Origin of the sequence: Clostridium sp. ZS2-4, from assembly GCF_026719745.1 — a bacterium.
Taxonomy (GTDB): Bacteria; Bacillota; Clostridia; order Clostridiales; family Clostridiaceae; genus Clostridium_H.
The window spans coordinates 1-57671 of the sequence record NZ_JAPPRQ010000043.1 but is presented as its reverse complement, the minus strand read 5'-3'; the positions used below and the strand labels follow the sequence as shown (position 1 = coordinate 57671).

The 57671-nt window shown below is 29.5% G+C and carries 58 protein-coding genes and 3 tRNA genes (1 of these 61 running past the window's edge); 15 read left to right on the top strand and 46 right to left on the bottom strand.

All coding sequences use genetic code 11. The annotated features are described in order from the left end of the window. The 4 genes from OIO11_RS07125 to OIO11_RS07110 form a co-directional block, all read left to right on the top strand. On the top strand, window positions 1–339 hold the 3' end of the coding sequence (locus OIO11_RS07125; RefSeq protein ID WP_268070744.1) for an ABC transporter substrate-binding protein. Its footprint begins 684 nt before the window's first position; 339 of the gene's 1023 nt are visible here — the last part of the coding sequence; the start codon falls outside the window, past its left edge; the stop codon is at window positions 337–339. A gap of 134 nt (window positions 340–473) precedes the next feature. Continuing rightward, entirely contained in the window at window positions 474–1238 is a 765-nt protein-coding gene (locus OIO11_RS07120) for an ABC transporter ATP-binding protein (RefSeq protein WP_268070743.1), read from the top strand. After that, window positions 1231–2040, top strand: coding sequence for an ABC transporter permease (locus tag OIO11_RS07115; RefSeq protein WP_268070742.1), 810 nt, complete (start codon window positions 1231–1233; stop codon window positions 2038–2040). Before OIO11_RS07120 ends, OIO11_RS07115 begins: the two co-directional genes overlap by 8 nt. Before the next feature lie 133 nt (window positions 2041–2173). Then, window positions 2174–2527, top strand: coding sequence for a tetratricopeptide repeat protein (locus OIO11_RS07110; RefSeq protein ID WP_268070741.1), 354 nt, complete (start codon window positions 2174–2176; stop codon window positions 2525–2527). Between the two features lie 60 nt (window positions 2528–2587). On the opposite strand, the gene OIO11_RS07105 is transcribed toward OIO11_RS07110, so the two are convergent. The 8 genes from OIO11_RS07105 to OIO11_RS07070 all read right to left on the bottom strand — a co-directional run bounded on the left by OIO11_RS07105 (window position 2588) and on the right by OIO11_RS07070 (window position 12246). After that, on the bottom strand, window positions 2588–3937 hold the full coding sequence (locus OIO11_RS07105; RefSeq protein ID WP_268070740.1) for a sensor histidine kinase: 1350 nt from the start codon (window positions 3935–3937) through the stop codon (window positions 2588–2590). Between the two features lie 439 nt (window positions 3938–4376). Next, the gene (locus OIO11_RS07100; RefSeq protein ID WP_268070739.1) at window positions 4377–5531 is read right to left on the bottom strand and encodes a transglutaminase-like domain-containing protein; all 1155 of its coding nucleotides are present in this window, start codon (window positions 5529–5531) and stop codon (window positions 4377–4379) included. A gap of 61 nt (window positions 5532–5592) precedes the next feature. Next, complete coding sequence (gene recX / locus OIO11_RS07095) at window positions 5593–6435, bottom strand: recombination regulator RecX (RefSeq protein WP_268070738.1); 843 nt, start codon at window positions 6433–6435, stop codon at window positions 5593–5595. Next, the gene (locus OIO11_RS07090; protein ID WP_268070737.1) at window positions 6435–7688 is read right to left on the bottom strand and encodes a M16 family metallopeptidase; all 1254 of its coding nucleotides are present in this window, start codon (window positions 7686–7688) and stop codon (window positions 6435–6437) included. Before OIO11_RS07090 ends, recX begins: the two co-directional genes overlap by 1 nt. A 131-nt stretch (window positions 7689–7819) precedes the next feature. Continuing rightward, the gene (locus tag OIO11_RS07085; protein WP_268070736.1) at window positions 7820–9403 is read right to left on the bottom strand and encodes a glycoside hydrolase family 57 protein; all 1584 of its coding nucleotides are present in this window, start codon (window positions 9401–9403) and stop codon (window positions 7820–7822) included. A gap of 99 nt (window positions 9404–9502) precedes the next feature. After that, window positions 9503–10027 (bottom strand): DUF4912 domain-containing protein, encoded by a 525-nt coding sequence (locus OIO11_RS07080; RefSeq protein WP_268070735.1) that lies wholly within the window; start codon window positions 10025–10027, stop codon window positions 9503–9505. 510 nt (window positions 10028–10537) lie between these two features. Beyond that, window positions 10538–11059, bottom strand: coding sequence for a cob(I)yrinic acid a,c-diamide adenosyltransferase (gene cobO, locus OIO11_RS07075; RefSeq protein WP_268070734.1), 522 nt, complete (start codon window positions 11057–11059; stop codon window positions 10538–10540). A gap of 74 nt (window positions 11060–11133) precedes the next feature. Next, the gene (locus OIO11_RS07070) at window positions 11134–12246 is read right to left on the bottom strand and encodes an AI-2E family transporter (protein ID WP_268070733.1); all 1113 of its coding nucleotides are present in this window, start codon (window positions 12244–12246) and stop codon (window positions 11134–11136) included. A gap of 640 nt (window positions 12247–12886) precedes the next feature. Between OIO11_RS07070 and OIO11_RS07065 the strand changes: the two genes are divergently transcribed. The 6 genes from OIO11_RS07065 to OIO11_RS07040 all read left to right on the top strand — a co-directional run bounded on the left by OIO11_RS07065 (window position 12887) and on the right by OIO11_RS07040 (window position 20042). Next, complete coding sequence (locus OIO11_RS07065; RefSeq protein ID WP_268070732.1) at window positions 12887–13576, top strand: response regulator transcription factor; 690 nt, start codon at window positions 12887–12889, stop codon at window positions 13574–13576. After that, window positions 13573–14985: a HAMP domain-containing sensor histidine kinase gene (locus tag OIO11_RS07060; protein WP_268070731.1), complete on the top strand. Its 1413-nt coding sequence runs from the start codon at window positions 13573–13575 to the stop codon at window positions 14983–14985. Before OIO11_RS07065 ends, OIO11_RS07060 begins: the two co-directional genes overlap by 4 nt. A 106-nt stretch (window positions 14986–15091) precedes the next feature. Continuing rightward, window positions 15092–15610, top strand: a complete 519-nt coding sequence (pssA, locus tag OIO11_RS07055) for a CDP-diacylglycerol--serine O-phosphatidyltransferase (protein ID WP_268070730.1) — start codon at window positions 15092–15094, stop codon at window positions 15608–15610. A 293-nt stretch (window positions 15611–15903) separates the two neighbouring features. After that, window positions 15904–16392 (top strand): NADH-quinone oxidoreductase subunit NuoE, encoded by a 489-nt coding sequence (gene nuoE / locus OIO11_RS07050; protein WP_268070729.1) that lies wholly within the window; start codon window positions 15904–15906, stop codon window positions 16390–16392. A gap of 3 nt (window positions 16393–16395) precedes the next feature. Next, on the top strand, window positions 16396–18291 hold the full coding sequence (locus OIO11_RS07045; protein ID WP_326497928.1) for an NADH-quinone oxidoreductase subunit NuoF: 1896 nt from the start codon (window positions 16396–16398) through the stop codon (window positions 18289–18291). A gap of 17 nt (window positions 18292–18308) precedes the next feature. Further along, window positions 18309–20042: an NADH-dependent [FeFe] hydrogenase, group A6 gene (locus OIO11_RS07040; RefSeq protein ID WP_268070728.1), complete on the top strand. Its 1734-nt coding sequence runs from the start codon at window positions 18309–18311 to the stop codon at window positions 20040–20042. 21 nt (window positions 20043–20063) lie between these two features. On the opposite strand, the gene mgsA is transcribed toward OIO11_RS07040, so the two are convergent. The 21 genes from mgsA to polA form a co-directional block, all read right to left on the bottom strand. Then, window positions 20064–20435: a methylglyoxal synthase gene (gene mgsA, locus OIO11_RS07035; protein WP_268070727.1), complete on the bottom strand. Its 372-nt coding sequence runs from the start codon at window positions 20433–20435 to the stop codon at window positions 20064–20066. A gap of 12 nt (window positions 20436–20447) precedes the next feature. After that, window positions 20448–21566, bottom strand: a complete 1119-nt coding sequence (gene rodA, locus OIO11_RS07030; protein ID WP_268070726.1) for a rod shape-determining protein RodA — start codon at window positions 21564–21566, stop codon at window positions 20448–20450. Window positions 21567–21716: 150 nt separating this feature from the next. Further along, window positions 21717–21983 carry a cell division topological specificity factor MinE gene (gene minE, locus OIO11_RS07025; RefSeq protein ID WP_268070725.1) on the bottom strand — a complete coding sequence of 89 codons (267 nt, stop codon included), beginning with the start codon at window positions 21981–21983 and terminating at the stop codon, window positions 21717–21719. Window positions 21984–21999: 16 nt separating this feature from the next. Beyond that, window positions 22000–22797: a septum site-determining protein MinD gene (gene minD / locus OIO11_RS07020; protein ID WP_268070724.1), complete on the bottom strand. Its 798-nt coding sequence runs from the start codon at window positions 22795–22797 to the stop codon at window positions 22000–22002. 14 nt (window positions 22798–22811) lie between these two features. Further along, entirely contained in the window at window positions 22812–23444 is a 633-nt protein-coding gene (gene minC / locus OIO11_RS07015) for a septum site-determining protein MinC (RefSeq protein ID WP_268070723.1), read from the bottom strand. Between the two features lie 117 nt (window positions 23445–23561). Then, a complete protein-coding gene (locus OIO11_RS07010; protein WP_442781252.1) occupies window positions 23562–26552 on the bottom strand; it encodes a penicillin-binding transpeptidase domain-containing protein in 2991 nt (996 codons plus the stop codon). A 104-nt stretch (window positions 26553–26656) separates the two neighbouring features. Next, a complete protein-coding gene (gene mreD, locus OIO11_RS07005) occupies window positions 26657–27148 on the bottom strand; it encodes a rod shape-determining protein MreD (protein ID WP_268070721.1) in 492 nt (163 codons plus the stop codon). 11 nt (window positions 27149–27159) lie between these two features. Continuing rightward, a complete protein-coding gene (gene mreC, locus OIO11_RS07000) occupies window positions 27160–28005 on the bottom strand; it encodes a rod shape-determining protein MreC (RefSeq protein WP_268070720.1) in 846 nt (281 codons plus the stop codon). A gap of 6 nt (window positions 28006–28011) precedes the next feature. Continuing rightward, window positions 28012–29097 carry a rod shape-determining protein gene (locus tag OIO11_RS06995; protein WP_326497927.1) on the bottom strand — a complete coding sequence of 362 codons (1086 nt, stop codon included), beginning with the start codon at window positions 29095–29097 and terminating at the stop codon, window positions 28012–28014. Window positions 29098–29123: 26 nt separating this feature from the next. Next, window positions 29124–29810: a RadC family protein gene (radC, locus tag OIO11_RS06990; protein WP_268070719.1), complete on the bottom strand. Its 687-nt coding sequence runs from the start codon at window positions 29808–29810 to the stop codon at window positions 29124–29126. A gap of 14 nt (window positions 29811–29824) precedes the next feature. Further along, window positions 29825–30400: a Maf-like protein gene (locus OIO11_RS06985; protein WP_268070718.1), complete on the bottom strand. Its 576-nt coding sequence runs from the start codon at window positions 30398–30400 to the stop codon at window positions 29825–29827. 10 nt (window positions 30401–30410) lie between these two features. Further along, entirely contained in the window at window positions 30411–30671 is a 261-nt protein-coding gene (locus OIO11_RS06980; protein ID WP_442781249.1) for a DUF4321 domain-containing protein, read from the bottom strand. A gap of 139 nt (window positions 30672–30810) precedes the next feature. Beyond that, the gene (locus OIO11_RS06975) at window positions 30811–31539 is read right to left on the bottom strand and encodes an SPOR domain-containing protein (RefSeq protein ID WP_268070716.1); all 729 of its coding nucleotides are present in this window, start codon (window positions 31537–31539) and stop codon (window positions 30811–30813) included. A gap of 197 nt (window positions 31540–31736) precedes the next feature. Then, window positions 31737–32318, bottom strand: a complete 582-nt coding sequence (locus tag OIO11_RS06970) for a C40 family peptidase (RefSeq protein ID WP_268070715.1) — start codon at window positions 32316–32318, stop codon at window positions 31737–31739. A gap of 188 nt (window positions 32319–32506) precedes the next feature. Beyond that, entirely contained in the window at window positions 32507–33019 is a 513-nt protein-coding gene (locus OIO11_RS06965) for a GNAT family N-acetyltransferase (protein WP_268070714.1), read from the bottom strand. A 101-nt stretch (window positions 33020–33120) separates the two neighbouring features. Continuing rightward, the gene (locus tag OIO11_RS06960; protein WP_268070713.1) at window positions 33121–33504 is read right to left on the bottom strand and encodes a hypothetical protein; all 384 of its coding nucleotides are present in this window, start codon (window positions 33502–33504) and stop codon (window positions 33121–33123) included. Window positions 33505–33582: 78 nt separating this feature from the next. Beyond that, window positions 33583–34017, bottom strand: coding sequence for an ACT domain-containing protein (locus tag OIO11_RS06955; protein ID WP_268070712.1), 435 nt, complete (start codon window positions 34015–34017; stop codon window positions 33583–33585). A gap of 406 nt (window positions 34018–34423) precedes the next feature. Further along, a tRNA-Leu gene (locus OIO11_RS06950) sits at window positions 34424–34508 on the bottom strand. 157 nt (window positions 34509–34665) lie between these two features. Then, complete coding sequence (locus OIO11_RS06945; RefSeq protein ID WP_268070711.1) at window positions 34666–35229, bottom strand: lytic transglycosylase domain-containing protein; 564 nt, start codon at window positions 35227–35229, stop codon at window positions 34666–34668. After that, window positions 35229–35834: a dephospho-CoA kinase gene (gene coaE / locus OIO11_RS06940; RefSeq protein WP_268070710.1), complete on the bottom strand. Its 606-nt coding sequence runs from the start codon at window positions 35832–35834 to the stop codon at window positions 35229–35231. The genes OIO11_RS06945 and coaE overlap by 1 nt, the downstream gene beginning before the upstream one ends. A gap of 19 nt (window positions 35835–35853) precedes the next feature. Then, window positions 35854–38502 carry a DNA polymerase I gene (gene polA, locus OIO11_RS06935; protein WP_268070709.1) on the bottom strand — a complete coding sequence of 883 codons (2649 nt, stop codon included), beginning with the start codon at window positions 38500–38502 and terminating at the stop codon, window positions 35854–35856. Window positions 38503–38710: 208 nt separating this feature from the next. On the opposite strand from polA, the gene OIO11_RS06930 reads away from it, so the two are divergent. Further along, window positions 38711–39508 carry a TIGR00266 family protein gene (locus tag OIO11_RS06930; protein ID WP_268070708.1) on the top strand — a complete coding sequence of 266 codons (798 nt, stop codon included), beginning with the start codon at window positions 38711–38713 and terminating at the stop codon, window positions 39506–39508. A gap of 49 nt (window positions 39509–39557) precedes the next feature. Here OIO11_RS06930 and OIO11_RS06925 read toward each other — a convergent pair whose 3' ends face one another. Then, complete coding sequence (locus OIO11_RS06925) at window positions 39558–40676, bottom strand: YibE/F family protein (RefSeq protein ID WP_268070707.1); 1119 nt, start codon at window positions 40674–40676, stop codon at window positions 39558–39560. A gap of 195 nt (window positions 40677–40871) precedes the next feature. Between OIO11_RS06925 and OIO11_RS06920 the strand changes: the two genes are divergently transcribed. Further along, window positions 40872–40958 (top strand) — tRNA-Leu (locus tag OIO11_RS06920). A gap of 1315 nt (window positions 40959–42273) precedes the next feature. Here the strand turns inward: OIO11_RS06920 and OIO11_RS06915 are convergent. The 7 genes from OIO11_RS06915 to OIO11_RS06885 form a co-directional block, all read right to left on the bottom strand. Then, entirely contained in the window at window positions 42274–42741 is a 468-nt protein-coding gene (locus tag OIO11_RS06915) for a hypothetical protein (protein ID WP_268070706.1), read from the bottom strand. A gap of 246 nt (window positions 42742–42987) precedes the next feature. Continuing rightward, entirely contained in the window at window positions 42988–43692 is a 705-nt protein-coding gene (locus tag OIO11_RS06910; RefSeq protein ID WP_268070705.1) for a hypothetical protein, read from the bottom strand. Window positions 43693–43968: 276 nt separating this feature from the next. Next, window positions 43969–44044, bottom strand: a tRNA-Met gene (locus OIO11_RS06905). A gap of 175 nt (window positions 44045–44219) precedes the next feature. Next, window positions 44220–44696, bottom strand: a complete 477-nt coding sequence (locus OIO11_RS06900; RefSeq protein ID WP_268070765.1) for a type I restriction-modification enzyme R subunit C-terminal domain-containing protein — start codon at window positions 44694–44696, stop codon at window positions 44220–44222. A gap of 348 nt (window positions 44697–45044) precedes the next feature. Beyond that, window positions 45045–45599, bottom strand: a complete 555-nt coding sequence (locus tag OIO11_RS06895) for a GNAT family N-acetyltransferase (protein ID WP_268070704.1) — start codon at window positions 45597–45599, stop codon at window positions 45045–45047. A 132-nt stretch (window positions 45600–45731) separates the two neighbouring features. Continuing rightward, the gene (locus OIO11_RS06890) at window positions 45732–46451 is read right to left on the bottom strand and encodes an N-acetylmuramoyl-L-alanine amidase (protein WP_268070703.1); all 720 of its coding nucleotides are present in this window, start codon (window positions 46449–46451) and stop codon (window positions 45732–45734) included. A 149-nt stretch (window positions 46452–46600) separates the two neighbouring features. Further along, window positions 46601–46768 (bottom strand): hypothetical protein, encoded by a 168-nt coding sequence (locus OIO11_RS06885; protein ID WP_268070702.1) that lies wholly within the window; start codon window positions 46766–46768, stop codon window positions 46601–46603. 43 nt (window positions 46769–46811) lie between these two features. Here OIO11_RS06885 and OIO11_RS06880 point away from each other — a divergent pair, with 43 nt between their 5' ends. Beyond that, entirely contained in the window at window positions 46812–47546 is a 735-nt protein-coding gene (locus OIO11_RS06880) for a VCBS repeat-containing protein (protein WP_268070701.1), read from the top strand. Window positions 47547–48015: 469 nt separating this feature from the next. Here OIO11_RS06880 and OIO11_RS06875 read toward each other — a convergent pair whose 3' ends face one another. Continuing rightward, window positions 48016–49176, bottom strand: a complete 1161-nt coding sequence (locus tag OIO11_RS06875; protein ID WP_268070700.1) for a radical SAM protein — start codon at window positions 49174–49176, stop codon at window positions 48016–48018. 209 nt (window positions 49177–49385) lie between these two features. Here OIO11_RS06875 and hcp point away from each other — a divergent pair, with 209 nt between their 5' ends. Beyond that, entirely contained in the window at window positions 49386–51038 is a 1653-nt protein-coding gene (gene hcp, locus OIO11_RS06870; RefSeq protein ID WP_268070699.1) for a hydroxylamine reductase, read from the top strand. A gap of 219 nt (window positions 51039–51257) precedes the next feature. Here hcp and OIO11_RS06865 read toward each other — a convergent pair whose 3' ends face one another. The 7 genes from OIO11_RS06865 to OIO11_RS06835 all read right to left on the bottom strand — a co-directional run bounded on the left by OIO11_RS06865 (window position 51258) and on the right by OIO11_RS06835 (window position 55902). After that, window positions 51258–51848, bottom strand: coding sequence for a hypothetical protein (locus tag OIO11_RS06865; protein WP_268070698.1), 591 nt, complete (start codon window positions 51846–51848; stop codon window positions 51258–51260). A gap of 161 nt (window positions 51849–52009) precedes the next feature. Next, the gene (locus OIO11_RS06860; RefSeq protein ID WP_326497926.1) at window positions 52010–53389 is read right to left on the bottom strand and encodes an MBL fold metallo-hydrolase; all 1380 of its coding nucleotides are present in this window, start codon (window positions 53387–53389) and stop codon (window positions 52010–52012) included. A 293-nt stretch (window positions 53390–53682) separates the two neighbouring features. After that, window positions 53683–53985 (bottom strand): hypothetical protein, encoded by a 303-nt coding sequence (locus tag OIO11_RS06855; RefSeq protein WP_268070697.1) that lies wholly within the window; start codon window positions 53983–53985, stop codon window positions 53683–53685. An 18-nt stretch (window positions 53986–54003) separates the two neighbouring features. After that, a complete protein-coding gene (locus OIO11_RS06850) occupies window positions 54004–54258 on the bottom strand; it encodes a hypothetical protein (protein ID WP_268070696.1) in 255 nt (84 codons plus the stop codon). Between the two features lie 118 nt (window positions 54259–54376). Continuing rightward, the gene (locus tag OIO11_RS06845) at window positions 54377–55456 is read right to left on the bottom strand and encodes a M24 family metallopeptidase (RefSeq protein ID WP_268070695.1); all 1080 of its coding nucleotides are present in this window, start codon (window positions 55454–55456) and stop codon (window positions 54377–54379) included. Window positions 55457–55554: 98 nt separating this feature from the next. Continuing rightward, on the bottom strand, window positions 55555–55692 hold the full coding sequence (locus tag OIO11_RS06840; RefSeq protein WP_268070694.1) for a hypothetical protein: 138 nt from the start codon (window positions 55690–55692) through the stop codon (window positions 55555–55557). A gap of 42 nt (window positions 55693–55734) precedes the next feature. Further along, window positions 55735–55902 (bottom strand): hypothetical protein, encoded by a 168-nt coding sequence (locus tag OIO11_RS06835; RefSeq protein WP_442781248.1) that lies wholly within the window; start codon window positions 55900–55902, stop codon window positions 55735–55737. Between the two features lie 236 nt (window positions 55903–56138). On the opposite strand from OIO11_RS06835, the gene OIO11_RS06830 reads away from it, so the two are divergent. Continuing rightward, entirely contained in the window at window positions 56139–56447 is a 309-nt protein-coding gene (locus tag OIO11_RS06830) for an ArsR/SmtB family transcription factor (protein ID WP_268070693.1), read from the top strand. Window positions 56448–56520: 73 nt separating this feature from the next. Here OIO11_RS06830 and OIO11_RS06825 read toward each other — a convergent pair whose 3' ends face one another. Further along, on the bottom strand, window positions 56521–57162 hold the full coding sequence (locus tag OIO11_RS06825; RefSeq protein WP_268070692.1) for a YidC/Oxa1 family membrane protein insertase: 642 nt from the start codon (window positions 57160–57162) through the stop codon (window positions 56521–56523). Between the last annotated feature and the right edge of the window lie 509 nt (window positions 57163–57671).

The following is a 57671-nucleotide window of genomic DNA, read 5'->3' as shown; positions in this document are numbered from 1 at the left end:
ACTAAATCATATATGGACGCAAATCCTGATGTTATTGAAAAATTTACAAGAGCAATATACAAAGGTCAGGTTTGGGTTGCCAATCACAGTAATGAAGAAGTTGCAAAATCCATACAATCTTTCTTCCCTGGAAGCGACATAGAAATTTTAACAAACGTTATTAAAAACTACAGAAATATAAAAGCCTTTGCTGAGACCCCAGTAATGAAGGAAGAAAATTTGAATAGACTTATGGACATAATTCAATCTTATAAAGCAGATTTAATTAAAGAAAGACCTCCATTTACTACAATTGTTACTAATGACTACGCCGAAAAAACTGTTTCTGAAAAAAAATAAAAGCATAGAAAGAGAGTTAATGTCATCAGACATTAGCTCTCTTTCTATAAAATTATGCTTTGTTTTTCCATTGAATGTTTAACATTATTTTTTTTCATTCATATAATGAACTATAATTCTTTGGAGATGATATAATGAACAAACTGTCAATATCTCACGTATATATGAATTATCATACTCTCAAAAACGAGACTGAAGCTTTAAAGGATATTAATTTTTCTGTATCTAAAGGAGAATTTGTTAGTATTGTAGGACCATCTGGATGTGGTAAATCCACAGTTTTAAACATTATAGCAGGACTGTTAACTCCTTCTCAAGGCGACATATTGATAGATGGTAAGAATATAAGTTCTTCACATTTGAAAATAGGCTATATGTTTCAAAAAGATCAGCTTTTTGAATGGCTTACCGTATGGAACAATGTACTTTTGGGATTAAAAATTCAACATAAAGTAAATGAATATAATAGAAATATGGTGAAAAAGCTTTTGATTGATTATAATCTATGGAATTTTAAAGATTTTTATCCTAATCAATTATCTGGTGGTATGCGTCAAAGAGTAGCTCTTATAAGAACATTAGCTTTAAATCCTGAAATTCTATTATTGGACGAACCTTTTTCTGCACTGGACTATCAAAGCAGATTAACTGCCAGTGATGAAATCTATAAAATTATCAAACAAGAAAATAAAACAGCTATAATGGTAACTCATGATATTTCCGAGGCAATATCTATGTCAAATAGAGTATTGATACTTTCAAAACGTCCTGCAGTAATAAAAAAAGAAGTACCTATTAAATTTTCAAATGAATATAATTCTCCTTTAAAGTCTAGAGAAGCTCCTGAATTCAGACTTTATTTTAATACAATTTGGGAGGAGTTAGATATAAATGATTAAATACAGCATTGAACATGAAAAATTTTTAAAAACAGTACAAAAAGACAATCGTAAAGTTTTAATCACTAGATTATTTATTCTTGTAGCTCTATTCACATTTTGGGAAATAGCTGGCAATACAGGCTTAATTGATCCTTTTCTAACCAGTACTCCATCAAGAATGTGGAAAAGCCTTATGAAAATCTATAGCGAAGGAACATTGTTCAGACATATTTTAATTACCTGCGGTGAAACTATACTGGGTTTTTTACTTGGAACATTTTTAGGTACCTTTATAGCAGTACTCCTATGGTGGTCTGATTTTGCCTCAAAAGTATTGGACCCTTACCTTGTTGTATTAAATGCTTTGCCTAAAGTTGCATTAGCTCCCATAATTATTTTTTGGGTAGGTAATGGTATAAATGCAATAATTTTAATTGCACTTCTAATTTCTATTGTTGTAACAATAATAAATATTTTAAATGGATTTAAAGAAGTTGATAAAGATAAAATAAAACTTCTAGAGACTTTCGGTGCTAATAAAAGCCAAATTTTAACTCACCTTATCATTCCTGCCTCCATACCTACAATAATTTCTTCTTTAAAAATAAATGTAGGTCTTTCATGGGTAGGAGTCATAATGGGAGAATTCTTAGTTGCAAAAGAAGGATTGGGATTCCTTATTATATTTGGAGGTCAAATATCTCAACTTGATATGGTAATGATGAGCATAATAATACTTTCCGTATTAGCATTTCTTATGTACGCTGGAGTTTCTTACTTTGAAAAATGTTTAATTAAAAATATATCTGACAAAAATTAGATTCAAAAAAATTACTGTAAAAAATAAAGTATAAATTTATTTTTTACAGTAATTTTTTTCTATGTATGTTGAATAATTTATATATAACTAGACAATAATTTAACTAATCTTTTCAATTTTAGGAGGTTTATGTATGAGCTATTTTGACTTAGCTAATAATTTATATAATAATGAAGAATATGAAAAAGCTATTGCTGCATATAAAAAAGCTATTGAACTTGAAGAAAACAAACCAGCTTCATTATATAACACAGCAGTATGTTTCATTAAACTAAATAACTATGAAAAAGCTATTATGTTATTGAAATCTGCTATAAAAGAAAAAGAAGATAGCCGTTATTTTTTCAATTTAGGTTATTGCTATGCCATGCTCAAAAATGCCAAAAAAGCTTTAATGTATTTCAATACAGCATGGGCTTTAAATAACGAAGATTATGATTGCGAAAAAGCTATAAATTTAATAATCAGCAGCCTTAAACGAAACTAGCAAATTTGAAAATTCCCCTAAGTATACATTAAATTTATTTGTATAGTTAAAGAATTTATATTAGCCCGTTTCCTCACAAGAGTCCTCTTTCAGTTTAAATTCCAATAAAAATTCAGTTTCTTCTGGAGAACTTGAAATACTTACTTTGCCTCCATTTTTCTTCATTAGACTATTTACAATAAACAAACCAAATCCATGATCCTTTTTATCATCTTTTTTTGTAGTAAAACCTTTATTAAAGATTTTATCTATTTTATTTTTAGGAATCATAGGACCATTGTTTGCAATAGATAAATAATATTTTCCTTCTTCAACATATCCGTAAACAGAAATAATTTTTTTTTCATCATGTTTTTCTGAATTAAAACATTGAAAAGCATTATCTAAAATATTACTTATTATACCCACCAACTCATAATCATCTATCATAATCACATCTAAGGATATTTCAAAATCCACATCTAAGTAAATATCATTTTCAAAAGCCAAATTACTTTTCATTGCAATTAAACCATCTATATAATCATTTCCAGTATCAAAAAACTTATATGCTGTTTCTAAATTATTTGTAGTTCTTCTTAAATAGTTTTTTATGCATTCCAATGTATCCGGTCTATTTAAAATGCACATAGCATAAATTGTATTTATATGATTGGCAAAATCATGCTTCTCTCTCCTAATAATATCTATAATACTTTCAAGATTATTTGCATATTCTTTTTTTAATTCAAATTTGTTTTTTATCTTATTTAATTCCATTCTCTTTCTATAATCAATCATTCCAATAAATATAAAAAATAGTAATAGTAAAGATACCAGTACTTGATATATTACAACATTTATTTTGTTACTTATGATATTATTAACGCTAATTAAACAAATTAGCATAATAAATATGCCAAATATCCAATAGGAAGTTATATTGTCCTCTTCCTCTTTTAAAGGAAACTTTATAAAATTTATTTTAGTTTTATGCATAAAAGCTAAAATTGAAACTCTAATTAAATTCAGCACCAAAGCAAAGAGTATATCTATTTTTATATTGTCCAATAAAAGAATACTGTTTTTACCAGCCAAAATCGAAAAAATTGTAATACATCCAACTTCTATAATTATTATGTATATATATGAAATCAGTGCAGCTACAGCTGAATATTTCAATGCTGTTGATGTAAGAATTGCCATCACCATTATTGAAAATATAATTATTGCAAGTGTATGACCTCCATTGCTGATACTGATAATAGCCCATGCAGAAAAAATAGCATGTATTAATATGTATAACCCTATTTTTAACTTATGTTCCTTTAAATAATACTCCTTTTGAAGAACTTTTAGATACATCAACAGTATAGGTACTGCTTCCAAAGCCGAATTAATAAATTTGGCAATAAACTTATATGTTGTCATATTTCCTCCCTCACATTAGTTATTATTCCTAAATTTTTTAAGAGGACATATATATATTACAATTATCAATATTCATTGTTCAAGAATCATTTATGAAAAAACTTCAAAATAAGTTTTAATACAATGAATAGTATTTATTGCAACTTATATATTATAAAGCTTCACTTTATGTATTTATTTGACAAAGGAAGACACTAGTACTATATATCTTACACACCAATGCCAAATATCCATCTGAAAAATTTAACTTTATAGGTGATTTTAATATCACATCCCCTATTATTCGCAGATAAGATTCAGTTAGATATAATTTTACATATTTTTCTGTAATATACCTTAATACAATGATACCTTATACAAAAAATATGTCAATAAAACATTTGTTTTTTATGGTTTTTATACTAAAATATAAATGTATTAAATAATTACATTTTTTAACTTACCCAGCTATTTTTGCATTTCTATGATCTAATTTGAAAATTGAGCTATCAAAATAGTTACCACCTTTATAAAAAGTAGCATCAACATTTATCCATCGTTTCTCTTCACTTATATATACTTGATTCCACGCATGACTTACCCAACTTGACCCATTGAAGCCTTCTCCTGTAATTATTCTTACTTCTATGTTATTAGCTTTGCACATTGCTGCAAAAAGACAAGAATAATCAAAACATATTCCTTTTCTTGAATAAAATGTATTTACTGCTCCAGATTTTACACTAAAATCATTTTTTAAAATTTTTTCAACTTTATCATAATCATATTCTATATTTTTGCCTACCCAATTATATATATCTTTTGCTTTTTCAGCAGAGCTTTTTTCATCCTTTGTTAGTGCCCTTGCAAATCCGTCTATTTCTTTATTTGACTTAATGCCATCTGATAAAGTAATTCCATTATAATAAACTATAGTTTGTCCAGACTTATTTAAAGATTCTGCTTCATCGTTTTTTACAACTATTTTAAAAGAATTATTTATTATATTGGGAAGTTTTTGAGCAAACTTTGAATTTGTTATTGGATTTATAACATTTTCGCAAATAGAGCTGTAAACTATAGATTTATCAAGTTTTTCATTATAAGAATTGCTTACTCCAATTATTGCTGACACATTCAACACCAAAGTTACCAGCAGTATATACCAAATGGCTTTAGGTAATTGAAAGAGTAATCCTATTATTCTCTTAACAAATCCACTTTTTTCTTTTATTAAATCTTCAACCCCATCCAGCAGTGGATAAAAAGTTATACTATTTATTGCCTCAATAATAATTCCTATAATTTTATAAACTAAAAATATTATTATTGGCATTACAATTACATATATAAATACTGGATTACTTTCTAGTATTAAAATAATCTTTTCCGGAATATAATTGTAGATTTCAACATATATTCCTTCCTGATGAATTACAAAAATTTTCTTTGTTAAATATGTTCCTAAAATTGCTCCAGCTATAAATGAAATATAACTGTTCCCCTCTTCAAGGTCACTTTTTAAATTCTTAGATGAAAATTTTAACAAAAATCCTTTTATCAAAGGATATAAAAATATTAATATTAACGCTACATCTACTGGATTTTTAGTCATATACCCACCCCCAACACAAGTTGACAGTTAAACTGTTAAATAAAAAAAATAAATATTTAACTTATTCTTTATATATTATATCTTTCAATACATTTTTTATATCTTCCCATTTATATCCTCTTCGCATAAGATATTGTCCTAACTTCCTGTAAATTTTTGATTTATCTTTTTCTGATTTGCTTATTATTCCATATCTCTTTTCTGCAAGCTCTTTAAGTGTTTCAATCATATGGTTATTTTCACTAAGTTTGTCTGCATTATTTATATCATGAGTATCTATTTTAATCAATCTATTTAAAACAGTGTTAATTATATTATATTCATATCCTCTTGATGCCAAATAATCTCCGAGCTTTTTATATATCTTATACATATTACTTTCCGATTTGATAATAGTATTATATCTTTTCTCTGCAAGCTTTACTGCTGAAATCACTTCCATATCATAAGTAATTTCACTGAGTCCATTTTCTACTATTTCTTCTGATATACCTTTTTTTAGCAATGCATATCTTATTTTACTCTTTCCCCATAACAAACTCTTATCTCTTATAAACATATCAGCATATTTATTGTCATCTACAAAACTATATTCCTTTAGAAATTTCATCACTCTTGATGAGGTTTTCTCGTCATACCCCAAGGTAACTAATTTTTCAAACATTTCTCTTTCAGTTTTATAGGTCTTTTCTATTATTCTCAAAGCAGAATTTTTTGCTTTTAAATAATTATCTTCTCTAATTATTTCCTTAAATAGTTCCATATTGATTTTCTTATTTCTTTTAAGATTATGATAATAAACAAGTTCTGCACTGCATGAAAAAGCAAATTCATCATCCAAAAATACATTGACCCTGTTTTTGTTTTTTTTCTGTGTCTCTATTTTTGTTATTGTTTTCTCCACTATATCTCACTCTTTTCAGATAATAAAATGTGTATAGTAGGTTCTTTTAAAACCTTTCTTGAAATATTATATATATCCTGACTTTTAATTTTTTCCATATTCTTCATATTGTCAATAAATTCATAAATATCTTCCTTATCAATAATTTGATGCAATATATAATTGCAAAGCTGTGCTGAATCTTCTAGTGTACTGGCCACAGCTGTTTTTAATACTTTTTTCATAAGTGAAACATTTCTATCATCTAAAACTATTTCTTCGTTTTGTACATCTTCAATTGACTTATTGATTAGATCCAACGCTTCGTCAACATCATCTTGATTAACTGCCGTATATATGCTCAAAGTCTTAACATACTTGCTCATATCCAACTCAGAATAAACATCATAAGCAAGACCTTTTTCTTCTCTTAGTCGTCTAAACAATACAGAATTAGCACTTTCTCCAAATTTATAATTCAGTATTCTTAAAGCCAATTCCTCATCTTTTGTTAAACCATGGAAAGTATATAAATACACAATTGTGCACTGTTCAGCATCTCTTTTGTATGAAATTTTTTTACCTGGTATATTGTCTTCAACTATTACTTCTCCTCTGTTAAATTCTTGCCTTTTCCAGTCATTAAAATACTTTTTAACTAACTCTATTGCCTCCTCATGAGAATATGGCGAAACTAAAGTTATATATGAATTATTAGGTACATAATAGGTTTTATAAAACTTCATCAATTCATGTCTCTTGAATTTTTCAACTGTATTTTTTGTACCTATTGTATCTATTCTTATAGAACTCTTTTTAAAAGCATATTCTGTAACCTTTTTATAGCTGTAGTCTTCTATATCATCTTTGCTTGTCCTAATTTCTGCCAGTATTACCCCCCTTTCCTTTTCAATTTCATCTTTAGGAAAAGTTGAATTTTTAACCATATCTCCTAATAGTTCCACTGATTGCTCTATCTCTTCTTTCAAAGCTGTTATACTGTAAACTGTACAATTATAATCAGTATAAGCATTATATTCTCCTGCTCTTTGCTCAAGCTCTTCGTTAAGTTCTTCATTTGTTCTCTTTCCTGTTCCTTTAAACATCATATGCTCTACAAAATGGGATATTCCCTTCTGTTCAATACTCTCATATATAGAACCAATTTTAATTCCTATGTGAATAGAAGCTAATTGAGTATCCTTTTTTATTGTTACTACAGTTAATCCATTATCCAATGTATATTTTTTCAAGTCAAAAATTTCTTTATCCATATGTTCTCCTTTTCCAAATCATTATAAAAACTATTATAATTTATAATATGAAAAATAAAAAGCACATAATATTCATTTTTACTTTAATATTAAACAAATCCCCGTGAACCCTAAGTCCACAGGGATTTGTTTTAAATTTTACTATATATTTCATAATTAACATTTGGAAATATATTATCTACTTCTTCAACATTAGAAAGCCATTTAATATCTATAGATTTTTTTGTTATATCTTCATATAGTTTGTTAAATCTTTCTATATGGGTATTTACTCTTCTTACAGCGTATTCTACTGTAGTATTATTTTTAATAATAAAAGGCCAATCTGAAGACTCTGCCAGCATAAGCTCTCTTGCTGCCTGATTCAACGCTCTTTTTTGAATATCTGTAGGCTCTTTATATGTATTGGCAAGCCTTGTCATAGACTGTTCACACCTATGCAAATCTCTATATATCCAATGATTTGATGGATTTAACCATACAGAATAATCACTATTTTCTCCCCAACTTGATGGTGAAGGACTGCCGCACTGAACCATAGAATTTTGTTTTAAATATTCTGATGGTGTTGTCAGCTTGAAATTGGTCCACTCTTCAGAAGCCATACGTATGAATTGTTCTATAAAATCAGGTCCTTCAAACCACCAATGTCCATATAACTCTGTATCATAAGGGCAAGTTATTATTGGAGGCACATCCATTTGCTGGCTAGATAACGTTATCTGTCTGTTTCTTCCATCAGCAAAATGTCCTGCATGGTCTCTTACTTTTTTCATTGCCATTTCTCTGTCATAATACTCTTTATTTTCAGTTTTACCTGTTATTTTGTAATATTTAATTCCTGTATCAATCCTTATCCCAGCTCTGTTAATATATGGAGCAATATATTCCATAGGTGCTTCATACCCTATGTCTCTGTAAAATTCTCTATAATTAAAATCTCCTGGATACCCTAAATAGTTGCTCCACACTTGTTGAGACGACTCCATATCTCTACCAAAGACGCATACTCCATTTGGTGTAGATATAGGGGTGTAAGTTCCATATTTAGGTCTAGGCGAAGAATTAAGAACAGCTTTATTTTCCGAAATAAAGTAAGTTAATCCATACTCTTTTAAAACTGTATCAAGAGAATAAGTATACGCACATTCTGGAAGCCATATGCCTTTAGGTGCATGTCCAATACAGTCTATGTATGATTGAACAGCTGTTGCAATTTGAGCTTTTATAGTTTCAGGATTTATTGCAAGTAGTGGAAGTAATGCATGAGTTGCTGAGCAAGTTATTATTTCAAGGCATCCTAGCTTATCAAATTTTTTAAAAGCATTCATTAATCTATTATCATATTCTTTATATTTTCTTAATATCATTTTGAATCTTTCATTATAAAAATGTGCTAATTTATTTAACTCTTTGTCATCTTTAGTTCTTATAATTTCTTTTTCTGAAAGTTCTATGCATGAATTCATATATTCTAAATATCTTTCATTTAAATATTCATCTTCAAGCATTCCCATAAGAGGTGGTGTAATATTCATAGTTATCTTAAACGGAATTTCATCTTTAATCAAGTTGTCGAAAGCATTTATAAGTGGTATATAACATTCACTCATCGCCTCAAAAAGCCATCTTTCTTCCAGAGCATCTTCAATTTCTGGATGCCTTACATAAGGCATATGACTGTGTAATATTAATGCAACATATCCTTTTTCCATATCTATACCTCCATTAGTTTTAGTTATGATGAAGCTGCTATATATTCCTTGGATACTTTATCAAAATATTCTTCAAAATATTCATTAAAATAATTTTTTTCACCTAACACTATTTGTATATACTTTTGCTGATTTTTTTTTTTCAACCATGAATGGGTAAGGCTTGGGCTGATTTCTGTTAATTTTGCAAGAGTTACTTTCATTATATGTAGGCAGTGTAGTATCAGGATTCTCTTCATACTGTTTAGAAACATCTACATAATATACATCTCTATTATCTGATTGTCTATCTTTAGGAGTTGTTACTGTATTAGAAAATGCAATTGAAACAAATGTATCATCAGGTAGTATTCTACCTAGTTTAACGAATATATCAATATCATCCTTATTAAGATTTATATACCAATTATTTGCGAATGCATCCAGGTAAATTGTCTCTATTTCTTTAACTATTCCTTGTTCTACTTGAAAAATCTTCAAAACTGGTTTTGAGTTTGTCCACACATTTTCTCCATATATATCTTCAAATTTTTTCACTGTTAAAGGGGAAATATCATAATAGCAAAATACTTTATATGCACTTTGTACCATTAAAACTATAGAAGAATTTTTATTTTCATTCACATTTATCACCTCTTAATCCATTATTTACTTTTTAATTATACCTTATAATGGAATTTATGTCACTTATTTAATGTATTTTTTTGCTATTTTAGCTATTTTTATTACCCTAATATTCTATACTGTAACTTTTCTTCCCTGCATAAAATAATATGAGTAATAATTTTTCTGGAGATTTTTTATGCTAAAAAAAACTATTAATTCTAATTTTTTTAAGCTTCTTTTTATATTAATATTTATACTTATAATAGAATTTATATTAATTTACAGAGGATATAAACAGAACAACTCTAAAATTTATGATTTGAATACAAAAAACTGTATTGCTGAAAGATGCCAGCACAATTCTTGTAATGAAATATACTATCACTTTATAATTTGAAATATTATTAATTCTACACACAAAAACGTGCTAATCTTTACTGATTAGCACGTTTTAAAATTTTATGGGCTATATTTTTTAGAAAGTTATATTATTTCATTTATATATAGTTGTTTTAATAGCTTAAGTTATTATTTTTCTATTCCTGTCCTTGCCTGAACACCTTTTTTATAATAATGTTTTATTTCCTTCATTTCTGTAACTAAATCTGCTTTATCTATAAGCTCCTTTAGTGCATATCTTCCTGTAATTATAATTTCCACATTTTCTTTTCTTTTATCTAAAACCTTTATAACATCTTCTACTGAAAACAATTTATAATAAAGAGCTATGTTTAATTCATCCATAACTACCAAGTCAAATTTACCATCTGCTAAAATATTTTCCATTTCTAAAAGTCCATTTTTAGCTGTTTCTATATCTTCTTCAGCAGGATTATTATAAACGAAACAGTTTCTCCCATACTGCCTCATCTTAAAATTTGGTAAATATTTTATCGCATCAAGCTCACTATATTTCATTCCTTTTACAAACTGCCCAAAGAAAACTTTTTTTCCAGCACAAACAGCTCTTAACGAAAGTCCTAATGCACAGGTAGTTTTTCCTTTACCATTTCCTGTGTAAATATGAATATATCCCTTATCATTCTTCATAAGACCCTCTCCTTTTAAACTCTTCTTTAATAAATTAATCCTATAATTTTCATCCCAATATTTTTAATATAATCTTAAGCAGCACTATTTTCCTTATCACTCTCAGAATACTTTACAAGTATTTTTTCTACATAAATCTTTATTACAGCCATTGTAGGAACAGCTAAAAGCATTCCTATAACTCCAAATAAGCTTCCACCTATGGTTATTGCAAAAATCGCCAAAAATGGACTAAGTCCAACTCTGTTTCCTACCAATTTAGGATCCAAGTACCATGAATCAAACTGCTGAAGGAAAAATAAAAATATTAAAATCTTAACAGCTTTAAAAGGATTAAAGAAAAGATTTATTATAAATGCTACTATCATTCCTATAGTAGGTCCAAAATAGGGAACCATATTTGTAATTCCAACTATTATTGTTATCAATAATGTGTATGGTGATCCTAATACTGTGAGCGCTACAAAGCAAATACTGGCTATAATCATAGAATCAAATGCTTTATTTCCTATACAAATCCCTAACATACTATGGATATTTTTTAAAAGATCTATAACTATATCTCCATTATTTCTTTTTAAAATTATATATATAAATTTTTGTATTGTTTTTATTATCTTCTCTTTGTCAAAAAGTACATATATTGATATTATAAGTCCAAATATAACGTTAATTAGAGAAACTGTAATTGATATGGTCTTATCAAAAATAATATCTAAAATCATTTTTAAAGCATTAGTCATCTTAGGAATAATTGGAGTAATATTGCTATTTTTTAAAGCTTTCATCCTTATGTTACTTAAAAGATGTGAATTTGAAATATAATTATCTATCCACTGCTGTGTTTGATGAGTAAATTGAGGTAGATTATCCACTAAATCAGCTAAACTATATGCCGCTTTAGGTAATAATATAATGAAAACGATAAGGATCAAACTAAGTATTACAATATAAGTTATTGCAATACTCATAGATCTTTTCAAGTGAAATCTTTTTTCTAAAAAAGATAGAATTGGATTCAATATATAAGCTATTACAAAAGCAAAAATAAAAGGTGCCAACATAGAAACAAAGCTATTTATAACTCCAAATATAGCTTCATAATTATCTATAAGTTTTATCAATATATATGAAATTATAACTAAAACCAAAATATTTCTATAAGGGATTTTCTCATCTTTAAACAATTATTTATCCTCCTAATAATAAAATGAAACTTCTTTGACAAATTCATAGCATTTGTCAAATAGTTCTTCTCCATATTATCAACTCCTGATTATATATAATCTTATCACATTTAATTATATTTTTTTGTTTCAGAATTAACTTTTATCGTATCCTGTGTTGCCCTTCCATCCTCACTAACTTTTTTTTAGTTTTCTTATCATTTAATTATCCTCTCTTCATTTTTCATTATATATAACTATAATATATATGGTCAGGATAATTCAACACCTTAAGAAAGATTTTTAAAAACACTACTTGTATTTAAAATATTTCTGTATCATTCTTATATTTCCCAGTCGCCAATCACCAATCCCCAGAGTAAAGAAAAAAGATAAAAGCAATTAAGAACAATTAGATAAAAATAAATTAAAATAGACTTAAAGATAGATTATATCTACTTTAAGTCTATTTTGCTTTATTTTAATTTTAGTTTTGCATTAGCAAAACATCCTTCTCTGGTGACTGGGGATTGGCGACTGGTTACTAGAATAAAATTGCTTCACAATTTTATTCTACTGTTTACTAAATCCTCTTTTTCCTATATTATAAAAGTAAATGTTAAACATTTTATTACTGTCAATTTTAAGGTAGGTGAATTTAATGAATATACTGCTAGCTGAAGATGAACAAGATATTCGAGAGCTCTTAGAACTTCATTTAAGTAAAGAAGACTATACAGTATTTCAAGCTGAAGATGGTCTTGAAGCCTTGAAAATATTTAACAATGAACACATAGATTTGGCTTTGCTTGATGTTATGATGCCTGGGATAGATGGTTTTAAAGTTCTGAAAAAAATCAGAGAGGTTAGTGAAATACCCGTTATATTCCTAACTGCAAGAGTGGATGATACAGATAAAATTTTAGGTCTTGGCCTAGGTGCCGATGATTATATAGTAAAGCCGTTTAGCCCTATAGAAGTAATAGCCAGAATAGCAGCTCAACTAAGAAGATACTATAAATATACAAATGGTCATGTAAATAATTTGCTAATCATTGGTGATTTAACCCTGAATAAAGACAGTTTTACATTGTTTAAATGTAAAGAAATCGTTGAATTAAATCCTAAAGAATACAAAATTTTAGAACTTCTTATGGAAAATGCCTGTAAAGTATATACTAAGAAACAACTATATGAGGCCGTATGGGAAGAACCTTATTATGGTGATGATAATACCATAATGGTACATATAAGTCATATTAGAGATAAAATTGAGGACAACCCTAAATCTCCTAAGTACTTAAAAACAGTAAGAGGTATAGGGTATAAATTTGAAAAGGTACACCCATGAAAATTCAAAAGAAAAAAAGAAAAAGAAAAATTGCAAACTTACTTTTAAAGAACTATGTATTATTATATTTCTTAATGACTTTTATACTTTTAGTATCTTTAGTAATAACAATTTATGTTACCAGTATTTCTATCAAAAACGTTGATGAAACCAAACTAATAGCTTCTCAAATAATAAGAAATGACTATAAAACTATAAATGTTTCAGAAATACTGAGAGTTAATGGATTTATAGAGATAATCGATAAGGATTTAAATGTAATATATACAAAAGGAATTTCTGTTGAAAATAAAAAGAAATATACAAAAGAACAGTATTATAAAATGCTAATAAACAGCGGAGATAATTTTCAATACGAAAATGACTATATATACAGCTTTGCTTATAATAAAAACAAAGATTTCTTATTAGTAGTTGTTATACCAAATAAAAATTTACAAGCCTTATATAATAAAGACTCAAAAATCAAACCTGACTTTGTTATAAAATCTGTTGTATTTTTTTATTTAATAATTCTTGTATTGGGCATTCTTCTTTATTCCAGGTTAACTTCCAAAAACTTTGTTGCTCCTCTTAAAATATTACTAAATGGAGTTAAAAGAATTACAGAAGGAGATTATTCCACCAGAATTGATTTAAAATCACAAAATGAATTTGGTGATTTAAAGGACGCCTTTAATTTGATGGCTTCAAAAATAGAAGAAGAAAAAAATCTTAAAGAAAAGTCTGAAAAAAATCGTAGAAGACTTATCATGGATATATCTCATGACCTTAAAAATCCTCTTGCAAGTGTCATAGGATACTCAGATTTACTTATAAAAAATCCAGAAATATCAAATAAAGAAAGAACTAAATACTTAACTGTTATAGAAAATAACAGCATAAGAGCCAACAATCTAATTAAAGATTTATTTGAGTTTTCTAAGTTTGAAAGTACTGATTTTAATCTTAATCTTATAAAAAAAGATATTTGCGAATTTTTAAGAGAGCTTATTGCCCTCTATATTCCTCAAATGGAAGAGAAACATATCAATTATAATTTTGATATACCAGAAAAAAATATTTTTATATATTTTGATTCCCAAAGTATGGACAGGGCCATAAGTAATCTTTTAATAAACGCTATAAAATATAATTCCCCTTATATAAATCTGGATATAGTAGTTAAAGAAACTTTACACTCATTAGAAATTGTCGTTAAAGATAATGGAATAGGAATATCAAAAAACCTTTCAAAAGATATTTTTGAGCCTTTTGTAAGAGTAGACTCTGCAAGAAATTATAAAAGTGGTGGGACTGGACTCGGACTTGCCATAACCAAAACCCTGATACAAAAACAAGGTGGAACTATTGAGTTAGAAACAGATACTGATAAGGGATGTATATTTACAATCACCTTAAAAAAATAAGATGGAAATATTAGATTTAAGATTGATTTAAGATTTTGATAAGACTAATATAAGATAAAGCTGATATTCTATAATTAAAGGTATTAATATTTAGGAGTGATAAATAATGGTTAAGATTAAAAATGCTATACCTAACGCTTTTACTCTAAGTAATTTAGCTTTTGGAATTCTATCTGTAATAATGAGTTTTCAAGGAAATTATACTTTGGCATGCTACTGTATAATATTAGCTGGATTAATGGATAGATATGATGGTCGTGTGGCTCGGTATTTAAATGTTTCTAGTGAATTAGGAAAGGAATTAGATTCTTTAGCTGATCTTATATCCTTTGGGGTAGCACCATCTATTCTGGTCTTTAACATTAACAGCTTTCAGTACCTTGGATTAACTGGATATATTCTTGTTTTAATTTTTCCTATTGCGGGAGCATACAGACTTGCTAGATATAACATTACCTCTTTTGACGGAGTATTTTCAGGTATTCCAATTACAGCTGCCGGTATGCTGTTAGCTTTATATTGTTTAATAACTTTAAATAAGGGAATGTATGCAGGAATAACAATATTTTTAGTTATAATTTTATCTTATCTAATGGTAAGTAAATTTCAAATAAAAAAAGTATAAATATATGTCCCCAAAATAAAGTTAATGAAGAATTATTAAAAATATATTCATAAATAAAATTAAATATGCAAAAGCACTATCAACATTATTGAATTTGAATAATGCTGATAGTGCTTTTTTCTAATCATATAATTTTTATCCACTTATGTTATTTAATCTTGTAATATATTCCATTCAGTCATACCCCCTATTTAATGCACCTCTGTAGTGTTAGAATGTAATCAAAATTTTCATGTACTTTTAACTAATCCAGAGACTTTACAATTCTTATGAAATGTGAGGAGGTATAATTTGTGTGCTCAAATAATATAAAAGATGAAAAATTTAAAATGCTGGATGAATTTATTGATAAAGTTCCAAATAATCAAAGTTCTTTAATTGAAGTACTGCATAAGGCACAAGAAATCTTCGGCTATCTTTCGGAGGAAGTACAAAGCTATGTTGCTTACAGACTCAACGTACCCGTAGCCAAAGTATATGGTGTAGTAACATTTTACTCATACTTTACAACTGAACCTAGAGGAAAATATGTAATAAATATCTGTATGGGAACTGCATGTTTTGTAAAAGGAGCCAATCTTATTCTGGAAGAATTTGAAAGGAGATTGAAGATTAAAGCTGGTGAAACTACTGAAGATGGGAATTTTACAATTGAGGTTTTAAGATGTGTTGGCGCTTGCGGACTTGCCCCAGTAGTCACAGTTAATAATAAAGTTTACGGTCACTTTAAAAAAGAAGATGTAAAAAAATTATTAGAATCTTATTCAGATAAGGAGGTTTAAATCTTGAATAAAATTAAATCCTTCGAAGAACTTTTAAAAAAACATGATACATTTAAAGAACTTTTGAAAATGAGAATTGTATCTCATGAAGATGAAGTGCTGGTTGAAAATAAAAAATGCAAAAGAGAAATTCTAGTATGTTGTGGAACTGGCTGCAAATCATCAGATAGTCAAGATATTGTTAATAATCTCAACACTGAAATTAATAATGCAGGATTATCAGATCTTGTAAAGGTTCACATAACTGGATGTTTTGGCTTTTGTGAAAAAGGACCTATAGTAAAGGTAGACCCTGATAATGTTTTTTATGTGCATGTTAAACCTGAAGATGTGAAAAAAATAGTTGAACAGCATCTAATGAATGGCAATATTGTAGAAGAACTGTTATATGAAGAACCAACATTAAAACAAAAAGTTAAAAGACAGGATGAAATGTCCTTCTATCAGAAACAATACAGAATAGCCTTGAGAAACTGCGGGTTAATAAATCCAGAAGATATCAACGAAGCTATTGCTGCTGAGGCATATAAGGCATTAGGTACAGTTCTTACTTCCATGTCTGCAGATGAAGTTATACAATTAATAACAGATTCCGGTCTAAGAGGAAGAGGCGGCGGTGGGTTTCCTACCGGGAAAAAATGGGCTCTTGCCAAGCAATATGAAGCTGACCAAAAATATATTATATGTAATGCAGATGAGGGTGATCCAGGAGCTTTTATGGATCGTTCAATTTTAGAAGGAGACCCTCACAGCGTTCTAGAAGCAATGGCAATAACCGGATATGTCATAGGCGCATCAAAAGGCTTTATTTACATAAGGGCAGAATATCCTCTTGCTATAGACAGACTAAAAATAGCTATCGAGCAAGCACGTGAATACGGACTTCTAGGTGATAATATTTTGGGAACAGATTTTTGTTTTGATGTTGAACTGAAATATGGAGCTGGCGCCTTTGTATGCGGAGAGGAAACTGCATTAATTAATTCCATAGAAGGCTACAGAGGAGAGCCTACAAATAAACCTCCATTCCCTGCTGAAAAAGGGCTTTGGAATAAACCAACCAGTGTAAACAATGTAGAAACCTTCGCAAATATTCCAGCAATAATAAACAAAGGTGTACAGTGGTTTACTTCAATTGGAACAGAAACTTCAAAAGGTACTAAAGTCTTTGCCCTTGCAGGTAAAATAAATAATGTTGGATTAGTAGAAGTTCCTATGGGAACTACTTTAAGAGAAATAATATACGATATTGGGGGTGGAATCAAAGATGGTCGTAAATTCAAAGCAGTTCAAACAGGAGGACCTTCTGGCGGATGTATTCCTGCTTCCCTTCTGGATACTCCTATAGATTATGAATCACTTAATGCTATAGGTTCCATGATGGGTTCTGGCGGTATGATTGTTATGGATGAAGATAATTGTATGGTTGATATTGCAAAATTTTATCTTGAATTCACTCTCGACGAATCTTGTGGAAAATGTACTCCTTGCAGAATAGGAAATACTCGTTTATATGAGTTGCTTGATAAAATAACTCAAGGGAAAGCAACAGAGGTAGATTTAACAAATTTAAAAGAACTTAGTCAAATTATAAAAGATACATCGTTATGTGGTCTTGGTCAAACATCACCTAATCCTATTTTAAGCAACATGAGATACTTTATGGATGAATTCGAAGCCCATATAAAAGATGATCACTGTCCTGCTGGAGTATGCAAAGGTCTATTGAGATTTGAGATAACTGATAAATGTGTAGGATGTACTAAGTGTGCTAAAGAATGTCCTGTAGACTGTATTCTTGGAGAGGTTAGAAAAAAACATGTCATTGATCAAGAAAGATGTATAAAATGCGGAACTTGTTATAATGTATGCCCTGTTGATGCAATTATAAAAAAATAACAAAAGAGGTGAATACTTTGAGTTTAGTAACTTTAACTATAAATGATAGGGAAGTTCAAGTAGAAGAAGGAACAACAATATTAAAAGCCGCTGAAAAGCTTGATATTCATATACCAGTTTTGTGTCATTTTAAGCTTCATGATGATAGAACAATAAATGACCCAGGCTCCTGTAGAGTTTGTGTTGTTGAAGTAGAAGGAAGAAGAAACTTGGCACCAGCCTGTTCAACTCCAGTAACAAATGCTATGAACATTAAAACAAATTCCATAAGAGCTATAAAAGCAAGAAGAGCTGTTGTTGAACTCCTTCTATCTGACCATCCAAAAGAATGCTTATTATGCGAAAAAAATATGCACTGTGAACTTCAATCCTTAGCAGCAGAACTTGGAATTCGTGAAATTAGATACGAAGGTAAAACAACTAATTTTCCAACGGACAATTCAAGTTATTCCATAATTAGAAATATGGATAAATGCGTTCTCTGCCGACGCTGTGAAACAATGTGTAACGATGTTCAAATGTGCAATGTACTGAGTGGAATTAATAGAGGTTTTAATACAGTAGTTGCACCTGCTTTTAATATGTCTCTTGCTGAAAGTAATTGTACCTTCTGCGGTCAATGTGTAGCCGTTTGTCCTACTGCTGCTTTGACAGAAGTTAATTTTATTCCAAATACTTGGGATGCAATAAATGCCAAGGATAAAATTGTTGTTGTTGAAACAGCTCCTGCCATAAGAGCTGCCCTAGGTGAAGAATTTGGCTTAGAACCTGGAACATTAGTTACAGGCAAAATGGTAGCTGCACTTCGTGCTTTAGGTTTTGATTATGTATTTGATACAGATTTCGGCGCTGATTTAACAATAATGGAAGAAGCTGCTGAATTCATTCACAGATTAGAACATGGTGGAAGACTACCTATGCTTACAAGCTGCTGTCCCGCTTGGATAAATTTACTTGAACATCGCTTTGCTGATTTATTAGATATTCCTTCCACTTGTAAATCACCCCATCAAATGTTTGGAACAATAACCAAAACATACTTTGCTGAAAAAATGAATATAGATCCTAAGAACATCGTCGTTGTTTCCATCATGCCTTGTCTTGCTAAAAAATATGAGGCTGCAAGACCAGAAATGGAAGTAAACGGAGTTCGTGATGTTGATATAGTATTAAGTACAAGAGAATTAGCAAAAATGATTAAAGAAGCTGGAATTGATTTTCTTTCTTTAGAAGATGATAATTTTGATAATCCTATTGGTGAATCTACTGGAGCTGCTGTTATTTTCGGAGCATCTGGCGGCGTAATGGAGGCTGCTGTTCGTACAGCTTATGAATGGATAACTGGTGAATCTGGTCCACCTTTAGAATTTAATTCTGTAAGAGGTTATGAAGGTGTTAAGGAAGCTTCAATTAAAATAAAAGATATGGACATAAATGTTGCTGTAACAAATGGACTTGGGAATGCTGTTAAAATGCTTGATAATATTAGAGAAGGAAAAGTTAACTATCATCTAATTGAAATAATGGCATGTCCTGGTGGATGTATTGGTGGGGGAGGTCAGCCATATATCTATGGTAATACATCAATACTTCATAAGAGAATTGATGCCATTTATAAAGAAGATGTAAATAAACAATACAGAAAATCTCATGAAAATCCATCTATACAAAAATTGTATAGTGAACTTTTAGGAGAACCTTATGGTGAAAAAGCTCACCAGCTTCTTCATACTCACTTTCAAAAAAGATAAGAAAAGTGCTTAGCACTTTTCTTATCTTTTTGTCATAAGTGCTTTTACAAAAACTTCAGCTGCTCCCACATTTGTAGCAAGTGGAATACCATGAACATCACAGATTCTTAAAAGAGCAGATACATCCGGCTCATGAGGTTGTGCTGTTAGAGGATCTCTTAAAAAAATAACCATATCCATTTCTCCAGTACATACTCTTGCTCCTATTTGTTGATCTCCACCTAAAGGTCCAGATAAAAATCTATGAACGTTTAATTCTACCTTTTCACCTATTAGCTTACCTGTTGTACCTGTTGCAAATAATTCATGCTCTTTAAAAATATTTCTATATCTTTTTACCAAATCGATTAATTCTTCTTTCCTGTTATCATGTGCTATCAAAGCTATCTTCATAATCTTTCCCCCCTAAAAATTAATTTTCTTCCTTCGCATACCTATATTTAAAACCATTCCTATGGATATGCAACTAGAAAGTATAGAACTTCCACCATAACTCATTAATGGCAGAGTTATACCTGTAATTGGCATAAGTCCAACTGTCATACCTATATTTTGAAATATAGAGAATAAAAATGTTGAAGTAACACCTACTGTTACTACAGTACCAAATATATCTTTTGAATTTTTAGCTGTTTTAATAAACTTATATATAAGCAATCCATAAAGGAATAATAAAAATACTGCTCCAGCAAGCCCCCATTCATTACCAACAACAGCGAAAATAAAATCAGTATGAGCCTCTGGAACGTTATTTCCAGCTATTTGAAGTCCATGGGTAAAACCTTGCCCTACTATTTTCCCAGATCCTATAGCCATTAAGGATTGATTAAGTTGAAAACTCATTCCTTGCTCATAAGCTGACGGATTAATAAATGATTTTAATCTTAATTTCCAATAGGTCTTCATTAAAGGAGAATTCCATATAATTGCAATGAGACATAAAATTCCTCCTAGTCCTCCAAAGATAACCTTTAAATCAAGTCCAGCAATAAAGAAAACTCCAAGGACTATAAAAAATGTTACCATTGTCATTCCCATATCTGGTTGTATAACTATTAAAATCATAGGTAAAATTGCATAAAATGTTAACTTAAAAAAATTTTCAGGCTCGTTAATTTTACCCTCCATATCATCTAATTGCTTTGCCAGCATTATTAACATTCCAATCTTAGCAAATTCAGATGGTTGTATTGATATTCCACCTACACTTATCCATGAATTGGCACCTTTATGAACACTTCCTAATATAGTATCATTTAATACCAATAATACAATTCCTGCCCAATATATTATGGAAGCATAGTTGCCTATTAAAGCATAATCAATTAATAAAATAATGTATACTACAAAACTTCCTACACAAAGCCAAATCAACTGTCTCTTGGCAAAAAACATCCCTAAGTTTCTAAAAGTTGCACTGTATATATTAACACAGCTAAATAGTACTATAAGAATTGTTATAATTACAATACCATAATCTAGTTCTCTCAGCAATTTCTTACTTATCTTTAATTTTTCAAGCACGTTTATCCCTCCAATACAAATAAAATTATATCATATAAATGAAAAAAAACTATGTATAAGTTTTTAATTTATACATAGCTTTTAAACCTTTTTACATATGTAGGAAATCCTTAAATTGCTTATGAAAGTAAATCATACTACTATATTATCTTATCTTTCCTTCATTTTTTTAATAGGAATGCTTGCAATTAATGCTGGAGAACTTTCTTCAACTTCTTCTGTTCTAGTTAGTCTTACATCTATCTCGCCATCATCTATTACTACATATTTAGATATAACCTCTAAAATATCACTTTTCATCATTTCTAAAAGTTCAGGTGAAATATTAGATCTATCATGAATCAATATTAATTTCAATCTATCCTTAGCCACCTCTTTAGATGAAGGCTTACCTGAAAAAAATTTTAATAAATCCATGTAATACCTCCTCCTCCTATTTAAATTTAAATATTCTTTTTATTGATGCAAAAAATCCACTTTCCATATTAGCTATTGGTACAAAAGGTATTTCCTCTCCTAATATCCTTTTAGCTATATGATTAAATGCTTGACCTGCTGCTGCTTTGCTATTTAAAACTACTGGTTCTCCTTTATTTGTGGCTATAGTTATTTCTTCATCTACTGGAACAATCCCTATTAACTTTATAGCTAAACTGTCCAATATATCACTTACATCCAGCATATCTCCTCTTTTTACCATTTCATAGTCCAATCTATTGACTATCAGCTGATGATCCTCTAAACCTTTAGCATCTAATTTTCCAATAACTCTATCAGCATCTCTTACTGAAGTAACCTCTGGATTCACAACAATAAGTGCTCTATCCGCCCCTACAATAGCATTTTCAAACCCCTGCTCAATACCTGCTGGACAATCAATAATTACATAATCAAATTCTTGCTTTAATTCTCTAACCAGATTTAACATTTGCTCTGTATTAACATCATTCTTATCCCTAGTTTGAGCTGTGGGTAATAAATATAAATTTGAAAATCTCTTATCTTTAATAAGTGCTTGTTTTAATCTACATCTTTCTTCTACCACGTCAAGCAATGTAAAGACAATTCTATTTTCAAGCCCCATAAGCACATCTAAATTTCTAAGTCCTGTATCTCCGTCTACTAAAACTACTTTCTTCCCAAGAGAAGCCAGTGCAGTTCCAATATTAGCAGTAGTTGTTGTCTTTCCTACTCCTCCTTTACCTGACGTTATTACTATAGCTTCACTCATATGTTTTTCCTCCATTATACAAATTTATTAGGTAAATAAGGCTCTACAATTATTGTATCGTCTTTTATTCTCGCAACTTCAGGGTAAAATGTTTTTTCATCATCTTCTGGAGCCCTAGTCATCACATTAGCTATTTGAAGTATTTTAGGTTGAAGACTGAATGCAGCTATTATAGCTTTTGTGTTTCCTGTATTACCAGCATGAACATTTCCTTTTAAATTTCCTAATACTATTATATTTCCAGCAGCATAAATCTCAGATCCTGGATTTACATCTCCAATTATTACAACATTTCCTCCATATCTGATAATTTGACCACTTCTTAAGGTCTTACGATAAAACTTGGTACGCCCTTCATAGATACCAGAAAAAACCTTAAATTTTGCCTCTTCTTTATCTTCAAAAATACAATCTTTTATTAAAAATTCCTCAAACAATATATCTTTTAGTTTTATTAAATTTCTTTCACTAAGATCTTTCAGTTGAGTTGTTATTTTTATGGTGGCTCCTCTATAAAATCTCTTTCCCACTGATAATTTATTAAAAAACTCTTCAAGCATTTCTTGAAAATCTCTAAATTTATTCATGTCTATAACTGCATTTAATCCGTCTTTATTACCTTTTATTATTATACCGTCCTTAACCATACCAAACCTCCATAAATGTCCCTATTTTAATATTTCAACATTTTTTTTATAAATCCTTCAATTTATGAAAATAAATTTAAAAACCAGATAAATATTTATCTGGTTTTCTCTAGTTTTTTATCTTTCAACATTTATTTCAACTGCTGATTCTGTTTTTTCTTGTTGTCCATTACTTTGAATACTGAAATTATATCTAGGAACATACTCTGGATATTCTTTTTTCAATCTTTCTTCAAAATATTTTTCATAAATCGCTCTTGCAACAGGAGCTACGTATCCACCGTGTCCACCATCAAATATTACGACGCATACTGCTATCTCTGGCTTTTCAAAAGGTGCAAATCCTACATAGAAACCGTAAGATGTTCTTCCAAATTCATCTTGTATTTTAGCAAATGTAGCCGAACCTGTTTTACCACCATTTGATATAGGAAACCCTTCAAAAGCAGTACGAGCTGTACCATCTCCACTAGTAACATCTCTCATTCCTTCTTTAACAACATTCAGATTAGCATCTTTAATTTTTATTTTTTCTATAACCTCAGGTTTATATTCCTTTACCACTTTTCCATCCTGATCTAATATTTTATCAACTAAATGCACATTATATCTGTTTCCTCCATTAACAAGGGTTGCCATATAATTAGCTAACTGAAGTGGTGTAAATTGGTTTGTACCCTGTCCTATTGATGCATCATACACATTGTTTTGGTTATATATATTGAAATAAGCATCATCTATAGAATAAACAGCTGCCATCCATGCTTGTTCTACTTGATTTGCAGCATATGCCTCAAAAATCATCTTCTTGCTAGCATCTCCAGCATAATTTTTAGAATATTGATTATATCCATCAGTATATTTTTTCTTCAAATCCAGATCGTTGTTTGAAAGTTCTAAAAACATAGTTTTTATATCAGACGTACCTTTGGCTTTATATTGCATTTCTTCTAAAATTCTATTTCTAAGCTTCTCTTTTAATTTTTTAACTTTATTACTATCCTTTTCACTTTCTGTTATATCCACACCTATATAATGATTTCTATAATTAGGTGTTCTTGTGTCCGTTCCCTTTTGTAAAAAGTTAATTAAAGAATTCATGTAAAGAGCTGAAAAAATTCTTCTACCTGATTCTAAATTATATACTTGACCGAATTTTTCTGGAATTTCTATCCCTGTTGCTGGCTTAACTCCACTTGGAGCTCCAAGTCCAAATTTCCAAGCATAATGTGCTATAACATCAAATCCTCCATTATACTTTTTAGTCTGAAATAATCTATCTCCAACTTCAAAGAAAAAGTAGTTTATAGATTTCTCGATAGCTTTTGCCACAGTTACATTTCCAAAACTATAACTATTCCAGTCTTTACCTTTATAACCGTGTTTTGTGTAAATGAGACCATCATAGATAGTTTCATTAGGTCCTAATACTCCCTCTTCCAAAGCTGCAACCCCTACAAGTGGTTTAAAGGTAGAACCTGGTGGTATAAGACTCTTTGTAGCATAATTATATAACGGTTTAGGATATATATCATATCTATCCTGTCTTATGGTAGTATTATTTTTTATGGTTTTATCTAAAGGAAACAATCTTTGTATAATATCATTAAGATTTTTATTTTGATAAGCATCTCTTGCTATACCATTTCGATTTAATAAATTTTTAGCATACGCTTCACCAAAAACTTTTAAGTCAGGATTAAAATATTCAGCTTGTAGTTCTGGAGTCAACCGTCCAGGTACTGCAAACAAATTAGGATCATACCCTGGTTTGCTTGCTAACGCAAGTACTTTACCAGTATTTACATCAATAGCAACAGCAGCACCTCTTGTTGCATTTGTTGTATCAACATCCTCAACTCTCCCTTGAGCCTGTAAATTCTTCATAACTTGGTCAAGTGTCTTTTCAGCAGTATTTTGCAACTCACTGTCTACAGTCAACTGCACAGTTTTACCAGGATAAGGTTCTTTCCTACCAAGTTCCTTCATAATTCTACCATATTTATTTATCTGTACAATTTTCGTTCCTTTTGACCCTCTCAGTGTACTTTCAAAAGAACTTTCAATACCTGATGCACCTATATAATCTGTGCTTGTATCATATCCTCTTTCCTCATATTTTTCTTGTTGAGCTGGATTTATTTTGGATAAGTAACCTAAAAATGGAGAACCTAATTCCTTGTTAGGATAAATTCTTACTGGATCTACAGTTACCTCTATACCTGGAAGTTCATCATACTTCTGCATATATATAAATGCCGTATCTTTCTTGATATTTGTAGCAATTTCAACTGGTTTAAATCCTTTGAAACTCTGCTTCTTGATAGCATCCTTTACAAGCATCAATCTTCTTTTTAACTCTAAAGAATATCTATCTTTTTTAATATTATAAAGCTGAACTAAATGATTAAAGGTTTCTTCTGGCATCTCTTTAAATAAATCAGCAAATATCTTTTCCTCTTCTTTATTTTTAGTATCTATCTTATACTGCTTTAAATACTTCTCTAAAGTTTCCGTACCTTTAGCCTGGCTGCCTTTCATCTTATTAAAAAGATCCGTATATACTAATTTATTTTCTTCAGCATTAATATTATATAAATCTAACAGGTAGTTAAAAGTTCCTTCCGGAGTCTTTTTTAACAGTTCCTCATCAATCTTGTTTTTATCTTCCTCGGTTAGCTCTTCTATTTTTTTATTTTTGAAAAGTTCTCTTCTGACTTTTTCATCCATACCCCTGTCTTTCTTAAATCTCAACTCCATCCATCTTCGAGTATTTGGATTTTCGCTTCCAAATTCAAATCTAAAAGGGCTGATTTTAAGTTCAAATTCATCTCTCTGAGCTTCCCCATTCTGATCAAGTATTTGAAAAATCTTAAGCATAGTAGAGAAAAACTTTTTTTTACTTTCATCAGTTTCTGTAAAAACTAGAGTATATCCTTGCCTGCTTTCTGCTAATATTTTTCCCTTTGAATCAATTATGTTTCCTCTTGGTGGTTCAATAGGTATACTTCTAATGGATTTTTTACTAGTTTGCTCTACATAATAATCAGCTTGAAAAATTTGCAAATATACTAACTTAGAAATAATCAAAGAGAATATAAAGAACATAACACTCACTAATGCTGTATACCTATTAAATTTCTTATCTTTACTTTTCTTAACTTTTTTTGTTTTTAGCATATTAACCTTACTCATTTTATTATATCACCACTTTAAAATCTCCAATTTTTAACCATAAAATCCTTTTGACAAAGCTTATATAATCTATTGTACATGAAAATCGCCACTATCATATTATATACACTTATAAATAATGTTCCTTTTATCTCTATATATTGTCCTAATATATAGAGAATAACAAATATAAAAATTCCTTTTACCAAACTAAGTAAAAAACAAGTTCCAATTGGAACTAAAGATTTATCTTTAAATATGTTTTTTCCTATTTTACTAGCAATTAAACACATCCCCATATCTAAAAGCATATTAATTCCTAAAGAATCAGTTAAATAAATATCTTGTAATAACCCACAAAATATTCCTAAAAAAATACCGCTCCAACTTCCATTAATAATAGAATAACAAATTGCAAATACAAATAAAAGGCTAGGATAATAACCCTTTATTGCAAAAAATGGCATAAAGGTATTATCCAGTACCAAAAACAAAATTGACAAAAGTATTACTGTAAATATCTTCTTCATAACATATCACCTTAATATTTTACTTCCCTATCATTTTTAGGCACCACAATAAAAAGTTCTTCAAGTTTATTAAAATCTACACTTGGCTCTATTATAACATTTTTAATTAACTTGCCTTTGTCTTCTTCTATATCTATAACTGTTCCAATCTTTATACCCTTAGGATATAAGCCACCTAGCCCAGATGTTAATATAGCATCCCCTCTTTTAACTTTAGAATCCAAAGGAAGATAGTATAACTTTGCAAGAAGCTTATCATTTATGTCTCTATACCCCTTTACTACGCCATCATTTTCTCTTGTACTATTAACCAAACCTGCAACAGCTATATTCTCATTCACTAGTGATTGAACTATTGACCAATTATTACCCACAGAAGTCACTTGTCCAACTAATCCTTCTCCTGTAATAACTACCATTCTTTTCTTAATACCATCCTCTGTTCCTCTATTAATTACAAATCCATCAAGCCAGTTGTTACCACTTTTGCCTATAATATCACAGCCAATATATTTATATTCTTCTCTCTGGTTTTTGAAGTTTAACATTTTTCTCAAACGCTCATTTTCTTTTTCCAATGCATCATATTTTAATGCTTTATCCTGCAGTTTAGTATTTTCAGCACTTAATTCTTCATTTTCTTTTTTTATCTTTGAAAAATTTATAATAAAGCTTACATTACCCTTAATTTTGCTATTGAAATTATAAATAACACCTTGAACAGAATTTAAAACAACACCTATACCATTTTCCGCAGTAGATATTTGTTCTCTTTTTGAAGTATACCCAATTAAAATTAAAAAGCTAACTGACAGCACAATAACAGTTACTGTCAGTTTATTTTTTAAAAATGACATAGTCTTTTATTTTCTTCTAACCTTATCAATATTATCTAAAGCCTTACCTGCGCCTACTGCAACGCAGTCAAGTGGTGATTCTGCTATGTGTACTGGCATGTGTGTTTCAATATTAATAAGTCTGTCAAGTCCTTTTAATAAAGCACCTCCACCTGTAAGCATTATTCCTTTATCCATTATATCTGCTGCAAGTTCTGGTGGTGTTTTTTCAAGATTAGTTTTAATTGCATCAATTATAGCTGCTACTGGTTCTTTAAGAGCACCTCTAATTTCAGTCTCATTTATTTCAACTACCTTAGGAAGTCCAGTAACAAGATCTCTACCTCTGATTTCCATAGTTCTTTCTTTAGATAAATCAATGCTAGCTTCCTGTACAACTTCTTCACCTTCTATAACTTCTTCACTTTGTTTAAGCTCATCAGGTGTTCTTTCTGTTGGATATGCTGAACCAATTTCCATCTTAACATTTTCAGCTGTTCTTTCACCGATCATAAGATTATATTCTTTCTTAATATATGCAATAATTGCCTGATCAAGCTCATCACCTGCAACTCTTAAGGATTTACTTGTAACAATACCACCAAGAGAAATTACAGCAACTTCTGTAGTACCTCCACCAATATCAACAACCATACTTCCAGTTGGTTCATTTACAGGCAGTCCTGCACCTATTGCAGCCGCCATAGGTTCTTCCATAAGATATGCTTCTCTTGCCCCCGCTCTTTTAGTTGCTTCCTCTATTGCTCTTCTTTCTACTGCTGTAACTCCTGATGGAAAGCAAACAACAACCCTTGGAGTTGTAAAAGCTGATTTTGTAGTAACTTTAGAAATAAAACTTCTTAACATCTCCTCTGTAACATCAAAATCTGCAATTACTCCATCCTTCATAGGTCTTATTGCAGCAATATTTCCTGGAGTTCTACCAATCATTTGCTTAGCTTCATCTCCTACAGCTAAAACCTTGTTTGTTGTTTTGTTTATAGCTACAACTGAAGGTTCTCTTAAAACTATACCCTTTCCTTTTAAATATACCAACGTATTAGCTGTACCTAAATCTATTCCCATATCTTTTGTCATTCCAAATAATCCCACAATAATTTCTCCTTTCAAAATTAAATCTACAATATTGATTTTTCTTTTAAACTTATGTAAACACCATTTCCTATTATTATATGGTCTAATAAATCAATCCCCAATAATTTGCTGCATTCTTTTAACCTCTGAGTCACCTTTATATCTTCACCACTGGGAGTAGGATCTCCAGATGGATGATTATGGCATATTATAATAGAAGCACTATTCTTTCTGATTGCTTCTGAAAACACTTCCCTAGGGTGTACTATTGATGAATTTATACTTCCTATGGATATATCTTTTACAAACACAACAAAATTTTTGGTATTCAACATAATAATTCTTAAATGTTCTTTTTTTAAGCAGCGCATATCTTCCATTACTAAATTAGCAGCATCAGAGGGCTGTTTAATTATGTACTTATCTCCTGATTTAAAAGTTTTAAATCTCTTTGAAAGTTCTGCAATAGCTAAAAGTTGAGCAGCTTTTGCTGTCCCAATCCCTTTAAGACTCATAAACTCCTCACAATTCATGCTTAAAAGGCCATTTAAGCCACCACTTTCTTTCAAAATCCTGTTACTCAAATTAACAATATTTTCTTCATGAGTACCTGTTCTTAAAATAATTGCTAGAAGCTCACTATTAGATAAAACCTCCGAACCATATCTAAGCAATCTTTCCCTTGGTCTTTCATTTTGTGGCAAATCCATAATTTTAAAAGTATTATCCATGTATATTACTCCTTTTATAGATTTACCCCCATCTCCCTAAGCATAAATTTTACTTTGTTTAAAGGAAGCCCTACCACATTATAATAGCATCCTTCAATTTCTTCAACAAAGACTCCCCCAAAACCTTGGATACCATAGGCACCTGCTTTATCCATAGGTTCTCCTGTAGCTATATATTTTTTTATTTCTTCTTCTGTAAGTTCTGAAAATTTTACATTTGTACAGACATAGTCTGTTTTTAGTTCTTTTGAAAAAGTATCATAAATTGCAACTCCTGAATATACCTGATGAACATTTCCACTTAGAAGTTTTAACATCTGAAATGCTTCCAGCTCATTTTTAGGTTTGCCCAGTACATGTTCATTATAAGCTACTAAAGTATCACTTCCTATTATAACTGCATTTACATTTATAATTTCTGACACCGCCAAAGCTTTCCCTTTAGCAAGTTCCATTACATACTTTGCACAATCCCCATTAAAAACTACTTCTTCCTCTTTAAAATCGCTTATTATTACATCAAAATTATGTGTAATTCTACGCAAAAGACTTTGTCTTCTTTCAGAAGCTGAAGCTAAAACTATACGCACTTTATCACTCCTAGTATTTTCTATATAATAGCATTGCTATAATCACTCCAACAACAGCCATTATATTTATGTTAAAATTAATCCCAAAGGTTAATTTAAGCATTTTAAAATTTAATATAAATGGACTAGAAGTACCAATAGGATATGATATTTTCAAGAAATTTAGCATTTTTACATTACTACCCAAAATATCACCAATAAAATTTCCACCTATTGCTCCTAGTAGTATTACAAAAGCTAATAATCTATTTTTCCCATTACCCCTCACCATATATACCTCACTTAACTTTTATCTTATATAGTTTAACATTTAATAAAAACTTAAACAAGTATGTATATCTATTAAATTTTCTTAATTTTTTTTGAACATAACAAAAGCATTCAAAATATTTTGAATGCTAAAAAACTATTTATTTTAATTGATTTAATACATGATATATAAAAATATTCTGTTTTTCTATATCATTTTTTGAAATTTCTTCTGGTAATTTATTAATATTGTCTTTAATCTGTAATAATACTTTATAGTTAGAACTATTTTTGTCAACTTCTTTTAAATTAGCCGCCCATTCTTTTATTTGTTTAGTATGAACGGACTTTACTTTATCATCATATAACTTATGTATTATCTGCAAGTTTGCATCAACCATTTCACAAATCTGCATATCACATGAATCTTTAAGTTCAGACTTAAAATTTTTTCTTGAATACTCTTTCCCATCATTTTCAAGCTTCTTTATTACAGTTAAAGCTTCTTTTTCCGAATATATACCCAAAATAACTTTGATTTTATTTCCATCTTCTACAAAGAATGATTTTCCAAACTCAGATAATTCTACTTTTAGCCCTTGTGCATTATCTTTATTAGTAAAAACACCACATTGAATAGCTGAAAAGCTTGTTATATCACTTATTGTATATTCAGATTCCTTATTATTGGGATTTTCTTCTTTTTTATCTATTACCTTTGACTGATTTCCCTCTTGTGTACTTTTTTTAGATTTGTTATCTCTTTTTAGAAATATATCTGATAATATAGTTCCACAAACAAATGCCAAAATCAATATAACTGCTATTACAATTATAAAAACCATAAAATTATTATTTTTCTTTTTTAAATCATACCTAGTATATTTCATTTTCATCCCTCCTATACAATTAAAGCAAACATTTATCCTTTGACTAACAATTCTAATATTCTCTCTGAATTAAGTTTTTCTTTATCTACTTTAATTATATTTTTCTATGGGGATATTTATACTAAAAAATTCCGACCATAATTGACCGGAATTTTTTATATGTAAGAACTATATATTCATATATGTATATAAGTTAACTAATCTACAATTCTTCTTGCTGTTGAATATCTTGAATTATAATATGATTGGCCTAAGTCACTTATTGTAACTTCCTTTTTTCCAGATGATGCATGAATAAATTTACCATTGCCTATGTAGATTCCTACATGGCTGTCAGATCCTATTGTATCAAAGAACACTAAATCTCCTGACTTAAGATTATTTCTTGGCACTGTACTTCCCATTTGAACTTGGTATCCTGTATAGTGTGGTAATGAATATCCAAATTTACGATATACATATGATGTAAATCCTGAACAATCAAAAGCCGATGGACCTGAAGCCGCCCAGACATAAGGTCTTCCTATAAATTTATAAGAATATTCAACTACTCTTTCAGTAACACTACTACTTCCTCTTGAAAGTTTCTCTCGCTCTGATTGTTTATCAGGCACTTTTATAATTCTATTGCTTTCTAATTTGGTCGAACGAACATTTACACTTTGAGTTGTTCCTGATCCAATATCAGCCTTTGCTTCATAGCAATTAATAGTCATTGCAAAACCAAGCGCTATGAAAAAAACTGTTAGAATCATAATCTTATGTATAAAACATTTCATTTTTTTACCTCCTCACAGCAAAGACAACGTTTTCATTTCTAATACCCAACAAAATTTGTGTAAAAAACATACTTTCTAACTTATTATTTATAAACATTTAAAACACACATTAATTATTATATTCTATTCTATAACAGATTGTCAACAATGCCTGTATTATTTCATAACATTTCCACTAATAACCGCATTTATTGTATTATTCTCGCCAAAACCCAAAATTTGTTTTCTGTATTCTTTCCTGATTCTTGCGAAAATTTTAAAACCCGAAATTTAATTTTTCTTAAAAAGCTTATAAAACTAAAGTCTTTTTCCTTAACCTTTGCATAAAAATTACATATCCCACACTCAACGCAAAAATATTTTATTATCTCTTTTAGTACTTTACCTCCTAAACCCTTACCCCTAAGGGAATGATCCAGTATCATATATCCTAGCCAAACCTCATTAGGATTTTTGAACTCAATTCTCCCTTTTATAATTCCAATAAGTTGTTTATTTCTAATTATCTTTAAAAAAAACTCACACTCACTTAAATAATATTCTAAAAATCTTTCATAAAATTGATTTTTATTCATAGTTTCTTGTTGCCGCTTATACAGAAAATTTTCTTCCTTAACGTACCATTTATATATACTTTCCAAATCTTCTTTTTCTATACTTAAAATTTCTATATTTTCAAATTTTAATCTTATATCAAACATACTTTACACCTCTTTAATTACTTCTACGCAAACACTAAATTTCCTTTTAAAAAATAACCTCTAAAGTATTTATACTTTAGAGGTTATTTTTTACTATTCAATTAATCATCATAATACATTAAAGCTAATCTGATTATTCTCCTGCATAATAATCTGGCAGCCGGATATGGTATTCCATACATTCTCATATATCTAAATATCCTAGGATTATATCTTTCAATTTTTCTACATATTCTATTTACTTCACTAGGTTTATACGTTTTCTTTTTTCTAATATCCTCGATTTCATCATCTTCAAACTCTCCATACCTAGCTTCATCCATTTCCATAAATCCCTCTTCATTCATCATACTAAACATTCTCATCATATCAGGCATCATAGGCATAGAGGGTGTTGCCCTTCCAGGCATACCCATTTGCATATACATTGGCATAGGTACCAAATCATATTCCATATCCATTCTATCTTCACAATTTAAATCCATATACATACCTCCATAATATTTAGCTACATTATAAAGTATGCACAGATTTAATATTTAAGCACTTTTAATACAGGTATATTATTCCATTGCTATAAGATTAATTTTCACTACATTCTTCATTGCCTTTATTTCTTCAATCAAATCATTTAATTCAATACTCATATTTGAAATATCAAAAGTTATTGTTACATTAGAGGCATTATTGATAGGTATATCTTGATTTATAGTTAATACATTTCCATTAACCTGAGCTATTCTGTCCAGCAATTTAGACAAAGTTCCTACCTCATGACAGATTGAGAATCCAATGGTAGCTTTCTGGACGTAAGTTGCTTCTGCAACAGTAAAAACAAAATCTTTATATTTATAATATGAGCTTCTGCTTATTCCTACCTCTCTAACAGCTTCAGAAATATCTTTTACTTTACCTGTCTTTAAAAGTTCTTTAGCTTGGACCACTTTTTCAAAAACTTCTGGTAAAATCTTTGTATTTATTATCAAGTACTTATCCATCTTTCCTCCTATATATTCATTATATATATTATGGTTTTCCAAATATTTTTCAAATATGTTTTATTCAAACTTTTCTTCCAAATTATTAAAGTAAAATATAAAAAGTTAATATGCAGCTACTTTTTTTTTATTTTTATTATAACAGAAAGTGTTTATATATAACAATAAATTTCAACAAACATATTTTTACTGGTTTTCGTTGCATTAATTGTATCATATCATGAAATGAAATATAATCTTACATATTTTCAAATAACTACTGCAATAGGAACAATTTAATAAAATACGTGTCAAATACTAAGACAAAATCAAAAAACTACTACACGTCCACCCAATTATTTACAAAAGGTCGTGTAATAGTTTTATCCTTGTATATCAGCCTTAATTGGCTCAAATTCTAACTTTATGGTGCAGAAGACGGGACTTGAACCCGTACACCTCACGGTACACGCCCCTTAAACGTGCGCGTCTGCCGATTCCGCCACTCCTGCTTAAGTATATATTTTTCACGTAATATTATTATACTACCATAATATTAACTGTCAAGTCTCTTAGAAAAATTTTTCAAATATACCTGCCAAATACTATTGTCTATTCGCTGTCCACTGTCAATTCTCAATTATTTACTATAACAAATTCAAAAATTCATTATCTATACTCATCACCATATAAATATTTGTATACATTATAATTCACTTTAACTTTTTTTATATATTTATCTGTCTCTTCAAAAGGTATATAGTGAAGATTTTGTCCATCTTTAGATTTTTTTTCATCCTTAAGCCACTTTTTAACATTACCTCTTCCACCATTGTATGCTGCCAATATTAACTCCATATTAGCACCAAATTCTTCTCTCAAGTCATTTAAATACCAGCATCCCATATCTATATTTAACTCAGGATCATACAGCATTTCTACTTCAAAATCCTTAATACCCATTTTTTGAGAAACTTCTTTCGCAGTAGAAGGCGTCATCTGCATTAGTCCAATAGCATTTTTCTTTGAACGTGCATCTTTATTAAAATTACTCTCTGTTTTTATCACAGCCGCAATAACATAAGGGTTAAAATTGTACTTGACTGAATATTTCTTTATATAATTATCATATTTTATTGGATATATTTTTCTTCCTATAGCTTTTGCATTCATTATTATTACTATTAATATAATAATAACAACTAACCCTCTAATTCTTTTTTTAGACTTCATTACTGCCTCCTGTTTTGTCTAATTTCCGTCAATATACTCTCTAATTGCTTCTCTGTATACTTCAAATCTCGTCTATTATCAATTATATAATCTACTGCTTCTTTTTTATCCTCAATACACATTTGAGAATTGATTCTGTTTAATATTTCCTCTTCTTTAAATTTATCTCTTGCCATTACACGTTTTATTTGGAGTTCTCTGTCAATCCACACTAATATATTAAAATCCATTTCTTTATGTATACAATGTTCTATTAAAGTAGGGGCATCCACTACACAGATGCTCTCACCCATTTCATTATATCTTTCTATTCTATTGAATATTTCTTTTTTTATATATGGAATTAGTATATTCTCTAACTTTTTTCTCAATTCACTGCTGCCAAAAATATAATTCCCAATTTCTCTTCTTTTCAACTTTCCTTTTTCATCAATAAATTCAGTTCCAAAAGTATCCTTTATTTCTTCCAGAGTTTCTGGATACAACTCCAGAACCTCTCTTGAAATAATGTCAACATCTATAACTGGAATATTTTTTTCTAAAAGCATTTTTGTTACTGTACTCTTTCCACTCCCTATTCCACCAGTTAAACCAATTCTGATCATAATTTTCCCCCTAACTGAATTATTTAGCATCATACCAAGTTTTTCCGAAATTTATATCAACATCTAATGGCACTGACATTTCTATTACGTTCTCCATCTTTTCTTTAACAATCCCCTTAACTTCCTCAAACTCATCTTCATACACATTTAATATCAATTCATCATGAACTTGAAGAATAAGAGTAGTTTTTAAATTTCTCTTTTTAATTTCCTTATATACATTAACCATAGCCAGCTTAATAATATCAGCAGCACTTCCCTGTATTGGAGTATTCATTGCAAGTCTTTCACCAAGAGCTCTAATAATTTTATTTTTAGATTGGATTTCAGATATAAATCTTCTTCTATTCATTATAGTAGTTACAAATCCATCTTTCTCTGCTTTATTAACAATATCGTTTATAAACTCTTTAACCTTAGGATATCTTTCAAAATAAGCATCTATATACTGCTTAGCTTCTTTTCTTGAAACCTTTATATCCTGAGCCAAACTAAAAGCTCCTATACCATACACTATACCAAAATTTACAGCTTTTGCATTACTTCTCATCAAAGATGTAACCTCTTCTACAGGAACCTTGAAAACCTCCGAAGCAGTCTTTGTATGGATATCACTGTGATGCTTAAAAGCGTCTATTAAGTTTTCATCCTGTGCTATATGAGCAAGAACTCTAAGCTCTATTTGAGAATAGTCAGCTGAAAGTAAAGTTGATTCTTCATCATTTGACACAAATACCTTTCTTATCTCTCTTCCCATCTCATATTTTATAGGTATGTTCTGAAGATTCGGATCTGTACTTGATAATCTTCCTGTAGTAGTTACTGTTTGATTCAAGCTGGAATGTATTTTTCCATCCTCGTCGATTACATTTTTCAATCCTTCAACATAGGTAGAATTCAACTTTGTAATTTGTCTGTATTCAATAATCTTAGAGATTATAGGATGCTTATCCTCCAGCTTTTCCAAAACTTCAGAATTAGTTGAATATCCTGTTTTTGTTTTTTTAATAACTGGCAAGTCTAATTTTTCAAATAAAATCTTTCCTAACTGCTTTGGAGATTTTATATTAAATTCCTCATCAACAAGCTCATATATTTCTTTTTCCAAAGACTCTATTTCTACTTTAAATTTATCTCCAAGTTCAACAAGCTTATCCTTATCCACCTTAAAGCCTTTACACTCCATTGAAGCTAAAACTTCAACAAGAGGAAGTTCAACCTTATATAAAAGTTCTTCCATATTAAGCTCTTTTATATTCTTCTCTAATTCTTCATATATTGGCTTTATATAATAAGCTTCTTTAACTCTTATTTCTTCTTCATCACCTGCAATAGCGTCCTTAAGTTTAGCTTCTATCATATCCTTCAATATGTAATCTTTACTGGAAGGCTCTATTAAATATGCTGCTATCTTTGTATCAAATTTAATTCCTTTAGCTTTAATATTGTATTTATTTAAAACTACATAAGCCATCTTCATATCATGGCATACTTTTTCTACTTCTTCATTTGCAAATAAGTTTCCTAATAAACCTATAGCTTTTTCTCTGTCTTCATCCAACATTTCATTTACGTAAATAACATATACTTTTTCTTTTAATCTGAGATATATCTTATCAAATTTAACCTTTGAATATATATTTGAGTCTAAAAATTCAAATTTTAAATAAATCTTTTCCTGAATGATTTTTATCAAATCAGAAAACTCCACTAAAGTTTTAATGTTTTCAAATTCTATGTGTATGTCTTTAATTTCCGCCTCTATTTCTTTATGTATATCTTCTTTTATTTGCTCCTTATTATCGTCAAATTTATCTAAAAGAGATTTAAATTGAAGCTTTTCAAATATTTTTTTTACTGCCTCTAGATCATAAGCCTCTTTAGATTTTATCTCCTCTAGATCAATATCTACAGGTACATCTGTCATTATAGTTGCAAGCTTTTTACTTAAAATAGCCTGTTCACTATATTCAGTGAGATTCTCTTTCATTTTTTTTCCGCTGATATTATCTATATTTTGAAGTACATTTTCTACACTTCCATATTCTTTGATTAGCTTATATGCCGTTTTACTCCCTATGCCAGGTACTCCAGGTATATTGTCAGACTTATCTCCCATTAATCCTTTAACATCAATGAACTGTTTAGGAGTAACCCCAAATTCCTCTATCATTCTATTTTTATCGTAAACTTCTTTTTCGCTCATTCCTTTTTTATTTATAACTACCTTTACATTATCCGTTGTAAGCTGAAGAGCATCTTTATCTCCAGTAACAACATAAACCTCTATATCTTTTTCCTCAGCAAATACAGAAAGTGTTCCTATTAAATCATCTGCCTCAAATCCATCTATTTCAAATATGTTTATAGCAAGCTTCTCTAACAATTCTTTAACTATTGGGAACTGTTCTCTAAGCTCTGACGGCATTTTTTCTCTTCCTGCCTTATAGTCTTCATATTCCTTATGTCTGAATGTAGGTGCTTTTTTATCAAAAGCCGTTACCACGTAATCAGGCTGTATTTCCTCCTTCATCTTCAAAAGCATTTTTATAAAACCATAAATTGCATTTGTATGAATTCCTTCTCCATTTGTAAATTGAGGAAGTGCAAAAAAAGCTCTATACATAAGGCTGTGCCCATCTAATATCAATAATCTCTTTTTATTCATGTTTACCTCCGTTATTAAGTTACATATTGAAAACATATATTCGTAACCTTACTATATCTAGTTTACTCATTTTCATTATTTATATCAATACATATAGGCAAATAATCATTTTTAATTGGATTATAATAATATCATAAAACATATAATATACATTGATATGCCATATGAATTTTTGGTAAAATTGAACTATATGGACAGGAGGGATAATATGAATTCACATGAAATTGACTATAAATTATACGGAGATGACATGCAGTTTGTAGAAATTGAGCTTGATCCTAAGGAAAGTGTCATAGCTGAAGCTGGAGCAATGATGATGATGTCATCCAGTATTGCAATGGATACAATTTTTGGTGATGGTTCACATCAAAATTCCGGTGGCGGTTTTATGAACAAGCTTTTCGGTGCAGGCAAAAGAATTCTTACAGGCGAAAGTTTGTTTATGACTGTATTTACAAATAAAGGCCTTGGTAAACAACAGGTAAGCTTTGCCTCACCTTATCCTGGTAAAATTATACCTATGGATTTAAGTGAGCTTGGTGGAAAAATAATATGCCAAAAGGACGCATTTCTTTGTGCTGCAAAAGGTGTTTCTATTGGTATAGATTTCAGACGTAAGCTCGGTGTTGGTTTCTTTGGCGGTGAAGGATTTATTCTTCAAAAGTTAGAAGGAGATGGTCTTGCTTTTGTTCATGCAGGAGGTACTATAGTTAAGAAGGATTTAATGCCTGGTGAAACCCTTAAAATTGATACAGGCTGTCTTGTTGCTATGACTAAAGATGTGCACTATGACATTGAATTTGTTGGTGGTGTTAAATCAGCCTTTTTTGGTGGTGAAGGTTTATTTTTCGCAACTGTAAGAGGGCCTGGTTCTGTATGGATTCAATCTCTTCCATTCAGCAGACTTGCTGATAGAATTTTTGCATCAGCTCCACAAACAGCTGGTAAGAGAGTTGGAGAAGGTAGTACATTAGGTTTGCTTGGAGATATTTTTGATGGAGATTAAAAACAATGCTCTTTATGTAAACTATATAAAAAGGTCTGTACAGACCTTTTTATAGTTGCAAATCATTTTTAATTTTTCTTTGTCTCAACATACCAGAAGCCAATACAGTTATTGGTATAGATGCTATTAACCCTATACTTCCTGATAGGGCTCTTACAACTTCCGTTGCAATAATATTCTGATTAAAAATATCTCTAAAAGAAAGCTTATATGCAATTAATAATATTACAAACTGTAGAGAGGCCCCTACATAAGCCAAAATTAAGGTGTTTGACATAGTGCCCATTATATCTCGTCCTACACTCATTCCTGCTTTCATAAGAGATGTTGTTCTAATGTTTGGATTTGCTTCACTTATTTCCTTCATAGCAGATGCAATAGACATACTCACATCCATTATAGCCCCTAATGCCCCCATAAGAATTGCTGCAAACAAAAGTCCTTTATAATCAAATTTAATATTCTGAGGTATATACATAAGCATTTGACTTTCTTCTGTACCATACCCGTTCAATTTAGCTAAATTCCCCACTATTACTGCTATTATTCCTGCAATTGCCACTCCAGAGCTTGTACCCATAATTGAAGCAGCTGTTTTTCTGTTGAATCCACTTACAATTAATAATGTAAATATAATAATTCCTATAGCCATTACTACAGAAGTTTCTATTGGATTATACCCTTGAAGCAATAATGTTGGAAGTAATTTCAAAATCAAAATTACTGTTAATCCTAAAGTAAAAAGAGATTTTAATCCTTTAATACCTCCAACTAATATCATCAAAGCTGCGAACCCTAAAGCTAAATACAACAAATATTTATCTCTTACAAATTCATACATATATCCCTTAACCAAGTTGCCATCTTTCTCTTCTATAGAAATTAGTATTTCATCTGCTTTGTTTAATAAAAAATCATGAGATGTAGATATATCTACTGAATTTAAAATTATAAGACTTTCTCCTTTATGCTTTCCTGTGTTTATAAGCACCTTAACCTGCTGTTCCTTTATGATTCCATCATTTTCTCCTTCACCAACATTTTTTTCATTGGTGATTATTATGTCAGTAACTACGGCCTTAATTCCATCTATAGTTTTACTTTCATTAATTTCATCTGCTAAAACTATTCCTCTATTGAATATAAAAATTATCGATAATACAAACATATAAATTTTTATTTTTTCTTTAGGCAGCAACTTTATCACCATCCTTATAAACTATCTTTAGTTAATTTTAACCTATACAAACCATATTGTAAATATTTACCATATGGTTTGTATAGGTTTTTCTATAAAATTTATAATTTTTTTTCAAAACTCTTGACACTATATATATATCATGATATTATAATAACGTTCCATGCCGAAGTGGTGGAATTGGCAGACGCAACGGACTCAAAATCCGTCGGGGTAACACTCGTGCGGGTTCAAGTCCCGCCTTCGGCACCAGTGATTCAATTGGTTAAGGACTTTGGATGTTTTATCCAAAGTCCTTTTTCGTTGTATTTGTCCGTTTTTTGTCCGCTTATTAAATAAACCAAATTAAAATATTTAACTATATATTAAAACACCTCTTCTATATTAATCTTATTTTTTAAAATTTTTTTAATTTTTTCTTATTGTTCTTAATAACACATAATTCTTTTAATCCTTTATACAATTGCACTTTAAATAAATTTAACCAATCTTGGACAATAGCTTGTACAAGATGGACCAGCCCTGGGCTAGTTCACCCTTTAGGGTTGGTGGTATTTTAAATATAACCTTTAAAATAAAAATATACTTATAATTATTTTAAAGCCCCTTGAGGAATACCCTAGATAAGAAGACCACAAAGAAATACAGTTGCAAAGCGTGGACTTGCGTTGCTGCCCAAAAGTACGGACATGACTTTTTAATGCTTGTACGTGCTATTTGGAGCTTGAAGATATGAAAGACTTATAGAGCTCTAGTACTTCTCAGCAAAACAATGAAGTTTGTTGGGTGACAGGGTTTAGCGCTAAAAGAGTTAATATATATGATACCAGTAACAATAATACTACTAATACCTATACTAACAACATATGCACTATATAATAATATAACTATTCTTTTAATTTTTTGTTTATCTATACACTTAAAATTTACTCTAATATTATAAGCTGCAGCTGAACATAAACTAAGAGCTGGCTGTACCAGCTCTTAGTGAGAACAACGCCCATTGGGCGGATTAATTGAAAATAGACATGCTTTATATCTACTAATGAAAGTTTAAAATTAATAACCTCTAACAACAGATTTAAAGCTTGTCCACTTTCTATCCTATTCCCTTTTCTTTTCAAGTGAAAGTGGAAAGCCAGTCTATTTTTGAAGGGTTTTTCTAAAAAAATGGAACGGCTTCCGACTTCCACCTTAGGCGTAGCCGATTATAGATTAAAAAAGACTTACGATGCGGTTTTTGCATGGTAAGTATTTTTTAATTTCCGATTTCATTCTTTAGGAGCAGAGGTGTTGGCACTTCTGGTCTGCTTACACCTTAAATATTATATTCAATTAATACATACTACTCCACAAAATTTCTCTAAGATCATTTTACTTTTTTATTATCGTTCAATAATCTTACTGCACTACTAAACATCTCTTCATCAATAAAATCATTATATACATTCAAAAATAATAATATAAAAAGAGCTTAACATCAAAAGTATCAGCTCTTTAATATCAAACTTATATTCATTCTAGTGAATGTAATGCTTTATTTAAAAGTTTATATTCATATTTTAAACTATTTTTTATTACGAGAATATTCTCTAATAAATTTATCTACTACTTGCTTTGATATTTCCCCTTTATATATAGTATTATTTACCAATATTTCTATATTCCCATATTTATCTAACCGAATCCAAGTAAAATTATTAGTTTTTGATTCGGGGGTTATTGTATATGTAGGATAATATAGGTTTTTAAAAAACCATCCTCTATCTCTTAAAGTATTTCTATTTAATTCATCATAAAATAATTGACTAATTTCTTTAGAAGCTATAGTAGTAATATTCTCAGCCTCTTTAGTTAGTTTCTTCTTATCATTACTGGCTTCTTTAGTTATTTCACTTACATCTAATTCATATGGAATCATAAGATTTTTAGCATCTAAAATTATCATAGATTTAACTACCTCAGTTACTGCTATAACACATAAAATCAATAATACATTTATTAATATTTTTCTAACTCCATTCCCCTTATTCATATTAAACTCCTCTTTAAATTTTTAAGATTAAGATTTTTTAAAATTATACTATATATTACTAAATTTAACTACTCCAACTACACTAAAGTATATTTTAGCATAATAAAAACTCCCACAACTACAGGAGCTATATGTATCAAAACAGTTTCTTCACAATTTTTTTGCTGTTGTGACTTAACTACTTCCTTAATTCTTAACCTTTTACCCCGTGATTTAAGAAAAATATGTATCAATTAAATACTCGTATCACTTGATATTTACTAATATATTTCGTATCTTATCAGTATAAATCTTATCTAAATGTTTGGTACAGTATTCAAAATTATCCATACTTGATACTTTAGAAATACCCATGTTTACATATTGACTGTCAAGTTTTTCAATAATGAATCGAGGGTCATCATCATTTTTAGCCCCACCCATTTCAGTTAAATCAATTTTAGTACCATCATTTAATTGTATAATATAATAAAAATCACCCTTTGAATGTGTATATTGCTTTTTACCATAAACTCCTGTGTCAATTTTTACAATATCGTTGTATCCATATTCCTTACCCTGTGGTGATAAAAACGTATAGTTTATTATCTTATTATTGGTTATAACAGTAACATTATAGAGTATGGTGTACATCAATACTATATTAAGTATTACGAAAGTAAAGATAAAGGACATTTTATGCCTTTTGATAAAACTTTGTTTTGAATTAATAACCCATAATATAAATGCTCTTAAATCCTTGCTAAAAATATAAGCAAATCCAAATATAATATACCATTCATAAATAAATACTAACCTTAAAGAAGGCGATTTAAAAATCCACATTATATACTCTTTGGGTAAAAATAACTTTGCTTGAATAGCTCCTATCAATACGAAAGAGCCTACTGATAATATAATTATACAGATTAGTGAAAGTATCAAAATAATAATTGCTTTTAACTTTTTCAAATTAACAACTCCTGTATTCTTAACTTGCTCATAAATTTATAACGTCTGTCTAATAGTATTTATTATATCCTATACTTCTTCTATAACAGTATTTTTTCAAATCTTATTGATGAACAATATCTTTATGTTGTGTCTTAGTAAGTTCCTTGATTATTAAAGCTTTTCTCCATTAGGTAGTGTTTCTCAATAACTTCTCTTTCTACTGGAGTTGTAATAACAACAAACCAAGAACTAAAATTAATAAAAACTCCTATACTTAAGTATAGGAGTTTTTGATGGTTGCGGGGGCAAGACTTGAACTTACGACCTTCGGGTTATGAGCCCGACGAGCTACCAACTGCTCCACCCCGCGATATTATATATAATCTTTGGTCAGAAGCTAATTATAACTTAATAAATACAATAAGTCAAGACAATTTTCGAAATAAGTGAATATAAAAATGGGTAACAGAGAAAAACAGAAACTTCCAGTTTATGTTATGCCCCCAGAAGTCATGACAATAACCGGAAATTATTACTTATTACTCCTAAGCAATATCTATACCATTAATTTCATCAATAACCTTAAGTATCTTTTTAGCAGTATCCATATTATCTTTAAACAACTCAACTATACTGCCAAGAGATCTAAAAGGATCTTCCATCAATACCTTCTTTTCAATAAATCCATTTTTAACAACATAATCAACTATCATCTTAACAAAGTGACTCTGGTAAGTATTCAAACTTTTATCACCTAAGAATTCAGAAAAGGCTTCATTTGCGGCTTGTCTCTCAAGACCAATAATACTTCTTACCATCCTAGTCATAGGTAAATTTCCATATTCCTTTTCATATTCTTCTTTACTTCCAAGCTCATGCCATAAAATTTCTTCTAAGGACTTCATATCCTGAGATGTCAACTTTTTATTATTTCTAAGCTTATAGACAACCATCTCATCTTTATGCTCATTTAAGTACCTGCTGACCTTCTTCTTATAGTTCTCTAGATCATTTTTGAAAATTTCTGATTCATACTCAATAATTTCTATTATCTCATCTTTAAAATTTGTATGATAAATTTTAGTTTTTTCCTTTTCTATAAACTTAGGTAATTAATATGAATTTTAAAAATTACTTTTATCTATATCGGTATTATTATCAAATAAGGTAAAGTTAAAAAATTTGACTTACTTTGTTATTGAATTCAATTCTATCGCCACTTTTCTTTTTTATAACAACTAAAAAACATTCCTGTTTCTCAATAATTTTTGGTCCTCCCAATGTCCTCCTAATGTCCTTAAATGATAATCAAATTAAAATATCAATACTTAAACACTATAAATTACCATAACACTTCTACCAAGTAGCCTTTATTCATTCCATTCACGTTTAAGCATAGAATAATTAAGTTGATCATATTTATTTTTATTAATCCAATAATGTTCTCTTAGTCTTCCATCCAATTTAAAACCAAACTTCTCCAAAAGCTTTATAGATGGAATATTATTTGAAGATGTTGTTGCATATATCTTATTTAGATTTAATTTATCATCAGTAAAACATTTTTCTATAAACTGTGCCAACATAATAATTCCTAATCCTTGTTTCCTATTGCAACTTGGTATATAGTATCCAAATTCAGCACTATGATTCCTTGAATTAAAATCAAATAATGTAATTTTACCTAATGGTTTATTATAATCTTCTCTTTTGATTAGTATATAGACTTTTTGTTTTTCTTCTGAAATTGATTTTAATGTTTTATAAGCATATTCATCAAATGATTGAGGTATTCTCAAAGGACGACAAGTATATTGTTCATGGTGTTTTTCTTCAATGTTCCAATTAAATAGTGATTGAAGATGACTTTCTTCTAATGAGATTAATAGATAATCTCCATTGTAATTGAAAAATATATTATTCATAATTCCCTCCTGTTAATTATATTACTTTGTAATAATACCATTTTTATAAATTTAACTATTTTAACTGTTATGGAATATATTTTAACATAATAAAAAAGATGCAGCTCCCAGCCACATCTACTTAAATAGCCTTTATCTTTTTACAACTGCACTCTTGGATACCCAACATTGCACTCCACCTATAGTCAATTCATAGAACTCATTTTTTTCCCCCACAGCAGTTATCAAATCATTAGGCTTAAATTCTTTTACTACTTTTAGACCTACTCCATCTATTTTTATAACTTGGACATTTTCTATTACCTTTAATGGTAATGGAAATTTATCCACAACTACTTGTCCAGTTATACCTTCTGCAATAGCTTTAGCAATTTTGTCTACTCCAATTTTTCGATACAGGTTAACATCTACTTGACTGTCCACAAAACACACTTCTATTATATTAGCTGGCATATTAGTATATCTTAGTTCATATAATCCCCTAGTATCTGCTTTGGCTCCTCTATTAACAAATCCTAAAGCTGCTATTTTTTTTACTATATTTGTAGCCATAGTATTACCTTTATAACTCCAATTGTAATATAGAACTTCTGTACCTTTACCTCCGCCAGCATTAAGATGAATAGAGCAAAAGTAATCAGCTGCCCATGCGTTAGCCTTAGATACTCCATAACTTAAATCTTCAGCTGATGTTGCAGTCTTGTTTGGTGTAACATCTAAAATCTGGTGTCCTAGCTGTTTAAGGTACCCTATAACTTTTACATATATTTTTCTGTCTTCTTCAACTTCATTCAATATTCCTGAAGCTCCTGGAACTCCGTAATTATGCCCTCCACGAATTGCTATCTTCATAACTTATTCCTCCCTATTTATTGAAAATTACACATCTAATAACTTGTTCGAAACCATTTTTTACCTATATAACTATATATATTCAATTTTTTTTATTTGCTATACCTTTTCATATTCACGCTTATCAAGTTTATTGGCAATTGCAGTAATTAATTTTTTATCTGATTTAGTATATTAAATATAATTTTGATTTGTTCATTACTCACATCACTTCTTCTTTGTAATCCTCTTATTCTTACTTGGAAATTGTTTTTAGAGTTCTCTAATATTTCTAATATTTTTTCATATTTTTGCTTTGTAACCTTATTTCTAAACAATTCATAATATACTAATACATAAATTTTGAAAGGAGATTGGCAAATGTATTACTATCCACCTTGTTTTTGGAGACAAATACAAAAGAATAATATATATATATTGGATTTTAAAAGAGGAGATGTAAATGGGGATAAAATTAAAGATAATGTATACTTGGTTGGAGAAAAACCATATGGATTAGAAAGTCCTTTTACTGACAATATAACTTTAATAGTTCAAGATGGGAAAACAGACGCTTTTACTAGAATTCCCCTAAAACAAAATGCAGGATATAATCCAACTATTTTTTTAGGGGATTTTACAGTAGATAAAATAAAGGATATTTTAATCAGCATTGATTCAGGCGGCAGTGGTGGATTTGCTTTTTATTATATATATTCCTTTAAAGACAATAATCCAAAAAAGATTTTTGACTATGAGAAATTTAACGAAAAGTATAAGTATGATGTTATATATAGAGATTATTATCAAGTTGAAGTTAAAGAAAAAATTGATGGTAAAAAATATATCATAGATATTAAATATAAAGGAAAAGAGTACTTAGCAGAAATATATAATGAAAATGGTACGCTTAAAGCTCCTATTGAAGGATGGGTAAATCCTTTAGGCGGATTGTATCCTATAGATTTCAAAAGAAATGGAAGCTATGAATTATATGCATTACAAAGAATAGCTGGTAGATATAATGCAGATGGCTTAGGCTATGTTCAAACATCTTTAGAATGGAATGGTAAAGAATTTGTTCCTTTCTTTCAAACCGTAGGAATATTCGGATAATAAACAGCAGTTTAAAACTTCTTTTATAATGAGCTTTTTTGTGTTTAAACAACTTGTAAACGTTTATGTATAATTTGTAAACGCTTTTTCAGTCTTCTTTAAGATATAATGCTTTTTTACTCTTATAAATCCCGGTGCTATAATATATTAATAAATAAATCAAATATACGGATAATATCTTAATTATTTGATGAATAGATATTGAAAATATAAAATTAATGGAGGGATTTAATATGTTATACTCAGCACTTATTTTATTAGGATTATCTTTAGTGGCAAGAATTATATTAATTGCTTCAGCTGAAAGCCCAAAAAGTAAACTTTAAATCTAAAGATTAAGGTGAGATGATTATGAAATATGACATTATTTATACAAGCAAAAATAATTTTAAAACTTTAAATTGTTGAAAAGCCATACAGCAATCGTTCTAGTTAACACTGACTTCACTGTATGACTTTTATTTTTTTATTATATAAATCTTTTTATCAATTCATCTGTAATCGCATCAATATTTTCTAAGGAGATATTATTTTGTTTAATAACATTTTCCATATAGTTTCTTTTAACTGGATTCATTAAATCAGCTCTCTCATTTATATTACCAGTTCTTCTGCCTATTCTAAATATCATCTGCTCCTTTGGTTCTAAATCTAAAAACCATTTTAATGCACTTATCATCTTATCCTTGTCTTGCGGCAATACTCCTTCTACTTCTGGAATCAAATTAAGTATATGATCGCTTTTAATAGTACTTGTGATCCCTTCCAAATTTTCTATAAGTAAAAGTAATTCCTCTACCATTTTCACATCATTAGTTCTTGTAAAAATTCCTTCCTCATAATCTTTATGCAAATAAGTTTCATTTGGTACTGCAAGAGTTCTTATTCTTATAAAGTCAGGATTTATCTGATTTAATGCATCAGCAGTTTCTAAGGCATTTTCTCTTGAATATTCATTTCCACCAAGTCCTGGCATAAAATATTCCGACAACTCAATTCCTGCTTTTTTTACTTTCTGACCAGCTTTAATATGTGTTTCTTTATCAACACCCTTTTTTACTAATTCAAGAACTTTGTCACTGGCACTTTCCATTCCTATATGAATTCTATTAAGACCTGCTTGGGCTATTCTTTGAAGGTCTTCATCCTTAATTCTGGCAATAGTATGAGACCTTCCATAGGATGTTATTCTTTCAACCTGTGGAAAATTAGCTTTTATATGCAGCAATATTTCTACCAGATCATCCGGTTTTATAATCATAGTATTTGCGTCTTGTAAGAAAATAGATTTCATTCCACTCTTATACCAAGACAAAGCTGAATGATATGCCCACTCACCATTAGGCTTTACTGCCTCTTCTAATTCCTTAAATAATATTTTACGTTTTTCATCATCATTGGTTTGTTTTATCTTATCAAAAGTGTCTATACATTTTTTAACTAAGTCAATATCTTTTAAAACATGTTCTTTAGGTCGTATGCTGAATTTTTTCCCTTTATAAAGACCACAAAACTTACACTGATTCCATGGACAGTTCCTTGTTACCCTAAGCATTAAACTTTCAGCTTCACTTGGCGGTCTAATTGGCCCCATTTCAAAACCTTCATAGCTATGTTCTATATTTGACATCCCATTTCTCCTTTTGTTTAATATTTTTACAACATTATTCTTTAGTTTCTTAACAATATTATAAGGTATATATATTGCAATTATCAATATTCATTACTCAATGATCAATTAAGGCTGTTGTGGCATCATTTAATATATTTTTGAATAGGTTTTTTACAATTAGAGAACCTAATATAAGTGAAACAAAAACATAATAGGGAGGTTTACTTATGGAGAATGCAATGTTTTGTTATCAGTGTGAGCAAACATTAGGTGCCAAAGGTTGTGTAAAATCAGGTGTATGTGGTAAAAATCCTACTGTGGCTAATTTGCAGGATGTACTAATCCACGAATTAAAGGGTATTGGTTTTTATGGTCAAAAAAATTTAGAAAAAGGACTAAAAATTAGAAGTGAAATAAGCAAATTTGTGGTAGACAGTATGTTTGCTACACTTACTAATGTTAATTTTAATCCAACCAGATTTGTAGAATATATTAAAAAAGCTGAAGAAATAAAAGAAGAACTAAAGAATGCTGTTGGTGAAATTGAAAATATACCTGAAGCTGCAAAATACAAAGCACCAAATACTATGGAAGAAATGGTTAAAGATATTAAAACTGTAGGCATAATGGCTGATGAAAATTTAGATATGGATATACGTTCTTTAAGAGAACTATTAATATACGGATTTAAAGGAATGGCTGCCTATGCCCATCATGCATACATACTAGGCAAATTTGATGATGAAGTGAATAACTTCTTTTATAAGGGTTTAGCAGGTACTATCGATGACAGCTTAACTGTTGAAGATTTATTTAATCTTAACATGGAATTAGGTAAGACCGACCTAAAATGTATGGAATTATTGGATTCTGCTGTTACCAGCACCTTTGGCAATCCAGAGCCTACCGAAGTATTGATTACAAAGAAAAAAGGTCCATTCATCATAGTATCAGGACATGATTTGAAGGACTTAAAAGAACTGTTAGAACAAACAGAAGGTAAAGGTATAAATATATATACTCACTGTGAAATGCTTCCTGCAAATGCATATCCAGAGTTGAAAAAATATAAACATTTGGTTGGTAACTTCGGTGGTGCATGGCAAAAACAACAGGATGAATTTGATGGAATTCCTGGATGCATATTGATGACTACTAACTGTATCCAAAAACCAAGAGATAGTTATAAAGATAGACTATTCACAACAAGTATAGTAGGTTTTCCTGATTCCCCTCATATTGAAGAAGTTAATGGTAAAAAAGATTTTACTCCTGTTATCGAAAAAGCTTTAGCATTGGGTGGATGGCAGAATGATGAACCAGAAAAGAGAATTCCAATTGGATTTGCCCACAACGCTATTTTAAGCCATGCAAATGAAATTATAGATGCAGTTAAAAGTGGTAAAATCAAACACTTCTTCTTAATAGGAGGTTGTGATGGAGCAAGACCAGGCAGAAATTACTATACAGAATTTGCAGAAAAAACTCCAAAAGATACTGTTATTTTAACTCTAGCATGTGGTAAATTCCGTTTCAATAAGCTAGATTTAGGAACTGTAGCTGGTTTTCCAAGAATACTTGATTGTGGTCAGTGCAGTGATTCATATTCAGCTGTTAAAGTGGCTGTTGCACTAGCAGAAGCATTTAACTGCGGAGTAAATGACTTGCCTCTTTCATTAGTTCTTTCTTGGTATGAACAAAAAGCAGTTGGTATACTTTTGGCTTTATTATCTTTAGGAATTAAAGACATTCGTATTGGTCCAACACTTCCTGCATTTATTACTCCAAATATATTACAAGTATTAGTTGACAAATTCGATCTAAAACCTATTTCAACACCTGATCAAGACTTAGAAGCAATATTAGGACAGCAAAGTTAATTAGCTCTTTAGTAACCAGTTACCAGTAAACAGTAGCCAGTAAAAGAGTATTTTCTTCCTTTCGTCAGAAAACCTTAAAATGATAAAAAACTATTGAAAACTTTAATTTAAAATTTTCGCTAGTTTTTTATCATTACTACTGCTGGTAACTGGTTACTGGCTACTGGTTACTAGAATACTGTTACATCGCAACAATATTCAGTTCCCCCCCATTCCATATCATACATACTTAATATCTCTTATAAATAAATTGTTTTCCCTTGCTATGTTCTCATAAAGCTTTACATCTTCGTGTTCTCTGAAAAATACTGGAAAAGACAACTGATAATTTCCCCAAACTGTAAGTGGTATCTCTGTAAAATGTACTGTGCAGAAATGTAATTCTCTTGTTGATAATTTTGTTATAAAAGGAATTAATTCTTCATTATCCAATAAAAAATATGCTGAATCAGTATTTATCTTTCTTACATGATTTATTAATGTTAATTTATCATCATAATCCAAGTAATTTAGAATTCTAAGAATTCCTGCATTATCTATATCTTTTAAATAAAAATCTACGATTATTGGCTTATTTTTATTGAGATTATAAATCTTTTTCATAAAATTTATAAATCTATCTTCATATTTTAAATTATACTTTTCTACAGAACCTAAAAGTTCATTTGCTTCTGCCAAAGTTAGCCCTTTCTTGTGGGGATCTAATACTCCATGAGTGTAATTTTCAAATCCTTCGTCTATATTATTAATTTCTATTTTTCTAATAGAACTAAATTCTTCTACAGTTATAGGCTTTAATAGTTTTTCCATCATACACTACTCCCTCTATAATTTTTAATTTCAAACATCATTCATATTGAAATATAACACATTACACATTACATTCCTACCTGTAATTATTAATTTACTTATGAAAAGAGTATAAACAAAAAACCCTAGACGTAATGCCTAGGGTTAAATTTTTCTTAATATTAATAAGCACATCTATCACATGGATCATCTTTTGGACATTCTGACAATAAACCTTCTAATATTGTTTTACTTCTTGAAAGAGTTGAACAATTTCGTGAATAATGATACGATTTGCCCCCTGGTGTCCAATATACTGTTTTATTACTGCTTGAAGATGGTTGGGTATTTGTTTTAGTTGTTGTATTAGATTTTGTTGTTGTATTACTACTCTTAGTTGTTGATGTTGATTTATTTGTTATTGAACCACCACTGCTCTTTGCTGCACTTCCACTTCCATTATATTTGTAATCACCTGGTTTAGTACTGAAAGTTATTTTATTTCCATCACTTGTTGCTACAATAGTTCCACATTCATCAGTTCTATATACAGTAATACCTTTAGCTTTCAGCTTGTCCATTGTAGGCTTATGAGGATGTCCATAGTCATTGTCTTTTCCCACGCTTATAACTGCATATTTAGGATTAACTTTAGCTAAAAAAGCATCCGTAGTTGATGAATGGCTGCCATGATGTCCTATTTTTAATACATCAGCTTGTATATCAAGCTGTTTTTTAATAATCTCACCTTCTGATACATCTTCTGCATCTCCAGTAAATATGAAGCTATTATTTCCAAACTTTAATTTTATAACAATACTATAATTGTTTAAATCTTCATATTTTGTACTGTTTGGCGCCAGTATAGTACATTTTGCTGCTCCTAAATTAAAAGTAGAATTAACTTTAGGTTCAGTTATTTGCTTGCTTTTACTTGTTATAGCTGCTATAACGTCTTTATAAGTTTTAGTTGTACTTATAACCTTAGGCATATAGATTGTACCTATGCCAAATGTATTGATAACTGTATCAAGTCCCCCTATGTGGTCCTCATGGGGATGGGTACCTACAATATAATCTAATTTTGATACACCTTGCTGTTTTAAATAATTTACCACTAGAGAACTGTCATTATTGTTTCCAGCATCTATTAGCATATTACGTCCATTTTGTTGGATTAATATTGAATCTGCTTGTCCCACATTAATATAATGGACTTTTAAATTACCACTTGCTTTAATATTTGTTTTTGTGGCATTTGATTCTTTGCTGCCATTCTCTTTTTTCTCCTCTGTTTTTAAATTGTCAGTATTTTTATCTTTCTGCTCTGAGGCTTTTTCTACTGCAGTACTCTTATTTTGATTTGCTGCTACCTTATTTTCTTTAACTGAATTATTTGTTGCAGGTGTTAAAAATGCTCCTATACAACATATAATAAATGCTGCTAAAATTCCTTTTGCATTTTTTTTAACTTTACCATTTCTTTTAATAACTGAAATAATAGTAAGAATTAAAAATATGAAACATCCTAAAAATCCTATTATACCTAAAAAATCTCCCATTCTGTATTCCTCCTTAGTTTATTTATATGTCATTTAAGAGTATATCAAAAAAAGCTATATATATTTATCGGTAATAATTTCCTTTACTTAAATTATAGTCATTATATATACGTTGGAACAACTACTATTCATTGTATTAAAACTTCATCGAAGTTTTTTCATAAATTGATTATTGAACAATGAAGATTGATAATTGCAATATATAATAACATTTCGCTATTTATTTAAGCAATAAAAAAACCTGATACACAAAAGCTCAGGGCAAATTAAAATATCTATTTTAAAATCTATAATCATTTTTCCTGATTTTTTATATTCTGCTGCATATTATTTACTGTTGCTAAAATATCGTGCATAAAATTACTTCCTCTGCTTATTAATAAACCTGTAAATATCATACCTAGTCCTGGTATATTTAATGGTATTCCTATAATACTCATTAAATCCATCCTGCTTGCTATTGATAATACTATTCCTATAGCCATAACTCCTATTCTATCACCCCAATTTGGTAACTTATGTGGAATTGCCATTTTAATTGTTTCCCATATAGATTCACAAATAAATGCTAATACCATCAAATTTAAACCCTTCACATTAATTCCTCCCCAATATTAGAGCTCCATTATTTCTATTCGTTTAACAAATAAAAAAATATTATTTTTGTTGTCCATCATCCTTTCAATTATCCTATACTTAACAAATTGTCTGTTCTCTATTATTTTTAAAAAAGTATCTGCTTTAACAAGTAAATTCTCATTTATATTGTTTTTCAACAATTCTACTTTTTCTCCCTCTACAATAAAAGTTTTATTGTAGTTGCTCTTAACATACTGACTAATATCTATCGTGTTAAAAATACTATTCATGTATACACCTCCTATATTTTTATATTCAATGAAATAATCTTTTATTCTCTTATTTTTGCTTGAAATTTGAAAAATTCCCCAATTAAAAAGAATGGCAGGAACCATTCTTTTTAATTTCTTATTCAATTACTAACAGTTTTTTTGGATATTTATTTAAAATCTCACATCCATTTTTAGTTACAACTACTAAATCTTCAATTCTAACTCCCAGCTTTCCTGGAAGATATATTCCCGGTTCTATTGAAAAAATCATGCCTTCCTCTACAACCATTTCATTCACTTCACCTACATCTGGAAACTCATGGACATCAATTCCTATATTATGCCCTGTTCTATGAGTAAAATATTTTCCATAGCCTGCTCTCTCAATAATATCCCTGGCAACCTTATCAATATCACAAAATCTAACTCCTGGTTTTACAGCTTCAATAGCTCTTAAATTGGCTTCTAATACTATATTATATACATTTCTACTTTCATCAGAAGCTTCTTTATAAAATACAGTTCTAGTCATATCTGAACAGTAGTTATTAGTTCTTCCACCAATATCCAAAATTATACTGTCTCCAATTTTCAATTCACTATTATCAGAACTATGATGTGGTTCTGCCGCATTGCTTCCATAAGCTATCAATGGATAAAAAGAAAAGCTGTCAGTTCCATAACTTTCATATATATCTCCCAAAAGCTTACAAACTTTATTCTCTGTATATTGTTTAGGAATAACCTTTTTTATCAAATCACTCATAGCCATATCATTTATTTTTGAAGCTTCCCTCATTAGCTGAATTTCTTCACTATCTTTTATCATTCTTACTCTATCAACTATAGGAGATCCATTGGCAAATTTAAGCTGTTTTTTCTTTTCCATAAGACCAATTAAAAAATGTGAAGGCCATTCTTTGTCTATACCCAATGTCTTATTTTCTTTTACAGTAGAAGCCAATAACTCTATAGGATCATCAGAATCACTAAAGATTTGTAATTCCACTCCCAGATCTTCATTTACTGGAAATAGCTCATTTATAAATAATTTTTTATCACCTTCAGTATTTATGTATAAAGCTAAAAGCCTTTCTCCGGATTCTATCCATTTTCCGGTAATGTAGAATATAGATGCTGTAGAAGTAATTATCATTTGTTGTAAATTGTTTTTCATCATATTAGCTATGATTCTTTGTAATCTTTCATTTTTCACTTGCTATTCCTCCTTTATCCCTAAATCATTTCTACACTAATTTGTCAAATCCTCTAAAATAAAAGAGCTGCAGTTTTATAACCACAGCTCTTGTCTGTTTATTCTATAGGTTTCCCTTCAAAATTTGTATAATCTGAAATATTTTCCTTATTTCCTAATGGCCTGTCTGCAGGCTTAATTCCATCATGTTTTTTTCCTTTTTTGTGTGCTTCACCTTTAAGCATAGATTTTCTCATTTCAACTCTCCCTTTCTGGGAATAATTTAGAGAATTGCTTCATTACTTATCATATTTTGAAAGTAGTTCTTGTAGTTTTTGAGCTTGCATTGCTGTTTCATTTGCAAAATCTTTAAATGCTCTATTTACTTCTCTATTATCTACTTGCTTTGCATATTCTTCATAGTCTCTAATATTTTCTTGTGCATCTAATAATTTTTGTTTTATCATATCTTTAGTATTTAATTGTATAATATCACTCCTCTCAGATTTAATATTTCCTAAATAAAAAATCTTATACTTACCATAAAATTACTCTTATTTTTTTATTATAAGTTTCGTTCATCTTGTTCTCACTATTAGGTCATCTGTAATATATGATGAAATAGAAGGAAGTACCTTGACAAAAAATTCATTAATATTTAAAATTTATATAATACTGAAACTAGAATTGAAAGGTGATTTTATTGAATAAAGATGAATATAAAGAAAAGCTTAAAAATTTATCCGAAATTTTTAAAACAATAGGCCATCCAACCAGACTATGCATAGTCTGCAAATTGATGTCAAAAAATTTAAATGTAACTGAAATGCAAGATTGTCTTGAAATGCCTCAATCTACTGTTTCTCAACACCTTGCAATCTTAAAATCCAAAGGAATTGTAGAAGGCAACAGGAATGGAGTAGAAGTTATATATTCCTTGGTAGATGAAGATATAAAAAAAATAGTTAATAGCATTTTTTCATCAAGTGAACTTAAAAAATTTAACGAATAAGTTTTGTAAACATAATCTTGTATAAATAAAAAACTTTACACTGCCAAATTTTGGCAATGTAAAGTTTTTTTCATTAAGCTGTACACTTTTTATTTGCATATATTGAATACCCTATTTGTTCTAATACTGAATATAAATTTGTTGTTATAAAATATATACCGACAGCTATAGGCGCTTTAGCTAAAAATAAACAGCTAACTGTTCCAGCTATCATCACATTTCCAAAACTAAGTTTCATCCCTCCACTATTCTTTAATATTCCTAAAGCAGATAGTATATTAGGCATTAACTGAATAAGTGCTGCAATTATTGGTATTATAAAATATGGGTCTGAAATCTTTAACATGGATACCCAAGGTACAAGTTTAGTTCCAACTTCTACAGCCATTGATGAGAACACTTTGTAAAGTGAATACATGACAGGTATCTGAAGTATCATTGGAAGACATCCCAGAATACTCATTGAATTACTCATATATAATTTTTTAAGTTCATCATCCAATTTGCTTTTATTGTGTCTATATTTTTCTTTAAGCTGCTGAACTTTTTTAGAAATCTCCTGCTGTTTATTTAAGCTTTCTCTTTGCTTTATTCCTATTGGCAAAAGCATAGTTTTAACTAATACCGTTAAAAGAATTATGGCTATTCCGTAATCCCCTGACATATTGAATAATACATTTAGCAAACTATCAAATACTGTGAAAATAATGTTCATATACTCTTCTCCTTTATGTTTCAGATATGATTTTTAACATATACATTATTTTCACCCATTTATTTTTCTACACAAAATCTCCATATATCATATTTTTCGTAGGAGACATAATCCTTAATGATAAGCGTCCTTAAATACCCAACAATCCTATTTCGATCACTTTTTTCACCTTTTATACAAAATATTTTGTTCTTAAATTCTTTTATAGAATATGTAATATAGGAAAAGGTAATCATAAAAAAACTTAACATTAAGAGAATATATATTGAATTAGTAAAATCAAATTTAATCATAATATTCTCCTATCCATTTAATATATTGTAATCCTTAGTAATAATTATATCATACTATCACTAAATAATACTGATTTTAATTACATTTTGTCACAGTAAAAATTTATATGGCGCAATCTTTGGTTATCAAGTAATATTATCCCTATTTTATTTTGGGCGGACTTAGCCCGTCATGTTTTTTTATATTTTCAAAAAATATTAACCTATAAAACTGAC

What these genes read in the sequence shown, in the direction of transcription:
- OIO11_RS07120 (WP_268070743.1), top strand. Translation starts at nt 474, where the DNA reads ATGAACAAACTGTCAATATCTCACGTATATATGAATTATCATACTCTC.
- OIO11_RS07115 (WP_268070742.1), top strand. Translation starts at nt 1,231, where the DNA reads ATGATTAAATACAGCATTGAACATGAAAAATTTTTAAAAACAGTACAA.
- OIO11_RS07110 (WP_268070741.1), top strand. Translation starts at nt 2,174, where the DNA reads ATGAGCTATTTTGACTTAGCTAATAATTTATATAATAATGAAGAATAT.
- OIO11_RS07105 (WP_268070740.1), bottom strand. Translation starts at nt 3,937, where the DNA reads ATGACAACATATAAGTTTATTGCCAAATTTATTAATTCGGCTTTGGAA.
- OIO11_RS07100 (WP_268070739.1), bottom strand. Translation starts at nt 5,531, where the DNA reads ATGACTAAAAATCCAGTAGATGTAGCGTTAATATTAATATTTTTATAT.
- OIO11_RS07090 (WP_268070737.1), bottom strand. Translation starts at nt 7,688, where the DNA reads ATGGATAAAGAAATTTTTGACTTGAAAAAATATACATTGGATAATGGA.
- OIO11_RS07085 (WP_268070736.1), bottom strand. Translation starts at nt 9,403, where the DNA reads ATGGAAAAAGGATATGTTGCATTAATATTACACAGTCATATGCCTTAT.
- cobO (WP_268070734.1), bottom strand. Translation starts at nt 11,059, where the DNA reads ATGAAGAATGATAAGGGATATATTCATATTTACACAGGAAATGGTAAA.
- OIO11_RS07065 (WP_268070732.1), top strand. Translation starts at nt 12,887, where the DNA reads ATGAATATACTGCTAGCTGAAGATGAACAAGATATTCGAGAGCTCTTA.
- OIO11_RS07060 (WP_268070731.1), top strand. Translation starts at nt 13,573, where the DNA reads ATGAAAATTCAAAAGAAAAAAAGAAAAAGAAAAATTGCAAACTTACTT.
- pssA (WP_268070730.1), top strand. Translation starts at nt 15,092, where the DNA reads ATGGTTAAGATTAAAAATGCTATACCTAACGCTTTTACTCTAAGTAAT.
- mgsA (WP_268070727.1), bottom strand. Translation starts at nt 20,435, where the DNA reads ATGAAGATAGCTTTGATAGCACATGATAACAGGAAAGAAGAATTAATC.
- minE (WP_268070725.1), bottom strand. Translation starts at nt 21,983, where the DNA reads ATGGATTTATTAAAATTTTTTTCAGGTAAGCCTTCATCTAAAGAGGTG.
- minD (WP_268070724.1), bottom strand. Translation starts at nt 22,797, where the DNA reads ATGAGTGAAGCTATAGTAATAACGTCAGGTAAAGGAGGAGTAGGAAAG.
- minC (WP_268070723.1), bottom strand. Translation starts at nt 23,444, where the DNA reads ATGGTTAAGGACGGTATAATAATAAAAGGTAATAAAGACGGATTAAAT.
- OIO11_RS07010 (WP_442781252.1), bottom strand. Translation starts at nt 26,552, where the DNA reads ATGTTCTTTATATTCTCTTTGATTATTTCTAAGTTAGTATATTTGCAA.
- mreD (WP_268070721.1), bottom strand. Translation starts at nt 27,148, where the DNA reads ATGAAGAAGATATTTACAGTAATACTTTTGTCAATTTTGTTTTTGGTA.
- mreC (WP_268070720.1), bottom strand. Translation starts at nt 28,005, where the DNA reads ATGTCATTTTTAAAAAATAAACTGACAGTAACTGTTATTGTGCTGTCA.
- radC (WP_268070719.1), bottom strand. Translation starts at nt 29,810, where the DNA reads ATGGATAATACTTTTAAAATTATGGATTTGCCACAAAATGAAAGACCA.
- OIO11_RS06980 (WP_442781249.1), bottom strand. Translation starts at nt 30,671, where the DNA reads ATGGTGAGGGGTAATGGGAAAAATAGATTATTAGCTTTTGTAATACTA.
- OIO11_RS06975 (WP_268070716.1), bottom strand. Translation starts at nt 31,539, where the DNA reads ATGAAATATACTAGGTATGATTTAAAAAAGAAAAATAATAATTTTATG.
- OIO11_RS06970 (WP_268070715.1), bottom strand. Translation starts at nt 32,318, where the DNA reads ATGAAATGTTTTATACATAAGATTATGATTCTAACAGTTTTTTTCATA.
- OIO11_RS06965 (WP_268070714.1), bottom strand. Translation starts at nt 33,019, where the DNA reads ATGTTTGATATAAGATTAAAATTTGAAAATATAGAAATTTTAAGTATA.
- OIO11_RS06960 (WP_268070713.1), bottom strand. Translation starts at nt 33,504, where the DNA reads ATGGATTTAAATTGTGAAGATAGAATGGATATGGAATATGATTTGGTA.
- OIO11_RS06955 (WP_268070712.1), bottom strand. Translation starts at nt 34,017, where the DNA reads ATGGATAAGTACTTGATAATAAATACAAAGATTTTACCAGAAGTTTTT.
- OIO11_RS06945 (WP_268070711.1), bottom strand. Translation starts at nt 35,229, where the DNA reads ATGAAGTCTAAAAAAAGAATTAGAGGGTTAGTTGTTATTATTATATTA.
- coaE (WP_268070710.1), bottom strand. Translation starts at nt 35,834, where the DNA reads ATGATCAGAATTGGTTTAACTGGTGGAATAGGGAGTGGAAAGAGTACA.
- polA (WP_268070709.1), bottom strand. Translation starts at nt 38,502, where the DNA reads ATGAATAAAAAGAGATTATTGATATTAGATGGGCACAGCCTTATGTAT.
- OIO11_RS06930 (WP_268070708.1), top strand. Translation starts at nt 38,711, where the DNA reads ATGAATTCACATGAAATTGACTATAAATTATACGGAGATGACATGCAG.
- OIO11_RS06925 (WP_268070707.1), bottom strand. Translation starts at nt 40,676, where the DNA reads ATGTTTGTATTATCGATAATTTTTATATTCAATAGAGGAATAGTTTTA.
- OIO11_RS06915 (WP_268070706.1), bottom strand. Translation starts at nt 42,741, where the DNA reads ATGAATAAGGGGAATGGAGTTAGAAAAATATTAATAAATGTATTATTG.
- OIO11_RS06895 (WP_268070704.1), bottom strand. Translation starts at nt 45,599, where the DNA reads ATGAATAATATATTTTTCAATTACAATGGAGATTATCTATTAATCTCA.
- OIO11_RS06890 (WP_268070703.1), bottom strand. Translation starts at nt 46,451, where the DNA reads ATGAAGATAGCAATTCGTGGAGGGCATAATTACGGAGTTCCAGGAGCT.
- OIO11_RS06880 (WP_268070701.1), top strand. Translation starts at nt 46,812, where the DNA reads ATGTATTACTATCCACCTTGTTTTTGGAGACAAATACAAAAGAATAAT.
- OIO11_RS06875 (WP_268070700.1), bottom strand. Translation starts at nt 49,176, where the DNA reads ATGTCAAATATAGAACATAGCTATGAAGGTTTTGAAATGGGGCCAATT.
- hcp (WP_268070699.1), top strand. Translation starts at nt 49,386, where the DNA reads ATGGAGAATGCAATGTTTTGTTATCAGTGTGAGCAAACATTAGGTGCC.
- OIO11_RS06865 (WP_268070698.1), bottom strand. Translation starts at nt 51,848, where the DNA reads ATGGAAAAACTATTAAAGCCTATAACTGTAGAAGAATTTAGTTCTATT.
- OIO11_RS06860 (WP_326497926.1), bottom strand. Translation starts at nt 53,389, where the DNA reads ATGGGAGATTTTTTAGGTATAATAGGATTTTTAGGATGTTTCATATTT.
- OIO11_RS06850 (WP_268070696.1), bottom strand. Translation starts at nt 54,258, where the DNA reads ATGAATAGTATTTTTAACACGATAGATATTAGTCAGTATGTTAAGAGC.
- OIO11_RS06840 (WP_268070694.1), bottom strand. Translation starts at nt 55,692, where the DNA reads ATGAGAAAATCTATGCTTAAAGGTGAAGCACACAAAAAAGGAAAAAAA.
- OIO11_RS06835 (WP_442781248.1), bottom strand. Translation starts at nt 55,902, where the DNA reads ATGATAAAACAAAAATTATTAGATGCACAAGAAAATATTAGAGACTAT.
- OIO11_RS06825 (WP_268070692.1), bottom strand. Translation starts at nt 57,162, where the DNA reads ATGAACATTATTTTCACAGTATTTGATAGTTTGCTAAATGTATTATTC.